This window comes from Streptomyces sp. NPDC054813 (assembly GCF_053611365.1).
Map to the genome: position 1 here is coordinate 47308 of NZ_JBSHAF010000029.1, position 57671 is coordinate 104978.

42 protein-coding genes (1 of these 42 running past the window's edge) are annotated in these 57671 nt (G+C 69.7%); 23 read left to right on the forward strand and 19 right to left on the reverse strand.

Annotated features, from left to right (window positions below):
• Window positions 1–162: 162 nt before the first annotated feature.
• Window positions 163–333 carry a hypothetical protein gene (locus ACWGJB_RS41270; RefSeq protein ID WP_453385160.1) on the forward strand — a complete coding sequence of 57 codons (171 nt, stop codon included), beginning with the start codon at window positions 163–165 and terminating at the stop codon, window positions 331–333.
• A gap of 57 nt (window positions 334–390) precedes the next feature.
• On the opposite strand, the gene ligA is transcribed toward ACWGJB_RS41270, so the two are convergent.
• Both ligA and ACWGJB_RS41280 read right to left on the reverse strand, forming a co-directional pair.
• Complete coding sequence (ligA, locus tag ACWGJB_RS41275; protein WP_453385161.1) at window positions 391–2487, reverse strand: NAD-dependent DNA ligase LigA; 2097 nt, start codon at window positions 2485–2487, stop codon at window positions 391–393.
• Window positions 2488–2544: 57 nt separating this feature from the next.
• On the reverse strand, window positions 2545–3006 hold the full coding sequence (locus ACWGJB_RS41280) for a GNAT family N-acetyltransferase (RefSeq protein ID WP_453385162.1): 462 nt from the start codon (window positions 3004–3006) through the stop codon (window positions 2545–2547).
• Window positions 3007–3468: 462 nt separating this feature from the next.
• Between ACWGJB_RS41280 and ACWGJB_RS41285 the strand changes: the two genes are divergently transcribed.
• The 4 genes from ACWGJB_RS41285 to ACWGJB_RS41300 all read left to right on the forward strand — a co-directional run bounded on the left by ACWGJB_RS41285 (window position 3469) and on the right by ACWGJB_RS41300 (window position 9234).
• Window positions 3469–4452, forward strand: coding sequence for an ABC transporter permease (locus tag ACWGJB_RS41285; RefSeq protein ID WP_453385225.1), 984 nt, complete (start codon window positions 3469–3471; stop codon window positions 4450–4452).
• Window position 4453: 1 nt separating this feature from the next.
• The gene (locus ACWGJB_RS41290) at window positions 4454–5386 is read left to right on the forward strand and encodes an ABC transporter permease (RefSeq protein WP_453385163.1); all 933 of its coding nucleotides are present in this window, start codon (window positions 4454–4456) and stop codon (window positions 5384–5386) included.
• Window positions 5383–7476 (forward strand): dipeptide ABC transporter ATP-binding protein, encoded by a 2094-nt coding sequence (locus ACWGJB_RS41295; RefSeq protein WP_453385164.1) that lies wholly within the window; start codon window positions 5383–5385, stop codon window positions 7474–7476. The genes ACWGJB_RS41290 and ACWGJB_RS41295 overlap by 4 nt, the downstream gene beginning before the upstream one ends.
• A 69-nt stretch (window positions 7477–7545) precedes the next feature.
• Window positions 7546–9234, forward strand: a complete 1689-nt coding sequence (locus tag ACWGJB_RS41300; RefSeq protein ID WP_453385165.1) for an ABC transporter family substrate-binding protein — start codon at window positions 7546–7548, stop codon at window positions 9232–9234.
• Window positions 9235–9512: 278 nt separating this feature from the next.
• On the opposite strand, the gene ACWGJB_RS41305 is transcribed toward ACWGJB_RS41300, so the two are convergent.
• Window positions 9513–11219 carry an MFS transporter gene (locus ACWGJB_RS41305; protein WP_453385166.1) on the reverse strand — a complete coding sequence of 569 codons (1707 nt, stop codon included), beginning with the start codon at window positions 11217–11219 and terminating at the stop codon, window positions 9513–9515.
• A gap of 273 nt (window positions 11220–11492) precedes the next feature.
• Between ACWGJB_RS41305 and ACWGJB_RS41310 the strand changes: the two genes are divergently transcribed.
• Entirely contained in the window at window positions 11493–12494 is a 1002-nt protein-coding gene (locus tag ACWGJB_RS41310; RefSeq protein ID WP_453385167.1) for a hypothetical protein, read from the forward strand.
• Between the two features lie 220 nt (window positions 12495–12714).
• Here the strand turns inward: ACWGJB_RS41310 and fxsT are convergent, their stop codons facing one another.
• From fxsT to ACWGJB_RS41360, 10 genes are all read right to left on the reverse strand, one after another.
• Window positions 12715–17034 carry an FxSxx-COOH system tetratricopeptide repeat protein gene (gene fxsT, locus ACWGJB_RS41315; protein ID WP_453385168.1) on the reverse strand — a complete coding sequence of 1440 codons (4320 nt, stop codon included), beginning with the start codon at window positions 17032–17034 and terminating at the stop codon, window positions 12715–12717.
• Entirely contained in the window at window positions 17035–18096 is a 1062-nt protein-coding gene (locus ACWGJB_RS41320) for an AAA family ATPase (RefSeq protein WP_453385169.1), read from the reverse strand.
• Complete coding sequence (locus tag ACWGJB_RS41325; protein ID WP_453385170.1) at window positions 18093–19625, reverse strand: VMAP-C domain-containing protein; 1533 nt, start codon at window positions 19623–19625, stop codon at window positions 18093–18095. The genes ACWGJB_RS41320 and ACWGJB_RS41325 overlap by 4 nt, the downstream gene beginning before the upstream one ends.
• A 96-nt stretch (window positions 19626–19721) precedes the next feature.
• Window positions 19722–23195, reverse strand: coding sequence for an SAV_2336 N-terminal domain-related protein (locus ACWGJB_RS41330; RefSeq protein WP_453385171.1), 3474 nt, complete (start codon window positions 23193–23195; stop codon window positions 19722–19724).
• Window positions 23167–24129: an AAA family ATPase gene (locus tag ACWGJB_RS41335; RefSeq protein WP_453385172.1), complete on the reverse strand. Its 963-nt coding sequence runs from the start codon at window positions 24127–24129 to the stop codon at window positions 23167–23169. Before ACWGJB_RS41335 ends, ACWGJB_RS41330 begins: the two co-directional genes overlap by 29 nt.
• Window positions 24126–26141, reverse strand: a complete 2016-nt coding sequence (locus tag ACWGJB_RS41340; RefSeq protein WP_453385173.1) for a VMAP-C domain-containing protein — start codon at window positions 26139–26141, stop codon at window positions 24126–24128. Before ACWGJB_RS41340 ends, ACWGJB_RS41335 begins: the two co-directional genes overlap by 4 nt.
• Before the next feature lie 3 nt (window positions 26142–26144).
• Window positions 26145–26546 (reverse strand): CU044_2847 family protein, encoded by a 402-nt coding sequence (locus ACWGJB_RS41345; protein ID WP_453385174.1) that lies wholly within the window; start codon window positions 26544–26546, stop codon window positions 26145–26147.
• A 293-nt stretch (window positions 26547–26839) separates the two neighbouring features.
• Window positions 26840–27487 carry a class I SAM-dependent methyltransferase gene (locus ACWGJB_RS41350; protein ID WP_453385175.1) on the reverse strand — a complete coding sequence of 216 codons (648 nt, stop codon included), beginning with the start codon at window positions 27485–27487 and terminating at the stop codon, window positions 26840–26842.
• 111 nt (window positions 27488–27598) lie between these two features.
• Window positions 27599–27868: a hypothetical protein gene (locus ACWGJB_RS41355; protein WP_453385176.1), complete on the reverse strand. Its 270-nt coding sequence runs from the start codon at window positions 27866–27868 to the stop codon at window positions 27599–27601.
• Window positions 27865–28101, reverse strand: a complete 237-nt coding sequence (locus ACWGJB_RS41360; RefSeq protein WP_453385177.1) for a hypothetical protein — start codon at window positions 28099–28101, stop codon at window positions 27865–27867. The genes ACWGJB_RS41355 and ACWGJB_RS41360 overlap by 4 nt, the downstream gene beginning before the upstream one ends.
• Window positions 28102–28317: 216 nt before the next feature.
• Here ACWGJB_RS41360 and ACWGJB_RS41365 point away from each other — a divergent pair, with 216 nt between their 5' ends.
• Together ACWGJB_RS41365 and ACWGJB_RS41370 are read left to right on the forward strand one after the other, a co-directional pair.
• A complete protein-coding gene (locus tag ACWGJB_RS41365; RefSeq protein WP_453385178.1) occupies window positions 28318–30390 on the forward strand; it encodes a glycosyl hydrolase family 28-related protein in 2073 nt (690 codons plus the stop codon).
• 321 nt (window positions 30391–30711) lie between these two features.
• Complete coding sequence (locus ACWGJB_RS41370) at window positions 30712–31440, forward strand: methyltransferase domain-containing protein (RefSeq protein ID WP_453385179.1); 729 nt, start codon at window positions 30712–30714, stop codon at window positions 31438–31440.
• A 211-nt stretch (window positions 31441–31651) separates the two neighbouring features.
• On the opposite strand, the gene ACWGJB_RS41375 is transcribed toward ACWGJB_RS41370, so the two are convergent.
• The gene (locus ACWGJB_RS41375; protein WP_453385180.1) at window positions 31652–33295 is read right to left on the reverse strand and encodes a phosphodiester glycosidase family protein; all 1644 of its coding nucleotides are present in this window, start codon (window positions 33293–33295) and stop codon (window positions 31652–31654) included.
• Between the two features lie 404 nt (window positions 33296–33699).
• Here ACWGJB_RS41375 and ACWGJB_RS41380 point away from each other — a divergent pair, with 404 nt between their 5' ends.
• The 4 genes from ACWGJB_RS41380 to ACWGJB_RS41395 all read left to right on the forward strand — a co-directional run bounded on the left by ACWGJB_RS41380 (window position 33700) and on the right by ACWGJB_RS41395 (window position 36522).
• On the forward strand, window positions 33700–34440 hold the full coding sequence (locus tag ACWGJB_RS41380; protein WP_453385181.1) for an SDR family oxidoreductase: 741 nt from the start codon (window positions 33700–33702) through the stop codon (window positions 34438–34440).
• 60 nt (window positions 34441–34500) lie between these two features.
• Window positions 34501–35400, forward strand: a complete 900-nt coding sequence (locus ACWGJB_RS41385; protein WP_453385182.1) for an SDR family oxidoreductase — start codon at window positions 34501–34503, stop codon at window positions 35398–35400.
• Window positions 35401–35472: 72 nt separating this feature from the next.
• Window positions 35473–35805 carry a nuclear transport factor 2 family protein gene (locus tag ACWGJB_RS41390; RefSeq protein WP_453385183.1) on the forward strand — a complete coding sequence of 111 codons (333 nt, stop codon included), beginning with the start codon at window positions 35473–35475 and terminating at the stop codon, window positions 35803–35805.
• Between the two features lie 96 nt (window positions 35806–35901).
• On the forward strand, window positions 35902–36522 hold the full coding sequence (locus ACWGJB_RS41395) for a TetR/AcrR family transcriptional regulator C-terminal ligand-binding domain-containing protein (protein WP_453385184.1): 621 nt from the start codon (window positions 35902–35904) through the stop codon (window positions 36520–36522).
• A gap of 167 nt (window positions 36523–36689) precedes the next feature.
• Here the strand turns inward: ACWGJB_RS41395 and ACWGJB_RS41400 are convergent, their stop codons facing one another.
• Window positions 36690–39293, reverse strand: a complete 2604-nt coding sequence (locus ACWGJB_RS41400) for a PA14 domain-containing protein (protein WP_453385185.1) — start codon at window positions 39291–39293, stop codon at window positions 36690–36692.
• 157 nt (window positions 39294–39450) lie between these two features.
• Here ACWGJB_RS41400 and ACWGJB_RS41405 point away from each other — a divergent pair, with 157 nt between their 5' ends.
• From ACWGJB_RS41405 to ACWGJB_RS41430, 6 genes are all read left to right on the forward strand, one after another.
• Complete coding sequence (locus tag ACWGJB_RS41405; protein WP_453385186.1) at window positions 39451–40464, forward strand: LacI family DNA-binding transcriptional regulator; 1014 nt, start codon at window positions 39451–39453, stop codon at window positions 40462–40464.
• A gap of 142 nt (window positions 40465–40606) precedes the next feature.
• Window positions 40607–41704 carry an ABC transporter substrate-binding protein gene (locus ACWGJB_RS41410; protein WP_453385187.1) on the forward strand — a complete coding sequence of 366 codons (1098 nt, stop codon included), beginning with the start codon at window positions 40607–40609 and terminating at the stop codon, window positions 41702–41704.
• Window position 41705: 1 nt separating this feature from the next.
• Window positions 41706–43223, forward strand: a complete 1518-nt coding sequence (locus ACWGJB_RS41415) for a sugar ABC transporter ATP-binding protein (protein ID WP_453385188.1) — start codon at window positions 41706–41708, stop codon at window positions 43221–43223.
• Window positions 43216–44178, forward strand: coding sequence for an ABC transporter permease (locus tag ACWGJB_RS41420; protein WP_453385189.1), 963 nt, complete (start codon window positions 43216–43218; stop codon window positions 44176–44178). Before ACWGJB_RS41415 ends, ACWGJB_RS41420 begins: the two co-directional genes overlap by 8 nt.
• Entirely contained in the window at window positions 44175–45206 is a 1032-nt protein-coding gene (locus tag ACWGJB_RS41425) for an ABC transporter permease (RefSeq protein WP_453385190.1), read from the forward strand. The genes ACWGJB_RS41420 and ACWGJB_RS41425 overlap by 4 nt, the downstream gene beginning before the upstream one ends.
• 62 nt (window positions 45207–45268) lie before the next feature.
• On the forward strand, window positions 45269–48499 hold the full coding sequence (locus ACWGJB_RS41430) for a TIM-barrel domain-containing protein (RefSeq protein WP_453385191.1): 3231 nt from the start codon (window positions 45269–45271) through the stop codon (window positions 48497–48499).
• A 658-nt stretch (window positions 48500–49157) separates the two neighbouring features.
• Here ACWGJB_RS41430 and ACWGJB_RS41435 read toward each other — a convergent pair.
• A complete protein-coding gene (locus ACWGJB_RS41435; protein WP_453385192.1) occupies window positions 49158–49730 on the reverse strand; it encodes a TetR family transcriptional regulator C-terminal domain-containing protein in 573 nt (190 codons plus the stop codon).
• 182 nt (window positions 49731–49912) lie between these two features.
• Here ACWGJB_RS41435 and ACWGJB_RS41440 point away from each other — a divergent pair, with 182 nt between their 5' ends.
• A complete protein-coding gene (locus ACWGJB_RS41440; RefSeq protein ID WP_453385193.1) occupies window positions 49913–50932 on the forward strand; it encodes an alcohol dehydrogenase catalytic domain-containing protein in 1020 nt (339 codons plus the stop codon).
• Window positions 50933–51234: 302 nt separating this feature from the next.
• On the opposite strand, the gene ACWGJB_RS41445 is transcribed toward ACWGJB_RS41440, so the two are convergent.
• Together ACWGJB_RS41445 and ACWGJB_RS41450 are read right to left on the reverse strand one after the other, a co-directional pair.
• Window positions 51235–52590 carry a mycothione reductase gene (locus tag ACWGJB_RS41445; RefSeq protein WP_453385194.1) on the reverse strand — a complete coding sequence of 452 codons (1356 nt, stop codon included), beginning with the start codon at window positions 52588–52590 and terminating at the stop codon, window positions 51235–51237.
• 266 nt (window positions 52591–52856) lie between these two features.
• Complete coding sequence (locus ACWGJB_RS41450; protein ID WP_453385195.1) at window positions 52857–53456, reverse strand: TetR/AcrR family transcriptional regulator; 600 nt, start codon at window positions 53454–53456, stop codon at window positions 52857–52859.
• A gap of 214 nt (window positions 53457–53670) precedes the next feature.
• On the opposite strand from ACWGJB_RS41450, the gene ACWGJB_RS41455 reads away from it, so the two are divergent.
• The 3 genes from ACWGJB_RS41455 (at window position 53671) to ACWGJB_RS41465 (ending at window position 55094) form a co-directional block, all read left to right on the forward strand.
• The gene (locus tag ACWGJB_RS41455) at window positions 53671–54198 is read left to right on the forward strand and encodes an ATP-binding protein (RefSeq protein ID WP_453385226.1); all 528 of its coding nucleotides are present in this window, start codon (window positions 53671–53673) and stop codon (window positions 54196–54198) included.
• A gap of 276 nt (window positions 54199–54474) precedes the next feature.
• Window positions 54475–54714: a hypothetical protein gene (locus ACWGJB_RS41460; RefSeq protein WP_217553694.1), complete on the forward strand. Its 240-nt coding sequence runs from the start codon at window positions 54475–54477 to the stop codon at window positions 54712–54714.
• Window positions 54714–55094 carry a toxin Doc gene (locus ACWGJB_RS41465; protein ID WP_351717028.1) on the forward strand — a complete coding sequence of 127 codons (381 nt, stop codon included), beginning with the start codon at window positions 54714–54716 and terminating at the stop codon, window positions 55092–55094. Before ACWGJB_RS41460 ends, ACWGJB_RS41465 begins: the two co-directional genes overlap by 1 nt.
• Window positions 55095–55191: 97 nt before the next feature.
• Here ACWGJB_RS41465 and ACWGJB_RS41470 read toward each other — a convergent pair whose 3' ends face one another.
• A complete protein-coding gene (locus tag ACWGJB_RS41470; RefSeq protein WP_453385196.1) occupies window positions 55192–56091 on the reverse strand; it encodes an NAD-dependent protein deacetylase in 900 nt (299 codons plus the stop codon).
• Between the two features lie 399 nt (window positions 56092–56490).
• Here ACWGJB_RS41470 and ACWGJB_RS41475 point away from each other — a divergent pair, with 399 nt between their 5' ends.
• A protein-coding gene (locus ACWGJB_RS41475; RefSeq protein ID WP_453385197.1) for a RecQ family ATP-dependent DNA helicase crosses the window boundary here: on the forward strand, window positions 56491–57671 show its 5' portion. 613 nt of this gene lie beyond the right edge of the window; only the first 1181 of its 1794 coding nucleotides appear in the window; the start codon lies at window positions 56491–56493; its stop codon lies off the right edge, out of view.

Below are 57671 nucleotides of genomic sequence, written 5' to 3' on the forward strand. Positions count from 1 at the left end.
GGGCGCCCGGGGGGGGGGCGGGCGCGGCGGGGGTTCTTCGTGGGGGGGGGCGGTGTGGGGGGGGGGGGGGGGCGGGGGGGGCGGGCGCCCCGGCCCCCCCCCCCCCCCCCACCACCGCACACCTGTCCGGCAGACCACAGGTATCCGTTCAGGGTGTGTCAGATGACCATCCTGGTGGGCGTTCCGCCCGCTTCACGAACATCCCGCCAACTCTCTGTTCCGGCCGAACTTTCCGACGGCCACGAGCATCTCAGCGCCGGTATCGCCGTGCCGGGGGTGGCGCGTGACGGTTCGGCCAAGACACCGGAGGAGCTCTGCCGGTCCCCCTCCTGATGCACGGCAGCGGTCCGCGGCCTGAACCACGTCGGTAAGGGCCCCCTCTTCGACGGTTCAACTCAGGTGGCCGCCGATGAGGTCGGCGAACTCGTCGGGCGTGGCGAGCCGGATGCCGAGTTGTTCGGCCTTGGCACGCTTGGAGCCCGCGTTCTCGCCGGCGACGACGAGGGTGGTCTTCTTGGAGACGCTGGAGGAGGAGCGTCCTCCGGCCCTTTCGATGAGTTCGTTCATCTCGTTGCGGGAGAGCTTCTCCAGGGTTCCGGTCATCGCGCCGGTGACGACCACGGTCATGCCGGCCAGGGGACCCTCCTCCGCCGCAGCGCCGGACGCCGCGCTGTCGCCGTCGGGGCTCGCCACCTCGCCGGGGACGGGCGGGGTGGCACCGGGCTCGGTCATATTGACGCCTGCGGCGGCGAGCTTGTCGATGAGCGGGGCGAGTTCGGCCAGTTCGGCGACGATCGAGGGTGCTTTCTCCGTACCGATGCCGTCGACCTGCTGCATCGCCTCGGCGTTGGCAGCACGGATGTTGTCCATGGTGGCGAAGTGGCGGGCGATGCGCCGGGACATGGAGCGGCCGGTGCCGCGTACCCCGAGGGCGCACAGGACTCGCGACAGCGGCTGCTGTTTGGCCTTGGTGATCGCGGCGAGGAGGTTGTCGGTGCTGGTGGCACCCATCCGCTCCAGGCCGAGGAGCTGCTCGCGGGTGAGGGTGAACAGGTCGGCGAGCTCGGTGACGAGGCCGGTGTCTACGAGCTGGACGACCCGGGTGTGGCCGAGGCCTTCGATGTCGAGCTGGTCGCGGCCGGCGGCGTAGGCGAGGGAGGCGACCAGGTGGCAGTTGCGGCCCTGCGTGCACCGCCAGCGTTCCTGGCTCTTGTCGATGTCCGATCCGCAGCGCGGGCAGGTCTCGGGGAAGGCGATGGGCTGTTCCTCGCCGGTTCGCAGATGGGCGACGGGGGCCTGGATGCGGGGGATGACGTCGCCGGCGCGGTGGACCATGACCTGATCGCCCAGGCGCAGGTCGCGTCGGGTGATGTCGGCCGGGTTGTGCAGGGTGGCGTAGGTGATGGTGGAGCCGTCGATGACGACCGGTTCGAGGACGCCGCGTGGAGCGATGATCCCGGTGCGGCCGACGTTCCACTCCACCTCCAGCAGTCGGGTGATCTTCTCCACGGCCGGGAGCTTGTAGGCGATCGCCCATCTCGGGGCGCGCGAGCCGGAGCCCGCGGCCTGCTGGTCGGCGGCGAGGTCGGCCTTGATGACGATGCCGTCGATCCCGAACGGCAGCCCGGCACGGACCGCGGCGATCTCCTGCACCCGGGCGAGGACCTGCTCCACGGTCTCGGCGACGGTGTCCGGGACGGCGGTGCGGGCGCTGGTGTGCACACCGAGCTTGGTGACCAGGTCCATCAGGTCGCTGTGCGCGGACGCGGACAGCTGCTCGGCCGGCACCGGGTCGGTGTCGGGCAGGGGCAGCAGTCCGTAGCCGAAGAACGTCATGGGCACGGTGTAGAGGCGCTCTTTGGCCCGCAGCGTGCCCGCCGCGGCGTTGCGCGGGTTGGCGAACGGCAGCCCGCCATGCTGGGTGCGCACCTCGTTGGCGTACTCGAACTGGACGGTCGTCATGAGGACTTCGCCGCGCACCTCCACGGTGACCGGCTCGGCCAGCTGCTCGGGCAGTCCTTCGATGGTGCCGATCGCGTGGGAGACGTCCTCCCCGGCCGTCCCGTCGCCACGGGTGATCAGCCGGGTCAGGCGGCCGCCGGTGTAGCGGGCGGCGATCGCGAGTCCGTCGAGCTTCGGCCCGACGTGGAAGCGGGCGACCTCGTGCCCGACACGGCGGGCCAGCGAATCGGTCCAGGTGGTGAACTCCTGGGCGGAGAACACGTTGTCCAGGCTCAGCATCGCCACCGTGTGCGGGACATCGCCCTCCGCCGTGCCGCCGGCCACCTTCCCGGTGGGGGAGTCGGGCAGCACCTGCTCGGGGTGCCCGGCCTCGTACGCGGCGATCGAGCGCACCAGCCGGTCGTAGGCGTCGTCGTCCAGCGGCGACGTGCCGCCGGCGTAGTACGCGGCCGCCGCCCCGACGGCCTCCTCGACCGCCTGCGCGTAGGCGGCGGTATCCACGATCTCTGCTGCAGGTGTCGTCATGTCCCGCATCTTGCCGTCCACCACTGACAACGGGACCGGACGTGAAGAATCAGGACGTCAGCTCTGAATCCTGCGCAGGTACTGGGTGAGGGTTCGGCCAGGAATCGACCCCGAGGGAACACGGCCGGCGGGGATGCCTCCCATGGCCTCGTAGAAAGGCTCAGCGTTCGGGTCCGCGTCGATGGTGAACTGGGTGAATCCCAGCGCCTCGGCGGTCTCGACCGCATGAGTGAACAGCAGACGGCCGATGCCCTGCCCGATCGCGTCCGGGTCGACGAACATCATGCCGAGGACACCCTGCGGCGGCTCACCCTCGAAGGTCGTGAAGCCGACGATGCTGCCGTCTCGCTCCGCGACAGCCGTCCGGCGGCCGGCGAGCTCTGGCCCTCTGAGCGTGAGCTCCTCCCGACACGATGCGAGAAACTCGGCGTCATACCCCCAGTGGGCCTTCGAACGAAGCGCCAGATCAGACAAGAAGCGCGCTTCCTCATCCCGGGCCGGCCGGATCGAGATCGTCACTCAGCACCTCCACGGAGCCGTCGTCATCACCTCATGATCCACCCACGCGATTGCGGGGAACGGACGATCCAGGGAACGCATCCGCGGATTTCAGACAGGCACTGAGCTTGACGTTTCACGTGTCGAGCTGAGCAGTACTTCGGCCTTTCCTGTGGCCGGGCGGTGTACTCGGCTTTGCGGGTGGTGTCTCCCGAGTTCGTGACATGCACATTGCGATCACATGGCAGGCCGCCCAGAAGGCTGGCGTTGAACGTGATCACAGCCGAAGAATCATTCGTGGTCGGCCCACTCACCCGATACGGAAAGAGCAGGGCCGCGGAACACAAGTACCGCCGCCTCAGCCAGGGCGGTGTGTTCATGTCCGTCAGAAAGCGTCAGGCCCATGTCCAGACCCGGCACACCTTCGCCGGCCCTGCGTGCGGCTACCGCCGCCGCATTCCGTTCCTGCAGGAAGGCGGGCTCGTGGTCCGCCATGTGATACGCAAGGCCGCAGGGTGGCTGGCCATGATCGTGGTCGCCACCAATGTGACATACCTGCTTGCCGCGTGGTTCCTCGACCCGAGGTCCAACTACCGGGGGCTGCGGCCGGTCCGTACGGAGGAACAGATTGATCGGTCTCTGGCACCGTACAACCTGGATCCGCGGGTCCCTTTGGCGGACCGGTGGTGGCACTGGTTCAGCGACGTGGTCCTGCACTTCGACTGGGGGAAGTCCCCGGTCGGGGCGTCGGTCAATTCGGAGATAGGTTTCCGGGTCGTGGTCAGTGGCCAGTTGGTCACCGCGGCCACGTTGCTGTCCGTGGTGGCGGGTGTGGCGCTCAGCGTGTTCACCGCCTCCCGCCAGTACGGGTGGTGGGACCGCATCACCCAGCTTCTCTCCGTGTTCCTGTTCAACGTCCCGACGGCTGTCGCGGCGCTGGCAGTCGTCTTCGCCGGGATCTGGCTGAACCAGCACCTCGGATGGCGCTTCCTGTACGTCGCCGGGGAGAAGTCGCCGACCGTCACCGGACTGTGGCCGACGATCGCCGACCGGTTCCAGCACCTCATCCTGCCGACACTGTGCCTGACTCTGCTGGGCTATGTCGGCTATCACCTGACTCAGCGTTCGCTGCTGCTGGACACCATCAACTCGGACTACGTACGCACCGCCCGCGCCACCGGGCTGACACGCGCCCAGGCGATCCGCCGGCATGCGCTGCGCGCCTCGCTGATCCCGACCGCCACGTCGGTGGCATTCAGCATCCCGGCCATCTTCACCGGCGCGGTGATCACCGAGACCGTCTTCGGCTGGAACGGTATGGGCCAGTACTTCATCCAGACCATCGGCAAGAACGATGTGCACGGCGCCGTCGCTGTTGCCGCGTTCGGAGCCGCCATGACAGCGATCGGTGCGGTCCTGGCCGACATCGCGGTCGTCCTCCTCGACCCCAGGGTCAGGGTGAGCTGACATGACGACCACGGTGCCTCCTCTGCCCGAGCCGCTCGATCCCGGCGCGGTGGACCGTACGCTGACACCCCGTCTGGGCAGCGGCCGTCTGTACCTGCGGCGGTTCGCCCGCAACCGTCCGGCCCTGCTCGGAGTGGCGCTTTTCGTGCTGCTGGTGCTCTTCAGCGTGTTCGGTGGTGTGTTCACGCACTTCGCCTACACCGATGTGGACTTCACCGCGCTCACCCAACCGCCGAGCTCGACGCACTACTTCGGCACCAACCAGGGTGGCAACGATGTCTACGCCGAGGCCGTGCACGGCCTCCAGCGCTCCCTGGTGATCGCGGTCAGCGTCTCGGTGCTGACGATCGTGCTCGCCGCGGTGATCGGTTCGGGCGCGGCGTACTTCGGCGGCCGGGTCGAGAAGCTGACCTTGATGGTCATCCACTTCCTGCTCGTCGTGCCGTCGTTCTTGATCCTGGCTCTGGTCTCGCATCGCCTTGCCGGGGACTGGCGGGTGCTCATCCTGGTGCTGACCGTCTTCGGCTGGATGTCGACGGCGCGGGTCATCTGGTCCGTCTCCACATCCCTTTGCGAGAGGGACTACGTGCTCGCTGCCGAGTTCATGGGGGTGGGGCCGTGGCGGATCGTCATGCGGCACATCATTCCCAACCTCGGTTCCCTGCTCATCGTCAACCTGACACTGGGAGTCGTCGCCACCGTGCTCAGTGAAACCGCCCTGTCCTTCCTCGGTTTCGGGGTGCAGCCACCGGACGTGTCACTGGGCACGATGCTCGCCGACGGATCGGGCACGATCACCAGTGCGCCGTGGTTGTTCGGCTACCCGGCCGCTCTGGTGGTGCTGCTGACGGTGTCGATGACGCTTGTCGGAGACGGACTGCGTGACGCCTTCGACCCCACGTCGACCACCGGGGCGCTCGGGGGCCGGCGATGACGTTGGCAACCCCCGGGATGCATCCGGCGGCAGATCCCGCGGCAACGGCGCCGGTGCTGTCCGTGCGGGACCTGAGCGTCTCCTTTCCTTCCGAGGCCGGACCTGTCCAGGCCGTACGCACAGTGAGTTTCGACGTCCTGCCCGGACACACGCTCGGCATCGTCGGCGAGTCGGGGTCGGGCAAGTCCGCGACGGCAATGGGCATCATGGGGCTGCTGCCGGAGGCCGCCCGCGTGTCGGGCCGGGTGCTGCTGGGCGGCCGTGATCTGGTCGGGCTCAACGACAGACAGCTGTCCGCGGTGCGCGGCAAGGACATCGGCATGGTCTTCCAGGATCCGCTGTCCGCGCTGACCCCGATCTTCTCGGTCGGCAGGCAGCTGTCCGACGCGCTACGGGTGCACCAGGACCTGACGAAGCAAGCCGCGTGGATCCGGGCGGTTGAGCTGCTGGACCTGGTCGGAATCCCCGACCCGCACCGCAGTGTGCGGTCGTTCCCGCACGAGTTCTCCGGCGGCATGCGCCAGCGCGTCGTGATCGCACTGGCGATGGCGAACTCGCCGAAGGTCATCGTCGCCGACGAACCGACCACCGCCCTTGATGTGACGGTACAGGCCCAGATCCTGGACGTGCTGCGGACCGCTCAGGCCGAGACCGGTGCGGGCGTGGTGCTGATCACCCATGACCTGGGGGTGGTCGCCGGGTACGCGGACGAGGTCGCCGTGATGTACGCGGGCCGGATCGTGGAGCAGGCGACCGCGAAAGAGCTGTTCGGGCGTCCGACCATGCCGTACACGATCGGGCTGCTGGGCGCGGTGCCACGTCCCGAGGCACGGCTGGAGCGGCCACTGGTGCCGATCGGAGGCGAGCCGCCGTCACTGGTGGGGCTCTTGGCAGGGTGTTCCTTCGCGGATCGCTGTCCCGCCGTCGTCGACCGCTGCCGCACACAGGAACCCGTGCTCGCCACGGTCCCCGGGCACGGGCAGGTCGCCTGCCTGCGCGCCGACGAAATCGCCGACGGCACGCTGGCGGCGGACGCGCTCTTCCCGACCGCAACGGACACCGAAGGGCCCGGCCGCAGTCGGAGCGTCTCGGGCGAGACAGTGCTGCGGGTCACAGGCCTGGCCAAGACGTTCCCGGTCACCAAGGGAGCGCTCCTCAAACGCCGTGTCGGCACGTTGCACGCGGTCAGCGACGTCAGCTTCGAACTGCGGGCCGGTGAGACGCTCGGTCTGGTGGGCGAGTCCGGCAGTGGCAAGACCACCACGCTGCTGGAGATCATGCGGCTCAGGCAGCCGGAGAGCGGCTCGATCGAGATCGCGGGCACGAACGTGGCCGCTTCGGGCTCCGCCGAACAGACTCGAGCACTGCGCCGCGCGGTGCAGCTCGTCATGCAGGACCCCATGGGCTCCCTCGACCCACGGCTGCCCGTCTTCCAGCTGCTCGCCGAACCGCTCCAGGCCGTGGGCACGGACCGGGAGACGATCCGGGCCCGGGTGAGCGAACTCCTGTCCCTGGTAGGGCTGGACGCATCAGTGGCGGACCGCTTTCCGGGGGCCCTCTCGGGCGGGCAGCGCCAGCGCGTCGGCATCGCACGAGCGCTGGCAACCGAGCCGCGGATCGTGGTCCTGGACGAACCCGTGTCCGCCCTGGACGTATCCGTGCAGGCCGGCGTCATCAACCTGCTCGGCAAGCTCAAGCGTGACCTGGGCCTGGCGTATCTGATCGCCGCGCACGACCTCGCGGTGATGCGCCACGTGTCCGACCGCATCGCCGTCATGTACCTGGGACACATCGTCGAGACCGGTGACACCGAAGAGCTCTTCGCGCACGCCAGGCACCCGTACACCGAAGCGCTGCTGTCGGCGATTCCGGTACCCGACCCGCAGCTGGAACGCTCCCGGGACCACATCGTGCTGGAGGGCGAGCAGCCCAGTGCGTCGCGTCTGCCGCAGGGCTGTGTCTTCGTCGACCGCTGTCCGCTGCACCGGCTGCTCGACGACGGGCTGCGGCAACGATGCCGCACCGAACGGCCCTCCCTGGGCACCGCGGTTGCCGGCTCCGGCCACAGCTACGCCTGTCACGCACGCTGACGGGCTCCTTCCCCAGCACGACGCCGCGCCGTGCGGCGTCGCCCCGCCCCACAGAGAAACGGATCCCCCATGCGACCGAGAATCGCCCCGGCCTCCGCGCTCGTCGTGGCTCTTGCCCTTACCGCCACTGCCTGCAGTTCCTCCGGAACCGATGCGCCGGACGCCGGGAAGGCGGCCAAGGGCACGACACCCTCGGTCGCCTCGGCGAAGGTCGACTACAACCCCCAGCCGTACAGCGACATCAAGGACGGAGGCACCTACACCACTCCCGGCACCTTCGACGACCAGGGCAACCCGTTCAACGCCAACGCCACCCTCACCGCCACACGCGTGTGGTTCTGGTACAACCCCGACGTCATCACCTACTCGCCCACCGGCGACGTCCAGTACAACCCGGACTACCTCAGCGACGTCAAGGTCACCGTCACCGGCGGCAACCAGCGCGTGGTCCTCACCCTCAACCCCAAGGCCACCTACAACGACGGCACCCCGATCGACTGGCGGGCCGTCAAGGCGACCTGGCAGGTCAACAACGGCTCGAACAAGGACTACAACGCCAGCAACACCGAGGGCTACCGGAACATCACCGCCGTCACCCGCGGCGCCGACGACAAGCAAGCCGTCATCGACTTCAAGGGCGTCGACCCGTGGTGGTCAAGCCTGTTCACGACCTTCCTCAACCCCAAGGCCGCCACGGTCGCCAACTTCAACGACGCCTACGTGAAGAAGGCGCATCCCGAGTGGGGCGCCGGCCCCTACACCGTCGGCACCTTCGACACGAAGAGCGGCAACCTCACCTTCGTCCGCAACCCGAAGTGGTGGGGCAAGAAGGGCAAGCTCGACAAGCGGATCTACGTCAACCTGGACTCGGACGCCGCGATCAACGCGTTCAAGAACGGCCAGGTCGACTACGCCTCCACCGGCAGTGCCGAGGGCGTGAAGCAGATCAGCGGCGTCAACGGCACCGAAATCCGCCGTGGCGGCAGCCCCTTCGAGTACTCGCTCTACGTCAACTCCAAATCGGCAGCCCTGAAGGACGTCCAGGTACGCAAGGCACTGCTGGAGAGCATCGACAGAACACAGATCGCCAAGATCCAGTTCCAGGGCCTGGACTACTCCGAGCCACTCCCCGGTTCGGCACTGCTCTACAGCTTCCAGAAGGGCTATTCGGACAACGTCTCTTCCGTGATCAAGTACGCGCCTGACGACGCCAAGAAGATCCTGGACTCCGCCGGCTGGAAGGCCGGCGGCAACGGCATCCGCGAGAAGGACGGCGCCAGACTCACGGTGGGCTACACCCTGCTCGGCGACGACCCACTGGACAAGGCCACGGCCAACGCGTTCGCCGCGATGCTGAAGCCGGTCGGCATCCAGGTCGACATCAAGAAGGCCGACGAAGCGGACTTCGCCAAGATCCTCAGCGACCGTGACTTCGACCTCTTCTTGTCCGGCAACCGTTCCACGGACCCCTTCGGCGCCCGCTACCTCTACCAGTTCTACGGCACGGACAGTGACTCCAACCTGACCGGCACCGGAACCCCGGAGCTGGACAAGGAGATCCACGCAGCGTCCCAGATAACCGACCCCAGCAAGCAGACTGCCCAAGCCAATGCCATCGAGCGCAAGGAACTGGCGCAGTACGCCTTCCTGCCGCTGTTCAGCGGTCCGTCCATCTACGGTGTCAAGAAGGGCCTGGCCAACGTCGGCGCCACGATCTTCGGCACCCCTCTGCCGGAGACCGTAGGCTGGCAGAAGTAACTTCACGGGAGAGGTCGGGAATCCAAAGAGGGCTCCGACCCGTACCGGTGGGCACATAGAGCAGGTCGTGACGGGGCTGCGCGCGGTCTCGACGGGCTGTTGGCCGCTCCTCCGCCTGAAGGCAGAAGATGCCCGGCTCGGGCCGCCTGCTGAGGCAACGCCTCAGCAGGCCTCGCGCCCTCGCCACCAGCCAGGTTCAGACGGGCTTGGAACAGCATCTCACCTGTCGTGTTCCGCATCCGGCCGCCCTGTCCACGGACGGCCGGCTCCGCCTCTGATCACTCCGTGGCGGCGGCGAGGGCGGCCAGCTCGCGGTTGACGGCGGCTTGGTGCGCCTCAGCGTCCAGGCGCGCCTTCTTCGGGCTCCAGCGGCCCGCCATCACGAAGACGAAGGGCAGGAAGAGCACCTGGCCGCCGACGCAGATCCACCACCAGGTGCGCCATTCGCCGGGCCCGTCCTTCGACGCCTTCTGGACCTTGGCGCCGTACTCCTGCAGCAGCTTCAGCTGCGGCGCCGCCTTCTGCACGACGGCGAGGTTCTCCGGGCCGACCTCCTTGGCGGCGCGGGCGCCCAACGCGGGCGGCACGGTGGCCGGGGTGTACTTGTTCAACTCGGCGAAGATATCCGGGTGCGCGTTGACGATGGCCAGCGCGGGCGCCGCCTGCGCCGAGGCGACCTTGACCTCGGCGCCGTGCTCCACGAGCGGGGTGACGGAGGTGACCAGTACCGGGATGAAGGCCGCGGAGACGGCGACCACGATGCGGACCGTCCAGCCCCACACCGCCAGACCCGCCGCGGTCGCAGCCGGGTTGTGCTTCTCCACCGTCTCGGTGAAGCTCGCCATCCAGGGCGCGTAGGCGATGCCGCTGAAGACGCCGATGCCGATGAACAGCCAGGCGAAGGTGTAGTAGTCGGTCGTCAGATGGGTGGCGCGGGTGGCGAAGAGCGAGGTCACCACGACGGAGCCGACCGCACCGACGATCATGAAGGGCTTGCGCACCTTCAGCCGGTCCGAGAGCAGGCCGACCAGGACCAGGGCGATGGCGTTCGCCCCCCAGTACCAGTTGGCCAGCGCGTTGGTGCGCTGCTCGCTGTAGCCGAAGACGGTCGAGAAGTAGACGACGAAGTTGCCGACCGCCGCGTAGTAGAGCAGCAGGAACACGGCGATGGCGAAGGCCGAGCCCAGCACGTCCAGGCGCATCATCTGCCGCCACTCGCCGCGGCGTACCGCCTCGGTGTCCAGCCCCTTGGCGCGGGCCTCGATCAGCGCCCGGTCCCGCAGCGTCACCATGATCTGGTCGCGCAGCGCCGGGGACAGCTCGCGCAGCGCGAAGACCGCGACGACGAAGACGACGAACCCGGCGATCGCCGAATAGCGCAGTTCGTCCTGCCAGGTGGCGCTGTCGAGGGTGTTGCTGGTGACGGTGGTGACCACCAGGGAGCCGATGACCGGGCCCATCGTCCAGTACCCCATCGCGGTGGCCCGGCCGAGCTGCGGGGAGAAGTCCCTGATCAGTGCGGGGGTGGCGACCAGCACGATGCCCTCGATGAAGCTGACGAGCGCGAAGAGCACCAGATAGGTGGTCTTGTTCGCCGCGTTCGGCAACCCGAAGAAGACCAGCAGCGCGGCGATCAGCAGCCCGTAGACCACCAGATTCGCCCGGCCCCAGCGGTCCGCCAGACCCGCCACGAGCGAGGCGAAGGCCCCGACCGCGTTGCCGATCACCGAGACCCAGATGAAGTAGCGGTACGTCATACCGAAGTGCGTGATGATCGACGTCGCCACCGCGTACTGGATGTACAGCATGTAGTACAGGACGACAGTGGTGACGACCACGATCGCGAGATAGACCATACGGCGAACGGTGGGCGGGTAGTCCGCCAGTTCGCGGCGGTACAGCCAGGCCAGCGGGCCGCGGGGGTCCGCGGAGGGCGCAGCGGGCGCGGGTCTGTCGGCGTCGGACGGTGTCGTGGCGGCGGACATACGGCTCCTCCCAGGGATACCCGGAACCGGGTGTTCGCATCGGTGTGACGAGCATGCGCGGAGCCCGGCTCCGAGAGCGTGGGCAGAGGCTAGTACCGACTAGTCGGTACGCCTAGAGGGTCTGCACAAGATCATGCACCGGGTTCATCCCGGGCCGCCGAAGGTGCGGGTGCAGAACACTCAGGACCCGACGCCCCCTGCGGCGTCCGCGAACTCATCGGCAATCTCGTCGTCTACGCAACCGCTGCTCAGGCAGACTGCCATCCTTGATTCGTGACCGCACGGGGTGAGGCAACACTGGAGTTGGCGCACTACTACCCGGGATGGATCTGGCACCACGGTGCCGTAGAGCACATGAAGAGCCTGCTGCTCTTCTTCGATGGATACGTCCTGTTGCTCCCGGAGGAGCACTTCAACGAGACCGTCGCAGGCGAGGAAAGTCTGGCGGTCCCATTGCGCGAGGCAGGACTGCTTCACAATGTCGACCCGGCTACCTGGCTCGACCACGACACCGCCAGGACCATTCGTGCGGCCGCCGAGCAGGTCATTGGACCTCACGGACGCCCTCGGCTGAGAAGCGCCCTGACCAGGAAGCACTTCATCTCGCCACGGGAGGACCCAGAACGAATCCTGCAGGGGATGATCAGCTCAGGATCCGTGACCAGGAAGCGCCCAGATCTAGGCCCGGACATGGTCGAGATGCCCGCGCGCGTGAGATCCGCTGTCCTGCTGACGCTGGCGCTCAGAGCAAGTGAGCGAGTGTCCGAGCACCGGATCCACCTAGTCGCAGGCCGCCCGGCACAGAGTGTAAGTCGAGAGGACTATCCCGTGCTTACACGCGCTGGGTCGACTGGCCGGCTTGTCCACAAGGACATCGTGGACGTGGGAATCGACCTGTCGCGGGTGCCTGTGGACGAGATACTGGGATTCCGCCGAGAGCACGGCAAGGCCTACCGGCACTACGCACGAGGACTTCGTGAATTCGTCGCTGCTCTGGAGAGAGCAGACGCGACTGAGCAGGAACGCCTCCTACGAGATCGCAGCGAGGAGATAGCGGACTCCGCCTCGGACCTGCGGCGTGCCCGTCGAGGCTGGGGCCGCCCCGTCGCATCCCTGGCACTGGCTGGTGCGGGAGCGGCATGGACACTGCATCAGGCGGACATCACGGGAGCTGTGATCGGTGTGTTGGGGGCGGCAACGAGCTTCACCGCACCGGAGCGACCGCGATCAGCCTTTACCTACCTCTTCGATGCACGAGGAATGGGACGGGGCTGAAAGGCCGGGGCCATGCGTTGCGCAGAAGGGCCGGGCGACAGCGCTGTCTCCGCCCCGACTGGGGGGTCCGCTCGAAACAGCGCCGCCCCCATCAGACAGTGGACCCTCGCGCTTGGCATCATTCAGCCCGACGGTGGGAAGACACCTGGACCGACTGCGCCCCGGGTCCCGCTGCGCGGGCGCCCCGCCACGCATCGGGCCCGCCCGCGGACGTCCTGCGTCACAGGGGCACGCACGCCATGTCGCACTCGACGCGCCGCAGATGACGCGCCGCCAGAAGCCACGGGTGGTTCGGCCGCAGGACGGCGGCGAACCCCTCCACGGCGACGCGCTGCCGGGCGTCGGCCTCGGCACCGTGCCCCAGACCTCGGTGATCGAGGGCCAGGTTGGCGGCGCACACAAGCGTCAGCGGGTGCCTTTCACCCATGGCCTCGACCAGCAGGGGCAGGGTGGTCTCGTCGATGTCCCGCGCTCGCTCGAAGTCCAGACGGGCGTAAGCCGTGGTGGCCCTGGCCACCGCGACACCGAGCGTCGTCGGATGGCGGGGACCCACCGACGCGTTCAGCCGACGGGCGACGTGTTCCTCAAGCTCCAACGCCTGATCGAGCATGCCGAGCCCGCGGAGCGCGGCGGCCAGGTCCGCCTGGGCGGTCAGGGTGTATGGATGGTCCTCGCCGAGGCGAGCGGCCAGGCGCGCTGCCGTGGCCGCCGCCAGCTGGTGGGAGGCATCGGCCCGTCCGGTCAGACGCCTGTCGGCCGACGTGTGGACCGCGACCGCCAGAGTGCGTGGATGCTCGGGACCATACAGAGCCTCGAAGCGCCACAGTGTTTCGGCGGACAGGTCGGCTGCCGCCGAGAGCGCCCCGTCGCGGCGCCGGCAGACGGCAAGGTTGTCGGCGACGTGCCAGGTGAGTGGATGTTCCTCGCCGAACGTGGAGCGCGTGCGGCGATGGAGGTCCTCCTGGGTGTCGCGCGCGACCGCGTAGCGGCCGCGCTCCCGCACATCGAGGGCGACGGAGTCGAGACTGGCGAGCGTGGCGGGATCGGTGTCCCCCAGGGTTCGTTGGCGGTGTCGGGCGGTCTCCTCGTCGACGGACAGCGCCTCGTCGAATCGGCCGCACCAGCGCAGATCGACACCGAGTTGGTGGGCGGCGTTAAGCGTGACCTGGTGCTCGGCACCGAACAGGCGCCGAGCCAGCCCCATGGCTTCCTCGCTGAGCTCCCGCGCCTGCTGGAGTCGGCCTTCGTGACGGCGGGCCACGGCCAGTTCGGACAAGGAGGCGATCACGTTCCCGGACTCGGACGCGACGCGTCGGGCCATGCGCAGGGCCTGCTCGGAGAGAGGCACCGACTCCGCGATGCGACCGCTGCGCCGCAGCAGGGACGCGCAGGTCCCCGTCATTGCGACAACATCGGCGTCCTCCTCACCCGATGTCGAGAGCCAGGCGGCTCTGGCCTCCTCAGCGAGGGCCAGGGCACCCTCCACCTCACCGCAGCGACCGAGGAACAGCACGCTCCGATGGATGAGCGACCGAACCGTCGCGTCGCTGCTGTCCACCGCTCGGGAGGCCAATAGGTGCGGCAGCAGTGAACGCAGGACCTGCCAGGCTTCAGGGGAGTCGGCGGGGTCGCCCCCGGCCGCCGCGAGCCGCACGTGGGCTTCCTCGCGCGTCCGCTGATGTTCCTCGGCCGACAGACCGGCCAACAGCACCTGCTGGAGCATCCGGTCCAGGCGCACGGTGTCGCTGTCCTCGTCGGCGTTCACCAGGGAGAGCCGGACGAGCGCTCCGAGGGCATGTGCCAGCTCCTCCGTTTCGGGCGGGGGTTCGCTCAGCGGCGTCCGTCGCTGGGCGCGCAGCACGGCGAGCGGGATCGGCTCGGCAGCCAGATGGGCGCACACGTCCAGCAGCCGGCGGGCGTCCGACGACAGCTCCCCGAGCGTCGTGAGGGCGATGTCCCAGGCCGCGGCCAGGGGGGCAGGCAGTCCAGGTACCGCGTCCAGAAGGTCGTCGGCCGGGTGGTGACGGTCAATCAGGCCCAGATACGCGTCGGCGGGCATCCCGGTGCTCAGGTGCCAGGCGCCCGCCTGCTCGACGGCGAGGGGCACGTCGCCGAGGGCTTCGGCGAGCCGTTCGGCTTCTCGCTCTGGGAGGGCAGGTATGCGCGCGCGCAGCAGCGCCACCGACTCCTCGCGTTCGAAGCCGTCCAGCGTCACCGGCGGTGCCACCTGTGCCCACGCGAGGTTGCGGGACGTGACCAGGACTTTGCCCGGGCCTTGGACGGGGAGGTGCCGCTTGGCCTCGTCGACGTCATTCGCGCCGTCGAGGACCAGCAGCCACCTGTCGTACGGCGAAGCGCTGCGCAGAGCCTCGAGGAGGACCGGTATGGACGACTCGACGGTGAGCTGTGTGCCGCCCGTCGGAGTGAGGCCCAGCCGGGCCGCCAGGTGGGCGAGCGACGGCAGGAGCAGGCCCGTGCCTGCTGCCGGGACCCAGCAGACGAGGTCGTACTCATGCGCGTGCTGGTGGACGTACTCCCGGGCGAGTTCGGTTTTGCCGACACTGCCGGCGGCCTGCAAGGGGTGCGGGAGCACACAGACGAGGCTGTGGCCGGAGAAATGGTCGGCCACCATTCGGAGTTGAGGCGTCCGGCCCACGAATCGCTCGTTGCGCGCGGGGACGTTGAGCATGACGGCGGGTGAACGGGGTGGTGTCCCGGCGGCCTCTGGGCCGTCCGGGTTCACGCCGACGCGCGGGGTGCTCGTCGCGGCCTCACCGGGTACCTCGGCCAGGGTCGGTTCGTCGTCCGGGAAGGGCGACCGATCGGCGATGGTCTCGCGAGCAATGATGTTGTCGGCGTTCAGCAGCACCGCAGCGCCGCGGGCGTGCGGCACACCGTCCGACTCGATTCGCCGGGCGCGCTGTGCGTATGGCCCCGACAGCGCCCGCATCACTGCCAGCTCGGCCCGCCGCCATGGCCCGGCGTTCGGGGCGGGCAGCGCGGCTGCCACCGGATCGAGCAGCGCGGCACGCAGGGCGACACCGTGTTCTCCCGCTGCGGGAAGCTCGCCGAGGAGGTCGACGACCATGGCCAGCTGCTGACGCGTCGTGGTGGCCAGAAGCGCCTCGCGGACCCCGGCGGCGAACTCCGCTGCCTGCCCGCCGTCGTGGTCCCAGTCGACGAGCCCGCCCATCAGGATCTCGGCGAGGTGCTCGGTGTCGGCTCTCAGGCTGGGGTGGTGGCGCAGCTGCTGGATGAGGTCGAACTCGAACGGTGCCGCGGCGAGCCGAGTGGCGAGGCGACGGGCGGTCGGCGTGGCCTGGCTGAAGAAGCGGCGCAAGGCCGCGGCCGCGTCCGGGGGACGTCGCGGCGGGACGAGACCGGGGGCGGGCCGTCCGATGTGCAGTGACCCGGCCAGCACTACGGGAAGTTCACGGACTCCCGGGTCCCCGACGACGAGATCGGCCCAGGCCGCGAGGGATCCGGGCTTCAGCGTGAGCACAGGGACGACCAGCGGCTCGCCGCCCGTCCCGGGCAGCGGCCGAGTAGGGTCCGATTCGCTGCCCACCTCCAAAAGGTCGAGCATTGAGTTGGGGGCTCCGAAGGTGGCGGCCTTCAGCGTGGCGGCTTGGGGCTTGAGAGAGGCGCGGTGCCGCAGGTGAGGCGGCAACAGTTGGACCACGGCGGTAGGACCCGCGGCCCCGAGTCGGCGGAGCAGCGCGTCGGCGGCCGCCGTGGCCCAGCCGTGGCCCATGCCGTCCGTGACGACGAGAAATACACGACCGCCCCCGGCCCCGACGATCTCCCCGAGGTCCGTGGAGCTGCGTGCCGAGCCCCGGCGCAAGGCCGGCGGTCCCGTGTCCGGCACGTCCACCTGGGCCGTGAGGACGTTCCCGAAAGCGCCGCTGTGCACGGCAGCGTCCTGGAGCGCCTGCGTCTCTTCCCGCCAGAAGGCCATGGTGGGGCTGGTGTCGATGAGCAGGACCAAGTCGAAGGCGCGGTCCAGGAACGGCTTGAACGACGGCATCCAGAGTCCGTCGACGACCATCTGCTCAGCTGTGAGTTCCTCGTCCAGCAGCACCGTGCCGCGGGACGGCACACGCCGCTGCAGCCGGTGCAGGGCACGCGCCAGCAGCGCAGAGAGTGCCCCCTGGCCCGGTGCCCGGGTTCGCACCGAGGGCAGTACGGGCGAGCCGAGGTGGAGGAGGCCGAGGCCCTCGGGGTCGAAAGTCGGCAGTGCCTGCGCGTGGGAGACCGGCAGCTCCTCGCTCGACGGCGCCGGTACCGGCGCGGAGGCCTCCGGCGGCGGAATCCGCAGCACCTCCGGAGGCCAGTGCTCGCCCGGCGGCGGAGCATACTCCCTTCGGACGGTGCGCCCGGCCCGGTCCCAGTGCGCGGCCAGCCAGAGGGCGTCGGCCACTTCCTGCCAGTCCGGTCCGTCGTCTCCGGAAGGGGACAGGCTGGGCGGTGGGGAGGAGGTCGGCCCCGGTCCGGCGGGCTCCTCGGCCCCCGGTGCGCGCTCGCGCGGGGTTCCGGTCATTTAGCGGCCCATCGAAAGGTCGCGCAGCAGCGCGTTGAGGAGGCGGTGGCTCGACCCGTCGTCCCGCAGGCCGCTGGCCGTGGTGAGCTGGACCGCGTTGAACAACTGGTCGAGCGAGTGGGTACCACCCGAACTGACACGTTCGAGGAAGAGGTCGACCAGGGCCTCGGCGTCCGCGGGAAGTGCCCTGAAGTGATTTCTCACGATGGCGAGGAGCTGCTCCCGGCTGGGGGTGGTCATCTCCAGGGGCAGACAGCGCCTGCGGAAGGCGGCGGGGAACTCACGCTCACCGTTGCTGGTGATCACGACCACGGGGAACTCCCGGCACTCCACGCGGCCGTTGCGCACCATCGCTCGTAGGCCGGGATCACTGGTGTGCACGACCATGCTGTCGTGTGAGTCCCGCACCAGTTCCGGCACTTCGTAGCTTCCGTTCTCCAGTACGTGCAGCAGATCGTTGGGCAGGTCCAGGTCGCTCTTGTCCAGTTCGTCGATAAGCAGGACCCGGGGACGGTCGTAGGGCAGCAGCGCGGTGCCCAGGGGTCCCAGGGTGATGAAGTCGCCCAGCGACGGCAGGGGTTGGCCGTCAGCCCCGTGTTCGACGCCGTCCGCCCACGCGGAGCCGGGGCCTCCGGCCCGCCAGGCGGCGATGGCCTGCGCACGGCCCAGGGCGTCGTACGCGTACAGTCCGTCCCGCAGGTTGGTACGGCTGACGATGCTCCACTCCAGGACGCGCCCGAGGCCAAGTTCGCGCGCGACCAGATAGGCGAGAGTCGACTTGCCGACGCCGGGCGGGCCGGTGAGGAGCAGCGGACGGCGCAGCAGCAGGGCCGCATTGACCATCTCGGTGCTCGCCTCGTCGAGTTGGGACACGGGCTCCACCTGCCCGAGGCGGCGGCGCGTGGTCTCCTCGTCGTCCGGGGGCGGGGGAAGAGTCGGCTCCCCGCGGAACCTGCGCCAGGGCGGTGCCTCCGGCAGGACCACGGGCCCCCCGTCGGGGACTGCACCCGTGCCGTGAAACACATGCCAGACCCGTCCGTTCTTCGGGGACGTCCCGCTCATGTCCAGCTCTCCTCGCTGCCGAAGGTGTCGGTGTCCGGGCCGTTCTCCCAGGGCTCTGCCTGGTCGACGAGCCGGGTCGGATCGTCCCAGAGAAATGCGATGTGCCGGCCGAGCAACAAGGGTCCTTCCTCGCGGAGTTCGGCGGAGCGCCGCAGCCGTTGGATCGCGTGGGGCAGTTGCTCCGCCGAGGCAACGGAGGCGAACACGGCCGACATGACGCTCCTGCGATCGGCGTGGAACGCCCCCCGGCGATCCCAGACCGCAAGCCCGATTCCCGCGGCGATGACCGCCTTGAGGACGGACGACGAGGCTCCGCCGTCCGGTGCGTCGAGGACGGCCGCCGTGAAGTTGGGCTCGGCGGCCAGTACGGCGTGCGACCGGTCCACCCCGCCCGCACTCGACTGCCGCCACTCCCACGCCAGCACCCCCTGACGGTGCAGGGCACGCCAGCGTTCCTGCCACTGTCTCCGCAGCAGCGGATCGTTGCTGCGCATCCGCTCCAGGCTGCGCAGGTGCACCCCGTACCTGAGTGTCAGGGGCAGTGGTTGGCCTTCTCCGACCTGGTAGGTGAGTCCGGCCACATCGTGGTTGAGCAAGTCGTGGGGAAGGACGAACTCGATGAAGGGCGGGGGATGGACGGCGCCGGACGTGTCCCCGCCCGAAGCCGACAGCAGCCGCGCCAGCTGTCGCAGGGACTGCTCGACGGCGGCTCCGAGGCCGTCGAGTGTGGTCGTACGTGGTTCTGCGGGAAGCGGGTGCCAGCGGCCGGGGACCGAGCTGAGCCAGGGCCGCACGACGATCTCCCCGGTACCGTCGCGCGCGGGTTCCACCATCACGACCAGGCAAGGGGGGATGGACGGGTCGGGGCGGTTGCGCAGGCGATCGGCCCGGCGTCGTTCCAGTTCGGGCAGCAGTCCGGCCCGTCGAGCCCATTCCTCCGCCCACGCGGACAGGGCCCTGCGCCGACTCGGAACCTGGACCGAGGCGGCGGCGTGCTCCATGACCAGCACGGCGGGCGGCAGCCCGTCCGGCTGGGTGTTCAACTCCAGAACGTGGGAGAAGAGTTGCGGAGGAGTGAGGCCGACGGGGAGGTGTATACCGAGTTCGTCCGCGATGCCATCGCGCACAGCGGGCCCCGGCAGGGTGTCCGCCGCCTGGTCAAGAAGCAGGCGCGCCGTGCTCACATCCTGCTGGGACAGCGGGCCGGGCAGGGACTGCGCCAGTCCGCTGACACCGCCGGACACGAGCAGTCGTTCGACTTCGTCCGCGGCCGGCATCCCCTCCAGGATCCGCACCACCGCAATGAGGACCGACTCGCCCCCGCGGACCCGCAGAACGGCGCGGGTCAGCGCGACGGCGTCCTCACGCAACCGTACGCCCCGCAGGTCGACGGGGGCACCCAGCTGCTCACCCAGCACATCGGCGAACATCAACCGCCCCTGCGGGTCCTGCATGCAGGACAGTTCGCACAGCACCTCGGTCAGGCCCAGCAGCAGGGCCGGATCCGATGTCCGCTTCAACTCGTCCATGTCGCCGACGGTTTCACCGACCTTCCCCGCCGGGCCGGTACACCGGCCCCGCGAGCGAAGCTAGCACGTCCGGCGAGGCGTGAGCGGCTGTCTGCCTCACATCTTCCTCCTGGTGGCGGCACGGCGTTGCCGTAGGGCCTCGGTGAGTCCGGCGCTCGCGGTCCAGGCGTCGACCCAGGCGGTCAGGGCGGTTCGGTGGGCCGGTGAGTGGACCAGCCGTGCCGCACACTCCATGAGCAGCACGGCAGGCGGCAGGGCGTCGGGTTGTGCGTTGAAGTTCAGCGCCCATGAGAGGAGTTGCTCGGGGCGCAGCCCGGTGGGCGGACGCACGACGGTCAGTTCGGCCGAGAGCGCCTCGTGGAGATCGGTGGCGGAGAGCTCGGCGTCGGCGGCTCGCAGCAAGGAGCGTGCGCCTGTCTCGTCCGCGGCGGGCAGGACTCCGCTGACTTCGGGCGTCGGGGCGGCGGCGGTCAGCCACGCCAGGTCGTCGGCTGCCGCGGGCCCTTCCAAGATACGGACCACGTCGAGGAGTGTGCGGGCCCAGCCGTGAACCCGCATCGCCGTGCGCAGCAGGACGACGACGTCCTCGCGCAGCTTCACGCCGCGCACATCGATCGGTTGCTCCAGCAGGTCCCCGAGAAGGTCGGCGAACTGCCGGCGGCCCGCTGGGTCCTCCATGCACTCCATGGTGCTCAGCGCGTCGGTGAGAGGGCTCAGCAGGGCCAGGCGGTCGTGGTCCGGCTCCGTGCCGTCGCGCTGTGGCGGTGGGCCGGACGGATCATCGGCGAGGGCGAGCCGCCGCGCGAACCTCACGCCCGCCGAAGCGCCCTCGAACACCGTGACGGCATCGATGAGCGCTTGCCCCCCGCTCTGTGCGGCCAGTGCGGCACGCACCAGAGTGACGACGTCCTCCCGCTGTCGAGCGCCTCGCAAGGTGATGGGCTGGCCCAGCGTGTCCCCGAGCACCTCGGCGAACAGGCGGCGTCCCGACGCGTCGTCCAGGGACTCCAGCTCGCACAGCGCGTCCGTGAGATGCCCCAGGAGCTCCAATGCCCTGGAGCGGTCGTCGTCCTGGCGCTCCGACGCGATGACTTGGTCGGGATCCGTGCCGCACTGGCCCCACCGGATCTCAAAGCTGGCGCCGACCCGAAAGGCGCGACCTTCCACCCTGATCGGCGTGATGATGTCGGAGCGCAGCCTTTCGGCCAGGGCCCGCGCTGCCACCGGTTCGAGGTTGCCGACGAGAATCGCGAACGATTCGGTGCCCAGGCGGGCCACCGTGTCGTCGTCCCGCACGCCGGCCACCAGCCGGCGGGCCGCTTCGACGAGGACGGCGTCACTCACTGCGGCGCCGAACCGGTCGTGGACGCTGTGCCATCCGTCGAGCGTGCAGAGGAGCACCGCCAGACCCTGCTGACCCGCTTCGGAGTCCTCAGGTGGACGGTGCACATGGCGGTGACCGGGGTCGGCGGTGGCGTCGGGATCGGAGCACAGCAGGTGGGTGAGCTGTTTGTACAGGGTGCGGGAGTGGCGCAGGCCGGTCAGGGAGTCGCTGCGAGCCCTGTAGGCGTGCGTCAGGTCGAGGATTGTCGCCGCCGCCGACGCGACGTCGAGACGGCTCGTCACCAGGACATGGCCAGGTGCGGTGGCGACCTGGTCCAGGAATGCGGTGACGTCGTGGTCGTCCGTGACGTGGTCGAGGACGAGGAGCCAGCGCGTGTGGGAGCCGAGCCATCCGCGTGCTCGGTCGACGGATGCCTCCGGGGTGACCTGTGACGTCGGTGCCACCGCGGCCATGAGGTGCCCGAGGTCCGTCCTCAGCGTCGCGGCGTTGCGAGCGTCCACCCACCACGCCAGCGTGTAGGCGTTCAGCGTCCGGTGGGCGTATTCCAGGGCGATGGTGGTTTTGTCCGAGCCGGCCGGTCCGCGCAGTACGACGGGCGGGTCCTCGCCGAGCACCAGGCTTTCCGTGATCTCTTCCACGACGTTGTCGAGGGCAGGCAGCCAGCGCGTAGGACGGCGCTGGGGCAGGTTGTGCGTGCGCCACTTCCACGGCGAGGGCTCCCGGTCCGCCCGCCCGCCGCCTGTGCCCGCCCCAGCTCCGCTCACCGGCGCCAGCTCCGCGAGCGGGTGCCCGTTGCGGGGCAGGGTCAGCGTGCCGGTCCGCTCCGCGATCACCGCCGGAAAATCCGGCGTACGGCCGAGGCGTGGTGCGATGTACTCGCTCACCAAGTCGACCGTGCGCTGTGCCGAACCGCTGTTGATCACCGCCCGGAGCACACCGCGTGTCTCCGGCGCGAAGGCGAACACGTCCTGACCCGCGAGCGGGTCGTCCACCCGCATCAGGCCGCTCAGCAGGACCTCGGCCAGGCAGACCGGGCTGGTCTCGGGCAGTGCCGCGGCCTGGACGAGCCGCATCACGGGAAGCGTCAGCGGATCGACGGCCGCCAGGTGGGCGGCCAGTTGGTAGGCGTGCGGCGAGACGTTCGCCCGGAAGCGGCGGACGCGGTCGGTGACACTGCCCGACCCGGGCTGCTCCGTGCCGTCAAGAGGCACGGCCTCGGCCAGAGCGGTCGCGTCCGTCACCCGCAGGGTGGCGACCCCGCCCTGCGACGCGATGAGGTCCGCCCAGGGCTGGAGGCTCGCCTCGTCCAGTTCCAGCACGGGCACGGCAAGAGCGGGGCGCGGGCTCAAGGAAGGGGGCAGCCAGGGGTCACGGGTCCTCAGCAGGCTGTTGAACGGTGCCGGCGCGGTCGTACGGACGAGCATGGGCTCCGCCGCCACCCCGGTTCTGCTCCACAGCCCAGTGGGGAACAGATGGATCACGGCGGTCGGTGCCCTGCGGGCCAGGGCGGCCAGGCTGCGTTGTGCGGTGCCGGTGTACCAGTGGTCGGCGACCGCGTCGGTGACGGCGAGTACGACGGTCGGGCCGCCGGTCAGCAGAGCCGAGGCGTCGAGCGGGCTGACGCGCACCGAGCGGAATATGCCCGAGCCCGACAGGGCGTGGGTCAGCTCGGCCACGGTGTCTCGCCACACCCGCATGGACGGGCCGTTGTCGACGGCGAGGACGAGATGCAGCCATCGGTCCTGGGCCGGCCGCAGCACGGCGTCGAGGACTCCGCTGTCGGCGATGGACTCGGCGGTTGCGCTCTCGTCCAGCTCGTAGCGGTGTGCGGACGGCACGCGTCGTTTGAGGGAGCGCAGGGCCCGGACGACGTTCAAGGGGTGACGCAGGCCCCGGACGCCGGGGAGGCGGATCGGCGCGCCGGGTCCTCCACCGGCGCCTGTGGCGGCCAGGGTGTGGACTGGTCGGCGGGCGTCGCCCGGCGCGGTCGGCGCGGCGGGCCCCGGTTGCGGCTCCGGGGCTGCGGACTCGGCTCCGACGGTGGGCGGGGTGTCGGCTTCCGTGACGGCGCCGGCTGCCCGGTTCCCGGGCGTGTGTAGGGCCAGCCACAGGACGTCGCTCAGTTCTCTGGGGGACAGTTCCGCTCCGGCGTCGCGCAGGATGGCGTGGAGGCGGGCGACGAGGAATTCGTCGGGCTCAGCGGGCGCCGCCGCTCCTGAGCTCACGCAGCACCGCCTTCCGGAGGTGAGCGGCCTCGGGGTGGACGCCCTGGTGCAGGAGGTGGACGGCGTGCAGCAACTGGTCGGTGGCGAGGCCGCGGGCGTCGCGGTCCGTGATGAAGGAGCCCACCAGCTTCTCCACCCGGGGCCACTGGGCGTCCAGGTCCGGGAGATCCTGAGAGAAGTGCGCCCGGACGATGCGTTCCAGCTGCTTCTGGTCCGGCTCCGGCAGTTCCAGTCGGACGCAGCGACGCAGGAAGGCCGGCGGGAACTCCCGTTCGCCGTTGCTGGTGATCACCACAAAGGGGAAGTCTTGGCAGCGGACCGTCCCCTGCCGCACCCGTACCTTCTCCTGAGAGCCCTGGACGTGGACGTCGACCTGGGCCTGCTGCTCGGGAAGGCGAGCCAGTTCGGGGACGGTGAACTCGCCTTCCTCCAGCACGAACAGCAGATCGTTGGGCAGATCGAGATCGCTCTTGTCGAGCTCGTCGATGAGTAGGAGCCGCGGCCGTCCCTCGTGGCGGGTGGCCAGCGCGGTGCCCAGCGGCCCGAGGCGTACGAAGCTGCCGATGTCGTCGGTGCCCTCCTGCCGCTCCCGCAGCCGGCCGATGGCGTCGTAGCGGTACAAGGCGTCGGTCAGCGTGGCGCGGGTGTTGACAGGCCAGACCAGTACCGGTCCGAGCCCGAGTTCGGCCGCGACGGCGTGGGCGAGCGACGACTTGCCGGTACCGGGCGCGCCGGTCACCAGCAGGGGCCGGCGCAGCCGCAGGGCGGCGTTGACCACCTCCACCTGCTCCGCGCCGATCAGGTACGGGCGCCGCTGCGCGTCGTCGTCCGGCCGCGGCCGTCGCCAGGGCGGGGCCTCGGGCAGCGGTACGGCGTCGTCGTAGGTCCCCCCGTCGCCGCGGAAGAGCCGTTCCTGCGGGCGGTCGCTGCTCACGCAACGCCTCCTTCCCCTGTCGGCGGGTGAGCCAGCCGTTGCCGCGGCGGCGCCCAGCTCGGGTCCTCCCACAACAGGGCGAGATGAGCCCCCATGTGGGTGGTGTCCTGCGGTGCCTCGGCGCGCCGTAGTCTGACCTCTTCCCGCAGGCGGCGCGGCCAGTCCTCGGGTACGACCGTGCGCAGCTTCTCCGCCGCGTCCGTGCCGTGGGCGCCGCGGTGCCACAGGACAACCGGCACGCCCAGATAGCGGCACATGGCTAGCGCGGCGTTGCGCTGCTCGGGCGGACAGCAGGCGATGACCAGCGCGACCTCGTCCTGGCGGGTGAGGACGCTGTCCGCGGTTCGGTGGTCGAGCATCACGTAGGGGCCAGTCGTGCATTTGCGCCCGTGGTCCCAGCGGGCCTTCCAGACACCGGGGCGGCGTACGCTCTGGCCGCGCAGCACCACCACCCGGTCCCGTCCGAGGTGCCGGGGCTCCTCCAGGCCTGCGTCGGTGGGCAGCCGGTCGACGGCCAGGCCGAAGAAGCCTTCCTCCAGCAGGAACTCCACGCCGGCCGTGTCCTCGTAGTGGTCGAGCTCCCGGACGGCCTCGGAGAGCCGGGCGCACAGCTCGGCGCGGCTGCCCGTGCCCTGGCCGCTGGTCCACACCGGGCCCTCGTTGCCGCGGTCATCGTAGAGCCGCATCTCGTAGCGGAAGGACTCCGCCGTCGGTTCCGGCGCCCAGAGCCACACGCGCAGCACCGGCTGCACGGTGCGTGCGGACGCACGGGAGTTGGCGGACCAGCGGCACTGTCCGGCCGCGGCACGGCTGACACCGAGGCGGTCGGTCATCCGCTCGGACCAGTCCCGCAAGGCGGCTCCGCCCTCGCGCCGGACCGCCGCCGCCTCCTCCACGACCTGGATCAGGGGCGGCACCACGCCGGGTTCGACGGTGCGGTCCTCCAGATCCTCGATCAGGGTGTCGATGCTCGACGTTCCGGGGTCGGGCAGCACGAAGTGCGGTACGGCGTGGCGGGCCGCCGCGCGGAGCTCCGGATGTGCGCCGGGGCCGAGCAGCGCGATCAGATCGTCGTGCTCGGCCTGCGTGAGAAGGCGCACCGGTCGCAGCCCGGCCGCCGCGTCCCTCACGCGCCGCACCAGGTCCTCGGGTTGCTTGAGGGCGCTCAGCAGGGCCGGCACACCGCGTTGGTGGAGCAGGGCCGCGTCAACTATTTTTGTGCTGGTACGTGGAGCGTCGCGCAAGCCAAGGGCATGGCCGACGCGTTCCCCGCAGCGGCGTAGCTTCTTCCCGGGCAGGTCGTCGAGGGCGTCGATCAGGTCGTCACGGCAGGCGCTGGTCCGGGCGTCGTAGGCCGCCGGGGTCATCATGGGGACCACGCCGGCGGAGGTGAGGAACCTGATCACCTCGGAGGCCCTGATGGCGTACGAGCGCGGGTTGTCGGGTTCGGTCGACACGATCAGGCCGGTCACACAGCCGTGTTCGCGGTCCCAGAGCGGGGCTCCGCTGTGACCGGGGAGGATCCTCAGGGGGGCGCGGCCGGGGTCGAGGATGTACCAGGGACCCATCTCGGCCTGGACCTGGACGTCGACGAGGGAGCGGGGGGCTCCGTGGTGGTACCAGGTCCACAGGCGTCTGCCGCGTGTCTCTCCGATGGGCACAGGGACGATGCCTTCTGGCATCGACTCGGTCTTCAGCAGGGCGAGATCTCCGTCCCACCACTGGTTGGCGTGCGGCAGGGGAGGCAGCCAGCCTGCCAGCTCGACGGCGTACCGCTGTGGGCCGGCCCACGGAAGGGAGACGGCGACGCTCGCCATCTCCCGCGCGCTTGGCCGGGCGGTGGCCAGTTGGGGCCGGTCCAGCACCGCGTTGATCACATGGGCACAGGTGAGCAGGTATCCCTCGGTGACGACCACGCCCGCGCCCAGGCCCTGTTCCGATGCACCGGCGTGCACGGTGACCCAGGCTTGGCGGACACCGGCAGCCGGGTTGTCGTCGTACGTTGGATGCACAGGTTACTCCGTGGGCACAGGAGCCGTCGTCGGAGCGGAAGGATCTTCGAGATTCCATGTCGCCGACACCGTGAGGCTCGCCTCGCCCTTGTTGGCGACGATGCCCAGGGTGAGGTCGTTGCCGACCTTGACGCCGAGGGAGACGGTGATCTGCTGGGGCCGCCGGTCCATGGTGAACACCGTGTCGTGCACCGACTGAAGGACGGGGACCAGCGGTTTGAGCACCTGCCGCAACGCGCCGCGAGTCGCCCGGGCGACCCGTCCCTGCCCGTCGCCCGCGACGGGCACGAGCGGAGCGGAGCCGGGTGTCGCCCCTGCGGCCGCGGAGCCGGCCAACGGACTGGGGAACACCTCCAGCAGCACAGCCTGGCCGTCGTCGAAGGTGAACTCCACAAAATCCCCCATGGCCCCAAGTATGGCAGCCGCAGTCCCACTTGACCCCAGGAACGGTCGCCTTCGGTAGGGATCTGGTGGCGAGGCAGTGCCTTGTGCCGTGCACTACAGGCGTCCCCAGGGGCGGCGGTGGCGCAGGGCCTGCCGGTCTGGCCGTCGTTATGGACATCTCTCCGCGACGTCACGGATCTCACGGGTCGCTACGTGTCTACAGGCCAACTGTTCGACGTGTGCCATGGACAGGCCGAGCCACTCGGGGCTTCGGGTGACTACTGATCGCGGCCATCAACGAGTGGCTGTGATCGCTACCGCTTGCGGCCCAGCAACTGCACTGCCTGCGACCGGTGACCGTTCATCGTCGCGACCTCGATCCGGTGCTCGTCCACCAGGTCGAAGTCCGAAAACAGGGCGCGAAGCTCCGCGATGTCGTGGTGCCGGCACACCGCGCCGTCGTCGGTCGCGAAGATCCCGTACGGTCCGCCGAATCGCCGGGCGTAGGCGGCGTAGCGGCCATGGTTTCGTTCGTCGTGCTGCAGGACCATGTCGCTGACGTAGAGCAGCCCGCCGGGCGCCAGGGCACGGCTCAGCTCGGCGACCAGAGCCCGCTGAGCATTGTCATCGGGGACGCACGTCAGCACCGCGAACAGCAGGACGACATCGAGGCTCGCCGACGCGCAAACCAGCTCCGGCGGGGACTCCAGAACGGCGAATCGCAGGTCAGGCCTCAACTGACGGCCCCGCTCGATCAGCGCGAGAGACAGGTCCACGCCGGACACGTCAGAGAAGCCGTGCCCGCTCAGTTCGGCCATGACTCGGCCGTATCCGCAGCCGTAGTCCAGAACCCGAGCGTTCGGACCCACCCCTGCCAACCAGCTGAGATTCACCGGATGGGTGAACGTCTTCGTCGCGCCGACGCTGTCCCAGTACGCGATCTGACTACCAAGGCCCTTCATACGTGTGCACCGTACGGCCCTCACCGGCTCGACACGGCACCGCTTGGTGGATTTCCGAGACAGGATCTGGCACAAGGGGCCCGTGCTCAACTCGAAGTTGAGCACAAGCCCCTACTGCCGTGACAGAGCATGTGCAGCGCGGTCTGCCCGGTCCTGTCGCAGGTAGGCGATGCCGTCGGTGGTGACGGCGGGACGTCCGCTGGTGGCACTGACGACGATCTTGATGGTGTGCTTGGCGGCCGAAGCCCAGGTCTGCTTCCAGGCCGCGAGGTGGGCTATGGAAGTCTTGGCGACAATCGGGGCATCCTCGCTGGTGCAGGTACCGATGACGGCGAAGCCCGTGGTGTTCGTGTTGAACCCCTCGGCCTGTGCACCGATCACCGGTCGGTCGATGCCGCCTTGCGTCCTTCGAAGAGCGTGCCGCACTTGTCGACCACGAAGTTGTAGCCGATGTCCTTCCAGGCTTGGTTCCGGTGCAGGGCGCACAGACCACGCATGACGGCCGGAGAGTCAGCGCAGGAATGTGTGTTGGTCTGGGCGGAGTGGTGGACGAAGACGGCGTTGGTGGTCGTGCCGTACCCGGATGCCTCGGTGTTGAGGGACTCGTCCTGCACTCCGCAGAACGAGATCTATGCAAGGAACGTGTACGCAAGGAATCGACAATAGCTTGCAGGATCCGTACTGATAGATGGAAGGAAGCGTCCGACGTCTTGTCCGGTCGTCCTGCCGCGCCTAATGTCCCGGTACGCAGCGGCACGGCCCGTTCCCGCCGTGCTGCCGTGCACCGAGCTGCCCTCGGTGACCTCCGCTCCTAGAGAAACGAGAATCCGATGGCGCGGTACACCAACCACGTGGCTGCGAAGCGGCTGAGAGGCCGTGCGCGAAGACCGGCTCGGACCCTCGTCGCGCTGACCGCGGTCGCCGCCGGACTCGTGCTCGGGCTCGGCGCTCCGGCCCCGGCGGCGTCGGGGCACGGTGGCAGTGAGGGCACCCCGGCGGTGACCCGGGCCGGGCTCGATCCCGCCCTCGTCGCGGGGCGGGGCGCCGCGGTGGACTTCGTCGAACAGGAGGCGGAGAACGCGGCGACGAACGGCACCGTCATCGGCCCCGACCGCACCGCCTACACGCTGCCCTCGGAGGCATCCGGCCGCACGGCGGTGCGCCTGAAGCCGGGCCAGTACGTCGAGTTCACCCTGCCGCGCGCGGCCAACGCTCTCACCGTGCGGTACAGCATCCCCGACGCACCCGAAGGCGGCGGCATCACCGCGCCCCTCGATGTCTCCGTGGGCGGCGGCCACCGCACCACGATGACCCTCACCTCGCAGTACTCCTGGCTCTACAACCAGTACCCGTTCAGCAACGACCCCCAAGGCGACCTGCTGCACCCCGACTGGTGGATCACCGAATGCGGTTGCGTTCCCGCCGCCACCAGCCCGACGCCCACCATCGACAAGCCGTTCAGGCCAAGCCACTTCTACGACGAACAGAGACTGCTGCTCGGCAAGCGGTACGCGGCCGGCGACACCGTCCGCCTCACCGCGCCCAAGAACAGCACCGCGGCCTGGACCGTGATCGACCTGCTCGACACACAACTCGTGGGCGCGCCGCATATCGAGAAGCACGCCGCGAACGTCATCGCGTTCGGGGCCGATCCCACCGGCAGGCGTGACGCGGGCGACGCCTTCGACCGGGCCATCGCCTCCGCCAGGAAACACCACCTCAAGGTGTACGTACCGCCGGGCACGTACCAGGTGAACCGTCACATCACCGTGGACGACGTGACGATCGTCGGGGCCGGCAGCTGGTACACCATCGTCAAGGGCCACCAGGTCACCCTCGACACCCCCGCCCCCGACGGCTCGGTTCACACCGGTGTGGGCTTCTACGGCAAGGACGCCGCGGACGGCGGCAGCCACGACGTCCACCTGTCAGGCTTCGCCGTCGAGGGCGACGTACGCGAACGCATCGACACCGACCAGGTCAACGCCATCGGCGGGGCACTCAGCGACTCGACGATCGACGGCCTCTACCTCCACCACACCAAGGTCGGCATGTGGTTCGACGGCCCGATGACCCGTCTGCGTGTCACCCGCACCGTGATTGCCGACCAGATCGCCGACGGCCTCAACTTCCATACCGGCGTGACCGATTCGAGTGTCTCCAACACCTTCGTCCGCAACACCGGCGACGACGGTCTGGCCATGTGGTCGGAGAAGACGGGCGACGCGCGCAACGTCTTCGCCCACAACACCGTGCAGACCCCGGTCCTCGCCAACGGCATCGCCCTGTACGGCGGCACCGACAACACGGTCACCGGCAACCTCATAGCCGACCCCATCAGAGAGGGCAGCGCCATCCAGGTCGGCTCCCGGTTCGGCGCGCAGCCGTTCACCGGACAGCTGAAGATCACGGACAACACCACAGTCCGTTCAGGGCCGTTCGAGCTCAACTGGAAGATCGGCCTGGGAGCCATCTGGTTCTACGCCCTGGAGCGGGACATCGACGCCGACATCCAGGTCACCGGCGACCATTTCCTCGACAACACCTACAACGCGATCATGCTGGTCTCCGACTTCCCGGTGAAGGACAAGTACGCGATCCGAGGCGTCCGTTTCAAGGACATCCGCGTGGACGGCACCGGTACCTCCGTGCTCAGCGCCCGCTCCGCCGGATCGGCGTCCTTCGAGAACGTGGACGCCCGTAACGTCGGCGCGGTCGGCATCAACAACTGCGGATCCTTCAACTTTCCCCCCTCCGGCTCCGAGTTCGCGGTGAACGACCTCGGCGGCAACGACGGAGGTGGCACGACCGGCCCCTGGCTGGCGTCCTGGGAACTGCCGAACACCATCACCTGCGACGACCGGCCCCCGGTGGCCCCGCCACCGGCCCCGGCACCTTGGTGAGGCACGCTGGGCGACGTAGTCACACCACCGCTCGCGGGGGGAGCGAAAGGGAGCGATACGTCCGGGTGGGAAAGGCGCTCGAAACCCTCGGGGCCGGTACCGGCCCCGAGGGCGAGCTGCCGAGTACGGCTGGGCCGTGGACGCGGTGCTCGGCATGCGCGTCCCGCCGGCGCCGCCCACCTGGTTGGCCGGTTCGCAGCGGTGGAGTCCGTAACCGTGCGGCAGTGGAATCGAGTTGCTGGCTCGGAGACCTGTCGGCCTGCTTGACTTGCGTGTATGTCGACGCCCCTTGGTGTGACCCGTCCGGGGCAGGCCTCGTACATGGTGCGGGCCGCGGCCAGCAACGCCGGCCGTGCCTACAAGCAGCAGCTCATCGACCTGTTGGACATTGCGCCTGGTCAGATCGTGCTGGACGTCGGCTGCGGCCCGGGTACCGACCTTCCTGCACTGGCTGAGCGAGTCGGTGAGGACGGCTCGGTGATCGGCGTCGACCGCGATCCGGCCATGCTCGCCCAAGCACGTGAACGGACCAGTGGCCTTCGCGGAGTGGAGATCCGGGAGGGCGACGTACACGCGCTTCCCATCGATCCGGAATCGGTGGATCGCGCCAAGATCGACCGGGTTCTGATGCATGTCGAGGAGCCCGACGCGGCTCTCGCTCAGTTGCACCGAGCCACTCGATCCGGGGCTCTGGTCGGGCTCGTCGAGCCCGACTGGGACACGTTGGCCGTCGATGCGGAGGACCGTCAGACCAGCCGCGACTTCACCCGGTACACCACGGAGGAAGTAGTCCGTAACGCCACCATCGGACGCAGCTTGGGCCGGTTCGCCGAGAGGGCGGGCTTCCGTGTGGAGACGGTGGTCGCGACGACACCGGTCTTCCGGGATTTCGCCGACGCGGACCACACGCTGGGGCTTGGCCGCAACATGCAGCAGGCCATCGACGACGGTTACGTGCAGCGGGACCGCGGCCGACGGTGGTTCGCCAGTCTCGCTGAGGGCTCCTTCTACGCCTCGTTCACCCTCGTCACCGTGATCTGTTCTCGGTGATCTGAGAATCGGTGGTCTCAACTGTCGGAACCGGCGTCGTGGCCGGCGGCCGATGTGGTCGTCGTGTCGGCTTTCGGGTGAGTGCCTTTTCGCATTCTCAGGTCGGCCCGGGCCGGCGGCCTCACTGCCGATGCGCGCGGCTCCGCCGCCCGGCGGGTCGCGGGGCGGCGGAGTGGTGACACGGCGCCTCGACGGTGCCGCGCGCAGGCGGTCAGTCCCGTCCGGCGCGCGGCAGGACCTGGACCGTGTCGCCGACGGCACGCTCGCCGGTGGTGTCGGACGTGACGTTGACGAGGCTGCCGTCGACGGCCATGGCGCTGGAGCCGCCGCCGTCCAGGTTGAGTGCCTGTACCGCGCCGAGTGAGCGCATGAACCGGGCGGCCTCCGCGAGCGTGAAGCCCTCGCTGACGCCGGGCTGCCGGCCGTCGACGGTCACGAGCAGCAGCCGCCCGCGACCGTCGACGCCGGCCAGGGTGCGCGGCTGGCGCACGTTGGACCAGGCGAACCCGAAGGAGAGGTCGAGCGGGTCGAGTGTGCCCTCGGCGGCTGCGTCGATGTGGACCCGGCCGTCCTCGACCAGGGTCGGGGCCGCGCTGACGACGCTGTCGTCGGGACCGAGCCGGACCTGCCTGCCCGAGGCGTCCCGCACTGTCTCCCGCAGCTCCAGCCGGCTGCCCGTCCCGGCGTGCTCGGTGAGCCAGGCGCCTGCGGCCCCGGTGCCCTGGAGGACCGAGCCGCCTGCGGGCACGGAGCCGCCCCGGACACCACGGGATACGACGACACCATGCCGGTCGAGGACCACCTGGACACCGGCGCCGGTCGGCAGGGGCGCCCCGAACTCGGAGGTGAACTTCACCAGGTCGGCCGCGAGCGAGCAGGTGACGTCCTGGCGGGGGAGTGCGGTGGGCACGGCGCCGGGGCGGCCGCAGTTGCGCACCTTGCCCGGGACCCGGTTGATGCCCTCCACCGCGCGGACGGCGGAACCGGAACGGACGGTCACGCCGGTGGACAGGTCCGCGACCCGGACGTGCCGTCCACCGTCGGCGAGGATCAGCGCGGCACGGGAACCGGCCGCCATGGACTGCAACTCGCCGCGCACCGCGGACAGCCCGGCCGAGGTGCCCTGGACGCCGTCCGCGTCGGAGGTGACGAAGAATCCGCCGTTGACGCCGACCAGGGAGCCCAGACGGGCGGCCACCGTGGAGGTCTTCTCGCGGTCGGCGGTGTCGCCGCCGTCGCTCACCTCGATCGTGCCGCGCAGCCGGGCCGGATCGACGACGGCGACATGGATGCGTTCCGCGTCGGCGCGGCGGCGTCCGTCGTAGCCCGTCCACTCGACCGAGGTACGGAATCCGGCTGCCGACATCGCCGAGGCCCGCGTCACCGCCTCGGCCTGTGTGGCGTACCGGCCGACCCTGACCTGCCACCCCATCGTGCCGTGCGGGGTGTCGGCGTACTGGTCCCACGTCACCCGCTCGACGCGCGGCGCGAATCCCGCGTCCCGCAACTGCCCGACAGCGGTGTCGGCCCAGCCGCGGTCACCCAGCGGGGCCCAGGTGGCGGCACCCGTCAGGCGGTTGACGGCCGGAGCCTGGACGGTGACGGTCCATACTCCGGCGGCCCGCGGGTCGCTGAGCACCCCGGTACGGACCTCGACCCCGGGCGCCACGTGCCGAGTGGTCCACGCGACGGCATCCGCGACGGTGTCCGCGGCGGGGTCCGCGGTCCGCGCGTTCGCGCCGGCCGGCGGAACGAACGCGAGCAGGGCCAGCGCGGTGCCCAGCACGAAACCCCGTCCCGCCTTCCGGCGCACTCCCCGTACCGCGTACCCGAACGTCTCGGCTCTGACAGACATGCCTCTCCTGACGTACGACTCGGCTCGTGCGGCGCCACCTGTCATACCCGCCCCGCCCTGCCATCCCAGACCCACGGGAAGGCCCCTGCGTGAAGTGGCGGACACGTGGTGGAAAAGCCTGTCTGACATCTGACACACCCTCATATGCCGCCCTGTGAGCGGGCATCCGCCCCGGCGACCTCCCCGTACCGTGCACGGCTGACCGGAAGCCGCGTCGCTCACCGTGCCCCGGGCTCGGGGGCCCCTGCCCGTGCGGTCGAGAAGGCGGGGTTGAGTTCAGGCGGCGTGTTGCCGTGCGTAGGCGGTGCCCGGGAAGGCCCCCGCCCTCAGATATGGACGGCACGTTCATTTCATGGTTATATGAACGAACCGTTCATATGGAAGCACCTGAAAAGGAGACCCCCATGAGCACACCCACCACCGACCGTGTCGCACTGGTCACCGGAGGCTCGGGCGGCATCGGCCGCATCGCGGCCGAGCGGCTCGCCAAGGACGGTTTCGCGGTCGCCGTGCAGTACGCGGGAAACAAGACCAGGGCCGAGGACACCGTGGCCGCGATCACCGCCGCCGGCGGCAGGGCCCTGGCAGTGGGAGGCGACGTCGCCGACGAACGTGCGATGAGCGCCGCGTTCGACGCGGTCGAGTCGGCCTTCGGCGGCATCGACGTGGTCGTGAACACCGCCGGCGTCATGGTGCTGGCACCGATCGCGACGTTCGACCTCGCCGACCTGGACCGGATGCACCGCACGAACATCCGCGGGACCTTCGTCGTCTCCCAGCAGGCGGCACGCAGGGTCCGCCCGGGTGGCGCGATCGTCAACATCTCGACCTCGGTGGTCCGCACCCAGCTGCCGGGCTACGGCGCCTACGTCGCCAGCAAGGCCGCAGTCGAGGGCCTGACCCTCATCCTGGCCCGTGAGCTGCGCGGCCGGGACATCACCGTCAACGCCGTCGCGCCCGGCCCCACCGCCACACCGCTGTTCCTGGACGGCAAGGACGATGCCACCATCGCCAACTTCGCCAAGGCGACCCCGCTCGAGCGGCTGGGCCGGCCCGAGGACATCGCCGAGGTCGTCTCGTTCCTGGCCGGCCCCGCGCGCTGGGTCAACGGACAGGTCCTCTACGCCAACGGCGGACTCGCCTGACCCCTGCCGCACACGCACCACCGTGCCCCTCCACCGTCACTGCGGAAAGGAACCACGTCCATGTCCACCACCGGCAACGTCGTCGTCATCACCGGCGCCTCCAGCTGTTTCGGAGCACTCACCGCCCGTGCGCTGGCGGACGCCGGCCACACCGTCTACGCCGGCATGCGCCAGACCACCGGCCGCAACGCTCCCCAGGTCCAGGCCGCCGCCGACTACGCCGACGAGCACCACGTCGACCTGCGGTCCATCGAGCTCGACGTGAATTCCCAGCTCTCGGTCGACAAGGCCGTCACACGGATCGAAGCCGAGCACGGCCACATAGACGTGCTGATCCACAACGCCGGACACATGGTGACCGGGCCGGCCGAGGCCTTCACCCCCGACCAGCTCGCCGAGCTCTACAACGTGAACGTCCTCTCCACCCAGCGCGTCAACCGCGCCGTGCTGCCGGGTATGCGCCGGCGCCGGCAAGGACTGGTGCTCTGGGTGTCCAGCACCAGCGTCAAAGGCGGCACCCCGCCCTACCTCGCCCCCTACTTCGCCGCCAAGGCGGCCATGGACTCCCTCGCGGTGTCCTACGCCGGCGAACTCGCCCGCTGGGGGGTGGAGACCTCGATCGTCGTCCCCGGCTCGTTCACCAACGGCACCAACCACTTCGCTCACTCCGGCCACCCCGACGACACCACCGTCGAGGCCGAGTACGAGAGCCGGTACCCCGGACTGATGGATCAGGTGGCGACAAAACTCGCCGCCCTCGCCCCCGAGGACGCGCCCGCGTCGCTCGTCTCCGACGAGATCGCCCGCATCGTCGCCCTGCCCGCCGGACGGCGCCCCTACCGCGTGCACATCGACCCTGCCGACGACGGATCCAAGGAGGTCTCCGAGACCGCCGACCGTATCCGCCGCGGCTTCCTCACCCGCATCGGCCTTGCCGACGTACTCGCCGTTCAGAGCTGAAAACCCCTGGCCCGGGACGGGGGGGACGTCAGGCCTTGCGCCCCCGCCCCACTCACGGAGGAGGCACCTACCATGAACATCATCGAGATCCCCGCCGCCATCCAGACCTTCGTCGAGGCGACCAACCAAGGCGACGCCGAGGCGTTCGCCGCCGCGTTCGCCCACGACGCCGAGCTCAACGACTGGGGTCGCGAGTTCCACGGCCGTGACGGCGTGCGCGCCTGGGACCGGACCGACAACATAGGCGTACAGGCACACTTCGCGCTGGACGCGATCGAGCCCGGCGCGTCATCCGACACCTATGTCGCAACCCTGACCGTGACCGGCAACGGCTACAACGGCACCGGCCCCATGACCTTCCGCCTGCGCGACGGGCTGATCGCGAGCCTGCGGATCGCTCCGTGACACCGCGCGTGCCATGACACGCGCAGACTCGACGCGGGCAAGCGCCCACCTGCAAACCGACTCGACACGACCCCCGGCAACCGAGCAGGAGCACACATGGCGAACGACGCGAACCGACCCGCTGCCGGGGAGGGCAACGCTCGCGGACGGGGGCGCCGGCCCGCGGACGAGGTCCGGGCAGACGTTCTGCGCACCGTCGGGGACCTGCTGCTCAGCGAGGGCGTCGGCGACCTCACCTTCGAACGTGTCGCCCGGGCATCGGGCGTCAGCAAGACCACCCTCTACAAATGGTGGCCCTCCAGAGGTGCGCTCTCCCTGGACGGCTACTTCCACGCCGTCGAGGACACGCTCGCCTTCCCCGACACCGGGGACATCCGCGCCGACCTGCTCGCCCAGCTCCGCGCCTTCGCCCAGGTCATGACCCAGACCCCGGGCGGTCGCATACTGGCCGAGCTCATCGGCGAGTCGCAGACGGACCAGGACCTGGCCACCGCTTACCGGAAGCTGTACTCGTCGCAGCGGCGCCGGCTGGCGGGAGAACGCCTCCACCGAGCCCAGGAGCTCGGCCAGATCCGCACCGACGTCGACGTGCAGATCCTCGTCGACCAGCTCTGGGGCGCCGTCTACCACCGGCTGCTCATCCCCGACGAACCCGTCACCGACGACTTCATCATCGGACTCGTGAACAACCTGTTGGACGGAGTCCGCCCGAAGTAGTCCGGTGATGAACCCGGTGACAGCGGCGGGAATGCGGTCCGCCGCCGTCCGAAAGACGGCGGCGGACCGTACCCCTCTCATGGACGGCGGCGGACCGCACCCTTTTCACGGACGGCGCAGGTCACTCGGCGCAGCGCGGGGAGGCGTTCGCCGGTTCCGGGCGGGTGTCAGGCGCACCCGGCCGGGGTGGCCCGTGAGGCGTCGGAGATCAGCGCCTGTTGGGCCGTCCTGAGCCGCTGGACGTCGGGCTTGACGACCTTGCGGTCGTACGTCAGCAGGCCGTTGAGCTCACCCTCCACGTCCGAGATCTGGGTGTACACCGCGCCGTTGCCGCCCTTGCAGGCCAGCGCGTGGACCTCGGCGAGCTTGGCCAGGTAGTCGTCGGTGTAGGTCGCCGGGTCGACGTCGACGTACGACTGCTGTACGGACCAGGCGTGTCCCGGTACGGCCAGGCCGAGGCCGCCGTACTCACCGCTGACCAGGGCACGCCGGCCGTCGGGGTGGGGCGGCAGGGCCGGACTGGGATAGCCGTGTTCGTCCATGATGTCGCCGGTGCCGCCGTCGTCGCCGAGGTTGAGCCCGGACATGGAGTTGACCAGCCGGGTCGGGTCCCAGGACTTGGCCTGGTCGGCGATGCGGGCCATGTCGTACTGGCCCCAGCCCTCGTTGAAGGTGACCCACATGACGACCGACGGGCTGCTGAAGTGCTCGTCGATCATCTGCTTCATCTCGCGCTCGTACTCGGAGCGAGCCTGGGCGGACGGGTTCACTCCGGCCGTCATCGCGGGCATGTCCTGCCACACCATCAGGCCGAGCCGGTCGGCCCAGTAGAACCAGCGGTCGGGCTCGACCTTGATGTGCTTGCGCACCGCGTTGAAGCCCATGCTCTTGTGCATCTTCAGGTCGTAGGCGAGAGCCTCGTCCGTCGGGGAGGTGTACAGGCCGTCCGGCCAGAAGCCCTGGTCCAGAGTGGCCATCATGAAGATCGGCTTGCCGTTGAGGAGGGTGCGCGGGACACCGTTCACCTTCTCGACCTTGATCGACCGCATCCCGAAGTAGCTGCCGACCCGATCGGCTCCGACGCTCACCTTCAGGTCGTAGAGGAACGGGTCGTCGGGCGACCACAGACGCGGGTTCCGGATGCGCAGGGTCAGAGGTGTGCCGCTGCGGCCGGTGACGGTGGCCACCTTGCGCTTGCCCTCGTAGGCCGTCGCCGTGACCGGCAGGCCGTCGCGGACGCCCTGCGGCTCGACGGTGAGGGTGCCGGCGTCGACGTTCGGAGTGAGCTTGAGCTGGTCGACATGGTCGGCGGCCACCGGTTCCATCCACACCGTCTGCCAGATACCGGAGGTCGGCGTGTACCAGATGCCGCTGGGGTCCAGGCGCTGCTTGCCGACCGGCGGGTTCTCACCGTCGGCCGCGTCGGTGGGGTCGTAGACGCCGACGATCAGCTCCTGGGTGCGGCCGGGCTTGAGGGCGTCGGTGACGTCGGCGCTGAACTTGTCGTATCCGCCCTGGTGTTCGGCCACCTTGGTGCCGTTGACATACACCTCCGCTCGCCAGTCGACCGCGCCGAAGTTCAGTTGCAGCCTCTTGCCGGAGCCGATCTTCCAGCCGGCCGGGACGGTGAAGGTACGCCGGTACCACATGCGGTCCTCGTACCGTTCGAGCCCGGACAGCTGCGACTCGACGGGGTACGGGACGAGGATCTTCTCGCCGAGCTTCCTGCCGACCGGCGGCTGTTCTCCCGCCGTGGCTGCGGCGAACTGCCAGGTGCCGTTGAGGTTCTGCCAGGCACCACGCGTGAGCTGGGGCCTCGGATACTCCGGGTGGGCGTTGCCCGGCCCGACCTTGTCGGCCCACTTGGTGCGCAACTCGTACGTCGACCTGTTGGCACCGCTGCTCCAGAAGGAGTTGACAACGTTGCCACCGGTGCCGGTCAAGCCGCCTTGACCGTCGTAGCGCACGTCGGCGAGACCTGACGCGGTGCCGGTCTTGTTGCCGACGACGGGCTCCTTCAGCGTGATCAGCAGCCTCCGGGGGTCGGCGGAGTCCAGCCGGGCATCCCCGAGGGGCCAGGCGGCGCCCCCGATCACGGCGTCGAGGTGGTCGCCGAGACCGGCCGCCGGCGCGCCGAGCGGCTGCGCGAACTCGAGCGCGAGGGTACGGCCGCTCGCCAGCACGGCGGTGGAGACGGCTCCGTCGTAGTCGTAGCCGTCGGGCAGGCGGAACGCGGACTGCGGTACGGCGGTCTTGGTGCCGCCGGGCGGGGTCCAGCGCAGGTGGAGGTTGGAGCCGCCGTAGTGCTCGAAGTACTCGACCTTGATGTCGTAGGCCTTGTTCGCTGTCAACACGACCGGCTGGCCGGTCTGTTCGCGGTCCCAGTCGTCGACCCAGTGGTCGATGACGAGCTGCCCGTCGACCCACAGCCGGAAGCCGTTGTCGCCGATGATGGAGAAGGTTGTGGGGCCGGTCTTCTCCGGGACGATCTTCCCGGTCCAGCGGACGCTGACGTCGTCCGACTGGCCGGTGGCGAAGTTCAGACGCGGCTCCAGGGTGTCGAAGTCGAGGTTCGGGTCGAACCCGGTGGCTTTGAGCTCGTGGAAGTCGAAGGCGCCGGGGGCGGACTGGGTGTAGTACTCGCCCTTGAGGCCGTGGACTTCGACGGGGTCGTCGGCCGCGGTGGCGGCGGGTGCCGCGGTGAGGCCGGCAAGGCCCAGTGCCGCGGCGAGCAGCAGGGCGAGGCGCTGTCCGAGAGGTCTGATGCGCACGAATCCTCCTTGGGTGAGGAAGGGTGGCGGCTCGTTGCTTCTGTCTGTACAACGTTGGAAGGAACGGCAGTTGGCATGAGAGCACGGCTCTCGACCTCTGTCCAGGGGCATGACAATCCCCGGGGTACGGGGCACTCATCGATGCTGAGGAGATCCCTTGCGGGTCAGCCTGAGGGACGTGGCGGAACGCGCGGGCGTTTCGATCAAGACCGTGTCCAACGTAGTGAACAACTATCCGCACGTCACCCCGGCCACGCGCGCCAGGGTGCAGGCGGCGATCGACGAGCTGGGCTACCGGCCCAATCTGACCGCGCGACATCTGCGCAAGGGCCGGACGGGGATCATCGCGCTCGCCGTTCCCGAGCTCGGCAACCCGTACTTCGCGGAGCTGGCCGGCGCCGTGATCGACGCGGCCGCGGAGCACGAGTTCACCGTCCTGCTCGACCACACGCGGGGCGAGCGCGAACAGGAGATCCTGGTCAGCCAGGGATTCCGGGGCGGTGTGATCGACGGGCTGATCCTCAGCCCACTGACCCTGGAGGCCGAGGATCTGCAGGGCCGCTCCGGCGACGTACCGCTGGTGCTGCTCGGTGAGCGCGAGTACGGCCTGCCCTTCGACCACATCGCGATCGACAACGTGGCGGCGGCCCGGTGCGCGGTGCGTCATCTGCTGGGCCGTGGCCGGACTCGGATCGCCTACCTCGGCGTGCGCACCGATTCCGTGAACCAGCCCGCCCACCTGCGACTGGACGGCTGGCGGGCGGAGTTGGCGGCGGCCGGGGTGCCCGCGCCGGACAGCCTGGTGGTGCCGGTCGGCGGCTGGGACCGGGACGACGGGGCGCGTGCGATGGCCGAGTTGCTGGACTCCGGCGTGCGTCCGGACGCCGTCTTCGCCTTCAACGACCTGATCGCGATCGGGGCGATGCGGGTGCTGCACGAGCGGGGTCTGCGGGTGCCCTGGGACGTGGCGGTGGTGGGTTTCGACGACATCGCGGAGGGGCGTTTCGGCGCCGTCACGCTGACGACGGTGTCGCCGGACAAGCAGGCCATCGCGAAGATGGCCGTGGCCTCGCTGCTGCGCAGTCTTTCGGGCCGCGAGGAGCCCGGCGGGCGCGAACTGACCGCGAAGTTCGAGCTCGTCGAGCGGGAGAGCACCTTGGGCCGACGGTGACGAGATATCGGACGGAAGGCTTTACACGGCTCTTCCAACGATGTAAAAACCTCCCCTGAACGACGAGCACGCCGAGTTGACGCAAGAGCAAGCCTCCCCGAGAGCGCTCTCAGCTCCGGGGCCGTGCCGTTTGGGGACACTCATGAAGCCCACCGCACTTGTCCGTCGCACCTCCGCGCGAACGCTTCTCGCCGCCGGCCTTGTGACGAGCCTCGCGCTCGCGACCGGATGCACCAAGTCCGAGGACGACTCGGGCACGAAGCCCTCCGCCTCGAAGCAGGACGACGCCGGCCAGGTGGTCGCCTCGCCCGGCACCGCCTCCGGCCCGACCTGCACCATCGACGCCTACGGCGGGCGGAAGATCGATCTGAAAAGCGCCACCGTCGGCTTCTCCCAGTCGGAGAAGGAGGCCAACCCCTTCCGGATCGCGGAGACCGCCTCCATCAAGGCCGAAGCCAAGGCACAGGGCGTCAAACTGCTCACAGCCAACGCCCAGTCGCAGTTCTCCAAGCAGATCAGCGACGTCCAGGACCTCATCGCCAAGGGCGCGAACCTGCTGGTCATCGCCCCGCTCAACTCCGACGGCTGGGAGCCGGTGCTGCGCACCGCGGCCGCCAAGCACATCCCGATCGTGACCATCGACCGCAAGATCAACGCGGCGGCCTGCAAGGACTATGTGAGCTTCATCGGCTCCGACTTCGTCGAGCAGGGCAAACGGGCCGCGGACCAGATGATCCAAGCGACCGGGGGCAAGGGCGAGATCGCCATCCTGCTCGGCGCGGCCGGCAACAACGTGACCACCGAGCGCACCGCGGGCTTCGAGGACCGCATCAAGGAGAAGGCACCCGGCCTGAAGGTCGTGTTCCGTCAGACCGGCGAATTCGCCCGCGAGAAGGGCCAGTCGGTCACCGAGAACCTCATCCAGTCCAAGCCCGGCATCACCGGGATCTACGCCGAGAACGACGAGATGGGTCTCGGCGCCGTCAACGCCCTCAAGGGCGCGGGCAAGAAGGCCGGCGCCGTCAAGATCGTGACCATCGACGGAACCCGCAACGCCGTACAGAGCATCGTGGACGGCTGGATCTACGCGGTGATCGAGTCCAACCCGCGCTTCGGGCCGCTCGCCTTCCAGACCCTCGACACCTTCACCAAGGGCGAGAAGGTCGGGCAGGACATCGTTATCAAGGACAGCGCCTACGACAAGAGCAACGCCCGGTCGGACCTCGGCAAGGCCTACTGACGTGCTCTCGGTCACCCAGCTGTCCAAGACCTTCCCCGGCGTGCGCGCGCTGTCCGACGTGGACTTCACCGCGCGCGCCGGGGAGGTGCACGCGCTCGTCGGCGAGAACGGCGCGGGCAAGTCGACGCTCATCAAGGTGCTCACCGGGGTGTACCGGCCCGACCACGGCGAGGTGACGTACGACGGAGAACCGGTCCGCTTCACCACACCGCTGCAGGCCCAGCAGGCCGGCATCTCCACCATCTACCAGGAGGTCAACCTCGTCCCGCTGATGAGCGTGGCCCGCAACCTGTTCCTCGGCCGCGAACCGCTGGGCCGGCTGGGCCTGATCGACTTCCGGCGCATGCACCGCGAGGCCGACGAGGCACTGCGCGGACTCGGCATCCGGGTCGACGTACACCGGCCGCTGCGCGAACTCGGCGTCGGCACCCAGCAGATGGTCGCGCTCGCCCGTGCCGTCGCCGTCGAGGCCCGCGTCGTCATCATGGACGAACCGACCTCCTCCCTCGAACCACGCGAGGTGCAGACCCTGTTCGAGGTGATCCGCATGCTGCGCGAGCGCGGCGTCGCGGTCGTCTACGTCAGCCACCGCATGGACGAGCTGTACGAACTCTGCGACACGATCACCGTCCTGCGCGACGGACGCGTCGTGCACACCGGCCCGCTCGCCGAGCTCGACCGGCTGCGACTGGTGGCCATGATGCTCGGCCGGGAGATCGGCGAGGTGCGCGCGGAAGGCATGACCAAGTTCTCCGGCTCGCACGACACCGACGCCGAACCGGTGCTGACCGCGACGGAATTGACGGTCCGGCACAGACTGCGGAACGTGTCGCTGTCGGTCCGGCCCGGAGAGGTCGTGGGCCTGGGCGGGCTGCTCGGCTCCGGCCGCAGCGAGACCGCGAAGGCCATCGCCGGCGCCCTGCCCACCGACACCGGCCGGGTCGTTGTCGCCGGCGTCCCGGTACGGGCGGGCTCGACCGCCGCGGCGATCCGCGCCGGCATCAGCCTGCTGCCGGAGGACCGCAAGAGCGAGGGCATCATGCCGGGGTTGTCGGTCCGCGAGAACATCGCGCTCGCCGCGCTGCCCGGGCTGTCCCGCTTCGGCCTCGTCGACGACGCCCGCGTCGACCGGATCGTGGAGACGTTCATGAAACGGCTCCGGATCAAGGCCGCGGGAGCGCACCAGAAGGTCGGCGAACTCTCCGGCGGCAACCAGCAGAAGGTGCTGCTGGCCCGCTGGCTGGCCCTGCACCCGAAGGTCCTGCTCCTGGACGAGCCGACCCGCGGCATCGACGTCGGCGCCAAGGCCGAGGTGCAGGCACTCATCGACGAACTCGCCGACGACGGCCTCGCGGTGCTGCTGATCTCCTCCGACACCGAGGAACTGATCGAGGGCAGCGACCGCGTGGTGGTCCTCAAGGACGGCGTCGTGGTCCGCGAGCTGACCGGTGACGCCGTCACCGAGGGCGAGCTGATGCGCGCCATCGCCGCCGTCCCCGCTGGAGAAAGCGATGACTGAACTCACCCTCGCACGCGGCGCGCTGGACCGTGCCCGGCTGCTGCGCCTGCTCCAGGACTACGGCGTGTACACCGGCGTCCTGGTGCTGCTGCTGTTCAACTTCGCCTTCACCCCCCACTTCGCCTCCGCGGAGAACTTCCGCACCCAGGCCGTCCAGGTCGCCCCCGTCCTGATCGTCGCGCTGGGCATGGCGCTGGCGATCGGCACCGAGGGCGTCGATCTGTCGGTGGGCTCGGTGATGGCCCTGGCCACCTCCCTGCTCTCGCTCTACCTCGGCTACGGACCCTGGATCGCCACGTTGATCGCGGTGATCGCGGGTGCCGTGGTCGGCGTCGCGAACGGCGCACTGATCGCGTCCGTCGGCGTCCAGCCCATCGTCGCCACCCTCGCCCTGATGGTCGCCGGACGCGGACTGGCCCTGGTCCTGCTGCCCCAGCTCAAGGACGTACGCGATCCGGGCCTTGCGGCACTCGGCTCCGGCGCCGTCCTTGGCGTGCCCTACCTGGTCCTCATCGCCGCGGCGCTCGCGGTGCTGGTCGCGTTCGTGATGCGCCGCACCACCTTCGGGCGGCAGGTCCTGGCCATCGGCGACAGCCGCCCGGCGGCCCGGCTCGCCGGACTCCCGGTACGCCGGGTCCTGGTCGTGGTCTACGTCTGCTCCGGCGCCCTCGCCGCGATCGCGGGCGTGCTCGCCACCGCCCGCCTCGCCGCGAGCGACCCCACCTCCCTCGGCACCCTGATGGAACTGTCCGCCATCACCGCCGTGGTCGTCGGCGGCACCCCGCTCAGCGGCGGACGGGTGCGCATCGGCGGCACCGTCGCGGGTGCCGCGCTCATCCAGCTGCTCACCACCACCCTCATCAAGCACGATCTGCCGCCGTCGTGGACCCAGATCGCCCAGGCCGTGGTGATCGTCCTCGCCGTCTACGCGGCCCGGGAACGAGGCAGGCGATGACCACGCAGACCGAAGAGGCCGGAATGCCGGCCGACACCGTGAGCCGCAAGGGCGCCGGTCCCGGGCGTATGAACCGCTCCGAGCGGCTGAGCGGGCTCGCGCAGCAACACGGCGCCCTGGTCACCCTCGTGATCGCCATGGCCGTGGCGTCACTGAGCTTCGACACCTTCCTGACGGGCGACAACCTCGAGAACATGGCGCTGTCCTCCGCGTTCCTCGCCGTGGTCGCCCTCGGCATGACGTTCGTGATAGTCACCGGCGGCATCGATCTGTCGGTGGGCTCCCTGTTCGCCCTCGGCGGCGTCCTCGCCGCCTGGGGCTCGCAGTACGGCACGGCGGTGGCCCTGCTGCTGCCGCTTGCTGTCTGCGGACTGATCGGCCTGGTCAACGGAGTACTGATCGCACGTGTCCGGCTGGCGCCGTTCATCGTCACCCTGGCGGCGATGCTGGGTGCCCGGGGCATCCTGCTGGCCATCACCGACGAGGGCTCGAGGACGTATCTCGTCGACAAGGACTCCTTCTTCGCCACCCTCGGACAGGGCTCCCTGGGCGGCATCGGAGTGCCCGTGTGGATCACCGTGGCGCTGTTCGTGCTCGGCGCCGTCGTGCTGCGCCGGACCAGATTCGGCCAGTACGTCTACGCGGTCGGCGGCAACGAGGACGCGGGAGCCCTGATGGGCGCACCGGTGGCCCGTACGAAGATCTCCGTCTACACGCTCTCGGGCCTGTGCGCCGGGCTCGCCGGCGCACTCAACGCGGCCTGGCTGCTGTCGGGCGTGACCATTCTCGGCAGCGGCATGGAGCTGGAGGCCATCTCCGCCGTGGTCATCGGCGGCACCCTGCTCAGCGGCGGTTTCGGCTACATCAGCGGCTCCCTCGTCGGGGTGCTGCTGCTGAAGGTCATCCAGAACGTGATCAACCAGATCGGCTCGCTCGACTCTGCCTACCAGCAGGTCGTCAGCGGAGCCTTCCTGGCCGTGGTGGTCGTTGCCCAGACGTGGCTGGGCCGGAGACGGAGAGTGCTGTGAAACCATCCTTGCCGAGATTTCGCCGCAGGCTGGGCCGCCCTGTCGTCGTCGGGACGGTGGCCATGGCGGCACTGGGGTTCTGCCTGGTCACCCCAGGCGTGGGGGCGGCGGCCACCGGAAGCCGGACGAGCCACCCCGCCGCCGTGACCGTGCAGGACGCCCGCTTCGAAGTCCTGTCACCGACATTGATCCGGACGGAGTACGCGGGGGACGGCCGCTTCCAGGACAGCCCCACCTTCAACGCCGTCGGCCGGGACTCCTTCACCCCGCCCCCCTACACCTCGTCCGTCAGCGACGGTGTCCTGACCATCACCACCAGCGCCATGACCCTGCGCTACCGGATCGGCTCCGGACCCTTCGACGCCGACAACCTGACGACGTCCTTCAAGACAGGGCAGACGCCGGTGCTCGCGGCACCCTGGCAGCACGACGTCTGCACCGTCGGTGCCTTGTGCGAGGCGGAGGACCAGCTGTACGACGGTCCGGGCCTGGCCACGGATCACAGCGGGTTCACCGGCAAGGGCTTCCTCGCCGGTTTCGAAGTCGACAACAACTCCCTGGCCGCGGACGTGCAGGCACCGTCCGCCGGCACCTACGACCTCGCCGTGCGCTACGCCAACGCGGTGGGCGGCGACGGCCACCACGAGGCACGCACCCTCAGCCTCAGCGTGGACGGCGGCGCCGACAAGACGTTCACGCTTCCCGCGACATCGGACTGGAACACCTGGGGTGTGGCCCGCCTGCCGCTGACGCTCGGCACCGGTTCCCACACCGTCAGACTGCACCGCACCGCCACCGACTCCGGAAGCGTCAACGTCGACAGCCTCGCCCTCCTCACCACCGGTGCCACCTATCCCTCCCGAGCGCAGACCACGGTCAACGGCTGCCGGTTCGGGACCAGTTGTGAGGCCGAGGACGCCCTCCTGTCGGGCTCCGCGATCATCGCCACCGATCACAGGAGTCATACCGGCTACGGCTTCACCGCCGAACTCAACCAGGGATCCGGTATCTCGGACCGGATCACCGGCGTACCCGACGACGGCACCTACCTGCTGAACCTGCGCTACGCCAACGGCACCGGCAGCGACGGCCTGCACCAGCCACGGACGATCGAAGTCGGCACCGGCAACGGCGCCTCCCGCACCCTCTCGCTCCCGGCCACCGACAACTGGGACACCTGGCAGTCGGCCTCCGTTCCGGTCGAGTTGAAGGCGGGTACCGACCAACTGACCCTGAACTGCCCGGAGTCCACCAGCTGCCACGTCAACCTGGACACCGTCGCCCTGAGCCGGCAGGGAGAGGCCGCCCCAGCACCCCACCTCGCCCTGGGCGGCTACCGCCGCAGCCTCGACGGACTCAACGGCGACACCGAACCCACCCCCTGGACCACGCCCGGTCTCTTGCACCGAGACGGCTGGTACCTGCTCGACGACACAACTTCCGCGGTCTACGACACCGGCACCAAGAAGGCCACCCCACGCCCTGCACATGGCGGCCGGCCCTACCAGGACGGCTATCTCTTCGCCTTCGGACACGACTACCAGCAGGGCCTGTCCGACCTGGCCACGCTGACCGGGCCGTCACAGCTGCTGCCCCGTTGGGCATACGGCGTCTGGTACTCCGAATACATCGACCGCACGGCGAGCGACTACGAGAACACCATCCTGCCCGCGTTCCGCGCCGCGGACGTACCTCTGGACGTGCTCGTCACGGACACCGACTTCAAGTCGCCGAACACCTGGAGCGGTTGGAACTTCGACCCGGCCAAGTTCCCCGACCCCAAGGCCTTCTTCGACTGGTCCACCGGCCAAGGGCTGCACAACACCCTGAACGTGCACCCGAGCATCCTCGGCTCCGACCCGCAGTTCGCGAAGGCCCAGAGCACGGCCAAGGGCAAGCTGAGAAAAGGCGGTTGTGCAGGCAGCGCCGGCTCGGACTGCTACACCTTCGACTTCGGCGATCCCGACCAGCTCAAGGCCTACCTCGACCTGCACCGTCCGATGGACCAGGCCGGCAACGACTTCTGGTGGCTCGACTGGTGCTGCGACGCCTCCCGCTCCTCCCAGTCCGGAGCCACCCCGGACGCATGGATCAACCAGAAGTACGCCGACCTCACCTCCGAGACCAGCGACCGCGGCTTCGTCCTGTCCCGCGCCTACGGCTCCCTCCAGGCCGGCGGCTACAGCGGCGGCGTAGGCCTGCCCACCGGCCCCTGGGCCGACAAGCGCAGTACGCTCCACTTCACCGGTGACACGACCTCGAACTGGGGCACCCTGCGCGCCGAAATCGGCTATACGCCGGGGGAGTCGGCCGCCACCGGCCTTGCCGCCGTCAGCCACGACATCGGCGGCCACAACGACGGATACGGCATCCCCGGAGCCGAGACGTACACCTCGAACGGCCAGACCCACCGCACCACCAAGCTGCCCGACGACCTGTACGCACGGTGGGTGCAGTTCGGCACCTTCCAGCCCGTCGACCGTCTGCACAGCAACCACAGCGACCGCCTGCCGTGGCAGTACGGCCCCGAAGCACAGAAGTCCGCGGAGAAGTTCCTCCGGCTGCGCGAGGCGCTCGTGCCGTACACGTACACCCTGGCGCACGAGGCCAACACCACCGGCACCCCGATCGTCCGCCCGTTGTACCTGCAGTACCTGGAGGAGGAGAACGCGTACACCAAGGCGGACAGCGAGTACCTCTACGGCCCCGACATGCTGATCGCACCCGTCACCACACCCGGCACCGACACCACCACGTCGATGTGGTTCCCTCCTGGCCAGTGGACGGACTACTTCACCGGCCGCACCTACACTGCACCCGCCGGCGGAGCCACGCAGGACATCACGACCACCCTGGACACCATGCCGGTCTTCGTCCGGGCGGGCGGCATCGTCACCACCCGGTCAGACAACGTGCCCGACGACAGCCAGAGCCCACTCGACAAGGTCAGCGTCACGGTGGCCCCGGGAGCATCCGGCGTGTTCTCTCTCTACGAGGACGACGGCACCACCTCGCATTCCGGTCGTACGGCAACCACCCGGATCCGCTACACCGAGCACAAGGACGCACACCTGCTGAAGATCGCACCCGCCAAGGGAGCCTTCCCCGGACAGGTCAGCCGCCGCACCTGGACCGTGTCCTTCCTCGGCGTCGGCGAACCACCGAGCCAAGTAAGCGCGGGCGGCACCCGTCTGACCCGCTCGGCCTGGTACTGGGACGCCGACACCCACGTACTGCGGATCACCACACCCGCGTACAGCATCCGCGCTGCCACGGCCATCGCGTACAAGTAGAAGGGCGGGTACTCGTGCAGGCCCTGCCGCGCATGTCGTGCTTGGCGGCAGGGCCTGTCATACCTCGGCGCGGTCGGCGAACTCACCCGCTTCTGCCACACCCGGTCGGGGGTCACTCTCCGATCAGCCGTGTCGACAACGCCACGGGTCACTGCAGATCGTCGGCCAGGGCCGGGGACTCGGGCTTCTCCTCGGGGGCTGCCTCGGTGCCGGTGACGATACGGCGGATCGTCTCCAGCGGCTCTCACCGGCGCCCGTGCCGCTCGGATCGTCGCCGGCGAGTTCAACGGCTGCCTGTGGCGGCCGGACATGGCTGACCAGGAGCCTTGCCCACCCAAGCCGCGCCACAAGGTGGTTCAGGCCCCGCCCGAGCAGCCTGCCCGGGCGCTCATCCCTCCTACGAACACCGAGCTGCGACCCCGTGACCGGGAGCACTGTGCGGACAGCGCACAGCCGGATCGCGCCATCGGTCGCGGGGGAGACCACCCTCACGCTCAGGGCCTGCCGGCGAGGTGACACCTCGCTCTTCCTCCGGTCCGAGACAGGCTGCAGACCGGGAGGACCAACCTCGACACATCCGGGGCGAACACGCGCCCCAGGGAGGACGACCCCCGCGAACCTCTCGAAGAACAGCCGTGGCGGTGACAGGCAGGCAGGCTCAGCGCAGCACGACGTCGAACACCATCTGGAAGAACGCGTCGATAGGGGCGGAGGACTTGTCGGCGCGGGCCGCGATCAGGGCACCTTCCCAGGCGCTGAGGACGAAGAGCGCGGTCGCCGGCACGTCGAGCGAGGCGCTTACTTCGCCCGATTCCTGGGCCTCGGCAAGCACGCGCTCGATGTGCGAGGCCCACTGCTGGAAGCCGCGCTGGACCGCCGAGCGGATCTCCTCCGAGTGGTCGGCCACCTCGGCGCCGAAATTGCCGACCAGGCATCCGCGGGCGAAGCCGCTGTCCACCGTGTCCGAGCCCATGAAGTCGAAGTGTGCCCGCAGCCGTTCCAGCGGAGGACGCCCGGCCGTGTCGAGCATGTCGAAGCGCAGACCGGCGGCATAGCGGTTGAGCGCCTCCAGGGCGCTGTCCTCCTTGCTGGCGAAGTGGTTGTAGAAAGAACCCTTCGGGGCGCCGGCGGCCGTGGTGATGTCGCTGATGCCGGTGGCGTTGAAGCCCCGGGTACGGAACTGCTCCAGTGCCGCCTGCGCTATCTCCTCGCGCTTCGATGCGCGTGCCATTCTGATCACCTCTCTCGCAATATGTCCGGTCGTCTTGTTCGCTGTCAAGCCCGCGCCTCAGGCCCGCACACCTTCGCCCGCCCGGGCTTGACGTCTCCTAAGACGACTGGTCATATTGAAAGTGGCATCGTCACACTGAGCCCGCCGGTCCATGCCGGCCGGGCGGTACCAAGGGAGCCTCAATGTCCACCACCTACCGAGCCTTCGAAGCCACCGGAGTCCACAACCTCCGGCTGGTCGAGCGCGAGCTGGTCGACCCGGCGCCCGGACACGTCCGGCTCCGGGTGGAGACCTGCGGCGTCTGCCACACCGACGTCCTTGCCGTGGAGGGCCTGCGTGCCGACCCGTCCAGTCCGATCGTGCCCGGCCACGAGATCGTCGGCGTGATCGACGCCGTGGGGCCGGGCGTCACCGCCTGGCACCCCGGCGACCGCGTCGGCGTCGGCTTCCTGAACGGACACTGCGGGGAGTGCGAGCCGTGCCGCCGGGGCGACTTCGTCAACTGCCTCGACCAGGGGCAGACCGGCACGAACATCGACGGCGGCTACGCCGAGGTGACCTACGCGCGTGCCAGCGGACTGGTCCGCATCCCCGACGGCATGTCCGCGGCCGAGGCCGCCCCGCTGCTGTGCGCCGGACTGACCACCTTCTCCGCGCTCCAGCAGGACTCCGTCCGGGCGGGCAGCCTGGTCGCCGTGCAGGGTATCGGCGGCCTGGGACACCTCGCGCTCCAGTACGCGCGCAGCCTCGGATACCGGGTCGCCGCCGTCGCCCGCGGCAAGGACAAGGAGCCGCTCGCCCGTGAGCTGGGCGCTCATGAGTACATCGACAGCTCGGAGACCGACCCCGGCGCGGCGCTGGCCGACCTGGGTGGCGCCTCGCTCGTCATCGCCACGGCGGCGAGCGGCGCGTCCATGAACCCGCTGCTGCGCGGTCTTGCCCCCGGTGGGAAGCTCGTCGTCGTGGGTGCCGCGCCCGACCCGCTGTCGGTGGACACCGCCGACCTGATCTTCGGCACCCGGAGCATCGTCGGCAGCCTGACCGGCTCGTCGATCGAGAACGAGGACAACCTCGGCTTCAGCCTGGCCCACGGCATCCGCCCGTCCATCGAGACGATGCCCTTCGAGCGGGCCATGGACGCCTACGAGCGGATGCTCTCCGGCAAGGCGCGGTTCCGCGTCGTCCTCGACGTCGCCGCCTGATCGTCCTCGCCGTCACCGCCGGACCCGGCTCACCCCTCGTGCGTGGGCCGCACGGTCACGGCGGTCCGGCTCCGCGAGCGGTCGGGACGTGCGCCCCTGGGGCGCGGGCCCCGGAGGGGTCGTCAGGGGCCGCCAACGGACACGGCAACGTCGGAGGGTACGTCCGCACCGTCCCCGTGGGCGCCACCGAACCCCCCGTCACCTTCAACCTCACCCAGCGACCACCCGCGACACGCCCGCACACAGGCCGTCCGCGGGCACGGCGTCCCGTTCCCTCGGTGTGTCCCGTCCGCTGCGCCTGACTACAGGTCCAGCAGCGCCTGCTCGACGGCCTCCGTCAGAGCCGGGTGGATGTACAGGACGTCGTGCCCGATCCGGTCCACCGTCAGTCCCAGGGACATGGCCTGGATCAGGGGCTGGATGAGCGTCGCGGCCTGGGGCCCGATGGTGTGCGCGCCCAGGAGCATACGATCGGCCGGACTCGCGAGGAGTTTGACGAAACTGGTGGTGTCCTCCAGGGCCCATCCGTAGGCGGTCTGTGCGTAGTCGCGAACGCTCACCAGGCAGTCGATGCCGCGCCGCCGCGCCTCCTGTTCCGTGAGACCGACACTGGCGATCTGCGGGCTGGTGAACACCGCATGCGGCGCCACCTTGTTCGGCAGCGTCCGCACGTCCTGCGGATGGAGGATGTTGTGCCGCACCAGCCGCGATTCCGCGTTCGCCACGTGCTTGAGCTGGAAGTGGTTCACCGCGTCGCCGAGTGCCCACACCCCGGGCACGGACGTTCGGTAGGCGTCGTCGGTGACGATGTGACCGTGTTCGTCCAGCTCCAGCCCGCCGTCGACGGCCCGCAGCCGGTCCGTGTTGGGTCTGCGGCCGACGCACACCAGCAGCATGTCGGCCTCGACGGCGTGCTCACCGTCCGGACATGCCACCAGCGCCGCCACACCGTCCCCCTTCGGTGCGACCGAGGTGACCTTGGCGCCGAGCAGCACACGGTGCCGCAGTGAGGCGAGCTCGGTGAAGCGCTGCGACACCTGCTCGTCCTCCGCCATGAGCAGGCGTGGCCCGCGCTGCACGATCGTGATGTCCACGCCGAACGACGCGAACACGTGGCCGAACTCGGCCGCGATGAAGCCGCCGCCGAGCACCAGCATGGACGCGGGCAGGGCGTCGATCCGCATGATCGTGTCCGAGGTGTGGAAGGCGACGGTGTCGAGGCCGGGGATGTCCGGCACCACCGGCCGCGACCCGACCGCGACGACGAACGTCTCGGCGGTGATCCGCTCCGTCCCGACCTCCAGCACCTTCGGGGCGACGAATCGGGCCGCCTCGGTGAACACGTCGACGCCCTGGCCTCTGCGGTACTCCACGGCACTCTCGTGCAGCGGATCGATGCGGTCGAACACGCGGTCCCGGACGGACTTCCAGTCGACGTGCGCGACACTCGCGTGGACGCCGAGGCGCCGTGCCGCCCGCGCGCCCTCGGCGGCGTCCGCGGCGACGACGAACATCTTGCTCGGTATGCACCCCCGGTTCAGACACGTGCCGCCGAAACGGTCCGGTTCGACGATGGCGGTCCGCAGGCGATCGAATTCCTCGGACAGCAGCATGTTGCCGCTGCCTGCTCCCAGGATGACGAGATCGTAGTGCCGCATGTCTTCCACCTTCCGTGGGCGGGACACCGGCCTTGTGGCGTGTGGCTGTGAGCGTGCGGTCCTACTGATCACAATTCTGTCCGCATGCGCCGCTTTCCACCACTGCCGGACGTGAGGGCGGCCCGGCCCACGGCCGGCGCGTCAGGACACCGTCCCGTCCCGCCGGTACGCCGATGGTGAGCTGGTCGGCCTCGCTCCTGTAGGTGCCGCGCACCATGGCGCGCCAGATCTCGCGGCCTGGGGCGGAGCGTGCCTGCGGAGCGGTGTCACGCCGTGGTGTGCCATCCGGGCTCCAGGCTGTCGAGTAGGGCGTGGAAGGCTTTGTGGGCCCGGTCCCAGTGGCCGTCGGCCAGCGGGGTGATCAGCAGGCCGAGGGCGGCGTCGGTCAGGAGGGTGGCCTGTGTGCGCGCTCGCTCTTGGGTCATGCCGAGGTCGCGGAAGACGGAGGTGTACAGGAGGGTCCATTCGGTGACGATGTCGCGCATGACGGGCCCGTAGCGGCCAGGGTGAAGCACGCTGGCGCTCATGATCTCGAAGTAGAGAGGGAGTGTGGCGCGTACATGGGGGTCGCTGAATTGTCGCCACAGTTCCTCCACGAAGCGGCGCAGGTCTGCGGGGCTCGCGGGCGAGCCGATGGTCTCCAGTAGTTCGCGGGTGCGCAGGAGGGGCCGACGCTCGTAGATGGCGAGGGCCTCGGCGACCATTCGTTCCTTGGTGCCGAAGTAGTACAGGAGCATGCGGTCGCTGGTGCCCAGGGCCTTGGCCAGAGGTCGCAGGGACAGGTCCGCGATGCCGTTGCGCATGACGTACTCGCGGACCCGGTCGAGAAGGTCGCGTCGCTTGGCTGGATCGGGTGGGCGAGGCATGGAGGCTCCTGGGTGCGCGCGGTCGAGGATCCCGCGCCGTCCGTTATTGCGCCTTTGGTGGGGTATTTACTGTAGCGGCAGTTACGTCTATATTTGAGATGTAGCGACCGCTACGTGTTCGGGCCTGGCGTATGCCTGGCACGTTCACCGGCCGACCGGCCGGCCGTCAGCGAAGGGACTGATCCCCGTGGCCACCTGGGTCATCGGTTACCGCATCGTCTCCCACCGGGGAGAGCGGTCCTCTCGTGCCGCTGCACCGTCGCGGCTCGCCCGGCAGTGGGCTCTGTGGTCCCGCCTGCTCGCACCGCTGCGGCCGTTTGACGCGCCGCGTGGCTGTGCCACCGCCTGGGATGCCTCCTGGCCCCTGCAGCGGGAACTCACCTCCGTGCGCCAAGCCCGACGTCTGGTGACCGCGCAACTGAGCGACTGGGCTGTGGGTGAACTCGCCGACACCGCTGAGCTACTGGTCAGTGAACTGGTCACCAATGCTCTGCGTCACACGCGCGGTCCGCTCAGGCTCAACCTGCAGCTGCGCGACTCCCGCCTGCTGTGCGAGGTCGAGGACACGGAGTCCTCCAGCCCCGCACGCAACGTCGCCGACCCGGATGCGGAGAACGGCCGGGGCATCGAGCTCCTCGACCTGCTCGCGGACGCCTGGGGCAGTGTCCGGACGGCCACCGGCAAGACCATGTGGTTTGAGCTGCAGGCCGAAGGCCATCATCGTGAGACGCAAGCACCGTGATGACGGTGGCCTGTGGAAGTCGCGGTCGTCCGAAGTCCCAAGGCGGCGCTGTCAACAAGTAGACAGGACCAGGAACGGAGAGCACGGCCAACGCGAACGCATCGTGCGCGAACGGTTGGACAGGGTCTGCCGCCTGTCAGGTCCAGAGCTCAGGACCAGGTCCGACCGTTGCGTTCCGCGCTGACCGTGCACAGGATCACGATCCGCAATGGGTGCCGGAGTGCAGGTCCGGTATCCCGCTTCACGGACAGGCACCTACTAGGTACCATCACGGGTATGCCATCCCTGAACGTGTCGTTCACTGAAGAGGAACTCGAAGGCGTGCGGGCCGCGGCCGCCGCCGAGGGCAAGAGCCTCAAGCAGTACCTGCACGACCTCGGAATCCGCGAGATGCAGCGCAAACAGTTCGTCGCCGGCGCCACCGAATGGGCCGAGCGGCTGCGCGGCGAGTTCGACGAGGCCTTCCCCGACGAAGTGCCGCCCGCCGAACGCGGCAACGGGGCCGCTGCCGCCTGATGCCGCCTCTCTACATCGACGTCTCCTGGCTGCTGGACGTCCAGGAGAACGCGCTCGGCCACGATGACCTGACCGTGGCGGACTACTCCGCGCTGGTCGCCGCCGTCGCCCGCCACAAGACCCGGATGCCCACCCTCGCGACAGCCGACCCGGACACGGCCTGGCGCGCCGCGGCCCTGCTGCACACCATCGTGCGCCTGGAGCCGCTCCCGCACCGCAACAGCCTGTACGCCGCGTTCATCGCCGCCCAGTACATGGCGCAGGCCGGCGAAGGCATCGATCCTCCCTACGGCGCCCTGTCCGACCTGGTCCGCAAGGTCCGCGACACCCGTATCAGCGTCCAGGACGTCGCCGATCAGCTGCGGAGCTGGAAGCTGTAGCACCGGCGCTGGTGCGGCATCGCCAGGGCAGTCGTGGCCTGCTGATCATTGCCTGCCATCCAGGGGAAACGGCTGCGGACACCCGCCGGAGGGCGCCTCAGTCCGCAGACCCGCCGCCGACCGGGATGCCCAGCCGGTGGGCCACGGTGATCAGGGCCGACCCCAGGGGGAGCGCGACCCGGGTGAGGGCGTGCGGGTCGCCGCGGGTCGGGTCCTGGTTGACGATCAACACCGGCTTTCCCTCCTGGTGCGCCTGGCGGACGAACCGGAGCCCGGACATCACCGTCAGCGAGGAGCCCAGGACCAGCAGTGAGGACGCTTCACGTACCAGCCGTCGGCAGTGCTCGACGCGCTGTGGCGGAACCGCCTCGCCGAAGAACACCACGTCCGGTTTGAGTACGCCGCCGCAGTCGGCGCAGGGCACGATGCGGAAATCCCCGACCTGCGCGTCGGTGAGGTCGGCGTCACCATCCGGGTTGATCCCGGCGGCCACCGGGTCGAAGCCGGGGTTCTCGGCCTCCAGCCGCCGGGCGAGTTCGCGGCGCGGGCTGAAGGCGCCGCAGGAGAGGCAGACGACCCGGTCGAGGCTGCCGTGGAGTTCCACGACGCCCTCGCTGCCGGCGGCCTGGTGCAGGCCGTCGACGTTCTGGGTGATCACACCCGAGACGTGGGCGTGCCGTGCGAAAGCGGCCACGGCCCGGTGCCCAGCGTTGGGGAGGGCGCGGCCGAAGGTGCGCCAGCCGAGGTGGCTGCGCGCCCAGTAGCGGCGCCGCGCGTGGGCGCTGCCGGTGAAGTCCTGGTAGGTCATCGGGGTGTGCCGGCTCAGGCTCCCGCCCTTGCCCCGGTAGTCCGGGATGCCTGACTCCGTGGAGATGCCCGCGCCGCTGAGCACCAGCACACCGCCGGTGCTCAACGCGTCGACGACCGGTTGCAGGTCGGTGGTCCCCGGCGGCAGATCCGCGGCGGGGGTCCAGCTCAGGGTGGGGCGCATGCGCATGCCGCCAGGGTACGGAGTCGGCGGCGGCTCAGGGCCGGCGCAGGTGGGGGCAGGACGACCCGACACTCTCGGGAATCATGGTCAGCGGCTCCGGCAACCACGGTAAGACCGCCACGGTCTGCGCCGTCTCGTTGGCCGGCTGAAGCGCTCAGTCACGCCGGGGCAGTCGCCGGTGGCGCGGCAGAACGACGGGGTGGGCGGGGCCGGACGGAATCGTTCGGCGCACGGTCATGGCGGCCGCAGCACGAACGCATCCGAATCGCATCCACGGTCAGATACCGGGCGCTGCGAACGCGCCGTGGGGATCTTGATATGGGCGACCGAATCGCGTGAGGCGATATCCCGGTGAACCGGGGTAGCCGCCACACACGGCGGTTGGCCCACCCTTCAAGGAGAACCATGTTCGCACTCACGTCCCGTCGTCTGCGCGGCATCGCCCGTCGGGTCTTCGGCTGGCAGCAGTTGCGTCCGGCCCAACTCACAGCGATGAAGGCCGTGATGAAGGAGCGTGACGTACTCGCCGTCATGCCGACCGGCGCGGGCAAGTCCGCCGTGTACCAGGTGCCCGCGGTCTTGCTCGGCGGTCCGGTCGTGGTCGTCTCGCCGCTGATCGCGCTGCAGCGGGACCAGATGCAGAGCCTGCTCGGATCCGGCGCGTTGCGCGCCGCCGCCATCAACTCTGCGCAGCGCCGAAGCGACAACGAGACGGCATGGGCCCGCATCAGCGCCTCCTCGGTCGACGTGGTCTTCCTCGCTCCTGAGCAGCTCGCCAAGCCGGACGTCACTGACCGGCTCGCTGCCGTCCGGCCCCGGCTGCTGGTGGTGGACGAGGCACACTGCGTGTCGTCCTGGGGACACGACTTCCGGCCGGACTACCTGCGGCTGCGCCACGCGCGCGAGCGGCTTGGCAATCCGCCGGTGCTCGCCCTGACCGCGAACGCGGCGGCCCCGGTCCGCCGGGACATCGCCGAACGTCTTGGCATGGACGACCCGGTGGAGATAGTGGCCGGCTTCGACCGTCCCAACATCCATCTGGAGGTGTCCACCTTTCAGGACGGAGCCGCCAAGGAGCGGTTCGTCGTGGAGCGGGCGGCCGTCGAGGAGAAGCCGGGAATCGTTTACGCGGGGACGCGGCGGGCCGCGGACAGCTACGCCGCGCAGTTGAGCGGCCTCGGACTGTCCGCGGCGAGCTACCACGCGGGCCGGTCCGCCGCCGAACGCGGCCGAACCCAGGACCGGTTCAGCTCCGGTGAACTCGACGTGGTCGTGGCGACCTCGGCGTTCGGGATGGGCATCGACAAGGCGAACGTACGGTTCGTCCTCCATGCGTCCGTCCCCGGCTCGCTCGACGCCTACTACCAGGAGATCGGCCGGGCCGGCCGCGACGGGGCACCGGCCAGGGCGATCCTCGCCTACCGTCCACAGGATCTGGGCCTGCAACGCTTCTTCGCCGCCGGCGCTCCCGACGCCGACGCGGTGCGCCGCGTCGCCAAGTGCCTGCGCGGCGAGGAGGGCGCCGTGAGCGCGACCCGGCTCCGGGCCGACTGCGAACTCGACGCGACGGCACTGTCCGCCGTGCT

Bases quoted from the DNA above. Each gene is read 5' to 3' on its own strand.
- ACWGJB_RS41270 (WP_453385160.1), top strand. From the start codon at position 163: ATGACCATCCTGGTGGGCGTTCCGCCCGCTTCACGAACATCCCGCCAA.
- ligA (WP_453385161.1), bottom strand. From the start codon at position 2,487: ATGACGACACCTGCAGCAGAGATCGTGGATACCGCCGCCTACGCGCAG.
- ACWGJB_RS41290 (WP_453385163.1), top strand. From the start codon at position 4,454: ATGACGACCACGGTGCCTCCTCTGCCCGAGCCGCTCGATCCCGGCGCG.
- ACWGJB_RS41295 (WP_453385164.1), top strand. From the start codon at position 5,383: ATGACGTTGGCAACCCCCGGGATGCATCCGGCGGCAGATCCCGCGGCA.
- ACWGJB_RS41300 (WP_453385165.1), top strand. From the start codon at position 7,546: ATGCGACCGAGAATCGCCCCGGCCTCCGCGCTCGTCGTGGCTCTTGCC.
- ACWGJB_RS41305 (WP_453385166.1), bottom strand. From the start codon at position 11,219: ATGTCCGCCGCCACGACACCGTCCGACGCCGACAGACCCGCGCCCGCT.
- fxsT (WP_453385168.1), bottom strand. From the start codon at position 17,034: ATGACCGGAACCCCGCGCGAGCGCGCACCGGGGGCCGAGGAGCCCGCC.
- ACWGJB_RS41320 (WP_453385169.1), bottom strand. From the start codon at position 18,096: ATGAGCGGGACGTCCCCGAAGAACGGACGGGTCTGGCATGTGTTTCAC.
- ACWGJB_RS41325 (WP_453385170.1), bottom strand. From the start codon at position 19,625: ATGGACGAGTTGAAGCGGACATCGGATCCGGCCCTGCTGCTGGGCCTG.
- ACWGJB_RS41345 (WP_453385174.1), bottom strand. From the start codon at position 26,546: ATGGGGGATTTTGTGGAGTTCACCTTCGACGACGGCCAGGCTGTGCTG.
- ACWGJB_RS41350 (WP_453385175.1), bottom strand. From the start codon at position 27,487: ATGAAGGGCCTTGGTAGTCAGATCGCGTACTGGGACAGCGTCGGCGCG.
- ACWGJB_RS41365 (WP_453385178.1), top strand. From the start codon at position 28,318: ATGGCGCGGTACACCAACCACGTGGCTGCGAAGCGGCTGAGAGGCCGT.
- ACWGJB_RS41370 (WP_453385179.1), top strand. From the start codon at position 30,712: ATGGTGCGGGCCGCGGCCAGCAACGCCGGCCGTGCCTACAAGCAGCAG.
- ACWGJB_RS41375 (WP_453385180.1), bottom strand. From the start codon at position 33,295: ATGTCTGTCAGAGCCGAGACGTTCGGGTACGCGGTACGGGGAGTGCGC.
- ACWGJB_RS41380 (WP_453385181.1), top strand. From the start codon at position 33,700: ATGAGCACACCCACCACCGACCGTGTCGCACTGGTCACCGGAGGCTCG.
- ACWGJB_RS41385 (WP_453385182.1), top strand. From the start codon at position 34,501: ATGTCCACCACCGGCAACGTCGTCGTCATCACCGGCGCCTCCAGCTGT.
- ACWGJB_RS41390 (WP_453385183.1), top strand. From the start codon at position 35,473: ATGAACATCATCGAGATCCCCGCCGCCATCCAGACCTTCGTCGAGGCG.
- ACWGJB_RS41395 (WP_453385184.1), top strand. From the start codon at position 35,902: ATGGCGAACGACGCGAACCGACCCGCTGCCGGGGAGGGCAACGCTCGC.
- ACWGJB_RS41410 (WP_453385187.1), top strand. From the start codon at position 40,607: ATGAAGCCCACCGCACTTGTCCGTCGCACCTCCGCGCGAACGCTTCTC.
- ACWGJB_RS41420 (WP_453385189.1), top strand. From the start codon at position 43,216: ATGACTGAACTCACCCTCGCACGCGGCGCGCTGGACCGTGCCCGGCTG.
- ACWGJB_RS41425 (WP_453385190.1), top strand. From the start codon at position 44,175: ATGACCACGCAGACCGAAGAGGCCGGAATGCCGGCCGACACCGTGAGC.
- ACWGJB_RS41430 (WP_453385191.1), top strand. From the start codon at position 45,269: ATGGCGGCACTGGGGTTCTGCCTGGTCACCCCAGGCGTGGGGGCGGCG.
- ACWGJB_RS41435 (WP_453385192.1), bottom strand. From the start codon at position 49,730: ATGGCACGCGCATCGAAGCGCGAGGAGATAGCGCAGGCGGCACTGGAG.
- ACWGJB_RS41440 (WP_453385193.1), top strand. From the start codon at position 49,913: ATGTCCACCACCTACCGAGCCTTCGAAGCCACCGGAGTCCACAACCTC.
- ACWGJB_RS41445 (WP_453385194.1), bottom strand. From the start codon at position 52,590: ATGCGGCACTACGATCTCGTCATCCTGGGAGCAGGCAGCGGCAACATG.
- ACWGJB_RS41450 (WP_453385195.1), bottom strand. From the start codon at position 53,456: ATGCCTCGCCCACCCGATCCAGCCAAGCGACGCGACCTTCTCGACCGG.
- ACWGJB_RS41460 (WP_217553694.1), top strand. From the start codon at position 54,475: ATGCCATCCCTGAACGTGTCGTTCACTGAAGAGGAACTCGAAGGCGTG.
- ACWGJB_RS41465 (WP_351717028.1), top strand. From the start codon at position 54,714: ATGCCGCCTCTCTACATCGACGTCTCCTGGCTGCTGGACGTCCAGGAG.
- ACWGJB_RS41470 (WP_453385196.1), bottom strand. From the start codon at position 56,091: ATGCGCATGCGCCCCACCCTGAGCTGGACCCCCGCCGCGGATCTGCCG.